The sequence below is a fragment of the Nonomuraea sp. NPDC049758 genome, assembly GCF_040674635.1.
Taxonomy (GTDB): domain Bacteria; phylum Actinomycetota; class Actinomycetes; order Streptosporangiales; family Streptosporangiaceae; genus Nonomuraea.
This window is the reverse complement of record NZ_JBFAMZ010000011.1, coordinates 1-56,208: the sequence shown is the minus strand read 5'-3', so window position 1 is coordinate 56,208 and position 56,208 is coordinate 1. Positions and strand designations below refer to the sequence as shown.

Annotated in this window: 51 protein-coding genes (1 of these 51 only partly in view); 18 read left to right on the top strand and 33 right to left on the bottom strand. The window is 73.3% G+C overall.

All coding sequences use genetic code 11. The features are described 5' to 3' along the window. Positions 1-1,818: the 5' portion of a glycoside hydrolase family 3 N-terminal domain-containing protein gene (locus tag AB0J46_RS27805; protein ID WP_364336866.1), read on the bottom strand. It extends 594 nt beyond the left edge of the window; the window shows 1,818 of its 2,412 coding nt (coding positions 1-1,818); its start codon is at positions 1,816-1,818; the stop codon falls past the left edge of the window. A 353-nt stretch (positions 1,819-2,171) separates the two neighbouring features. Between AB0J46_RS27805 and AB0J46_RS27800 the strand changes: the two genes are divergently transcribed. Genes AB0J46_RS27800 through AB0J46_RS27790 form a run of 3 tightly spaced genes read left to right on the top strand, consistent with a single transcriptional unit; the run spans position 2,172 to position 5,333 of the window. Next, complete coding sequence (locus tag AB0J46_RS27800; protein ID WP_364336864.1) at positions 2,172-3,527, top strand: extracellular solute-binding protein; 1,356 nt, start codon at positions 2,172-2,174, stop codon at positions 3,525-3,527. Then, complete coding sequence (locus tag AB0J46_RS27795) at positions 3,524-4,447, top strand: sugar ABC transporter permease (RefSeq protein ID WP_364336862.1); 924 nt, start codon at positions 3,524-3,526, stop codon at positions 4,445-4,447. Before AB0J46_RS27800 ends, AB0J46_RS27795 begins: the two co-directional genes overlap by 4 nt. Position 4,448: 1 nt before the next feature. Further along, positions 4,449-5,333 (top strand): carbohydrate ABC transporter permease, encoded by an 885-nt coding sequence (locus AB0J46_RS27790; protein WP_364336861.1) that lies wholly within the window; start codon positions 4,449-4,451, stop codon positions 5,331-5,333. Here the strand turns inward: AB0J46_RS27790 and AB0J46_RS27785 are convergent. The 3 genes from AB0J46_RS27785 to AB0J46_RS27775 all read right to left on the bottom strand — a co-directional run bounded on the left by AB0J46_RS27785 (position 5,294) and on the right by AB0J46_RS27775 (position 8,048). After that, positions 5,294-6,229 carry a lysophospholipid acyltransferase family protein gene (locus AB0J46_RS27785; protein ID WP_364336859.1) on the bottom strand — a complete coding sequence of 312 codons (936 nt, stop codon included), beginning with the start codon at positions 6,227-6,229 and terminating at the stop codon, positions 5,294-5,296. The two genes, AB0J46_RS27790 and AB0J46_RS27785, sit on opposite strands and share 40 nt — an antisense overlap. Then, positions 6,226-6,942 carry a GNAT family N-acyltransferase gene (locus AB0J46_RS27780; protein ID WP_364336857.1) on the bottom strand — a complete coding sequence of 239 codons (717 nt, stop codon included), beginning with the start codon at positions 6,940-6,942 and terminating at the stop codon, positions 6,226-6,228. The genes AB0J46_RS27785 and AB0J46_RS27780 overlap by 4 nt, the downstream gene beginning before the upstream one ends. A 101-nt stretch (positions 6,943-7,043) precedes the next feature. Continuing rightward, entirely contained in the window at positions 7,044-8,048 is a 1,005-nt protein-coding gene (locus AB0J46_RS27775; RefSeq protein ID WP_364336855.1) for a TerC/Alx family metal homeostasis membrane protein, read from the bottom strand. 339 nt (positions 8,049-8,387) lie between these two features. On the opposite strand from AB0J46_RS27775, the gene AB0J46_RS27770 reads away from it, so the two are divergent. Both AB0J46_RS27770 and AB0J46_RS27765 read left to right on the top strand, forming a co-directional pair. Beyond that, positions 8,388-9,128 (top strand): lytic polysaccharide monooxygenase, encoded by a 741-nt coding sequence (locus AB0J46_RS27770; protein ID WP_364336853.1) that lies wholly within the window; start codon positions 8,388-8,390, stop codon positions 9,126-9,128. An 81-nt stretch (positions 9,129-9,209) separates the two neighbouring features. After that, on the top strand, positions 9,210-10,568 hold the full coding sequence (locus tag AB0J46_RS27765; RefSeq protein ID WP_364336851.1) for a hypothetical protein: 1,359 nt from the start codon (positions 9,210-9,212) through the stop codon (positions 10,566-10,568). Between the two features lie 4 nt (positions 10,569-10,572). On the opposite strand, the gene AB0J46_RS27760 is transcribed toward AB0J46_RS27765, so the two are convergent. The 11 genes from AB0J46_RS27760 to AB0J46_RS27710 form a co-directional block, all read right to left on the bottom strand. Continuing rightward, the gene (locus AB0J46_RS27760; protein ID WP_364336849.1) at positions 10,573-11,043 is read right to left on the bottom strand and encodes an SRPBCC family protein; all 471 of its coding nucleotides are present in this window, start codon (positions 11,041-11,043) and stop codon (positions 10,573-10,575) included. After that, complete coding sequence (locus AB0J46_RS27755; RefSeq protein WP_364336847.1) at positions 11,036-11,383, bottom strand: metalloregulator ArsR/SmtB family transcription factor; 348 nt, start codon at positions 11,381-11,383, stop codon at positions 11,036-11,038. Before AB0J46_RS27755 ends, AB0J46_RS27760 begins: the two co-directional genes overlap by 8 nt. Before the next feature lie 34 nt (positions 11,384-11,417). Further along, positions 11,418-12,164 (bottom strand): SDR family oxidoreductase, encoded by a 747-nt coding sequence (locus AB0J46_RS27750; protein WP_364336845.1) that lies wholly within the window; start codon positions 12,162-12,164, stop codon positions 11,418-11,420. A gap of 293 nt (positions 12,165-12,457) precedes the next feature. Next, positions 12,458-13,918, bottom strand: coding sequence for an aldehyde dehydrogenase family protein (locus AB0J46_RS27745; protein WP_364336843.1), 1,461 nt, complete (start codon positions 13,916-13,918; stop codon positions 12,458-12,460). Then, a complete protein-coding gene (gene pcaC / locus AB0J46_RS27740; protein WP_364337235.1) occupies positions 13,915-15,012 on the bottom strand; it encodes a 4-carboxymuconolactone decarboxylase in 1,098 nt (365 codons plus the stop codon). The genes AB0J46_RS27745 and pcaC overlap by 4 nt, the downstream gene beginning before the upstream one ends. A gap of 2 nt (positions 15,013-15,014) precedes the next feature. Beyond that, positions 15,015-16,202 (bottom strand): 3-carboxy-cis,cis-muconate cycloisomerase, encoded by a 1,188-nt coding sequence (gene pcaB, locus AB0J46_RS27735; RefSeq protein ID WP_364336842.1) that lies wholly within the window; start codon positions 16,200-16,202, stop codon positions 15,015-15,017. Continuing rightward, entirely contained in the window at positions 16,189-16,713 is a 525-nt protein-coding gene (gene pcaG / locus AB0J46_RS27730; protein WP_364336840.1) for a protocatechuate 3,4-dioxygenase subunit alpha, read from the bottom strand. The genes pcaB and pcaG overlap by 14 nt, the downstream gene beginning before the upstream one ends. Then, positions 16,710-17,462, bottom strand: a complete 753-nt coding sequence (pcaH, locus tag AB0J46_RS27725) for a protocatechuate 3,4-dioxygenase subunit beta (RefSeq protein ID WP_364336838.1) — start codon at positions 17,460-17,462, stop codon at positions 16,710-16,712. Before pcaH ends, pcaG begins: the two co-directional genes overlap by 4 nt. A 5-nt stretch (positions 17,463-17,467) precedes the next feature. Beyond that, positions 17,468-18,616 (bottom strand): thiolase family protein, encoded by a 1,149-nt coding sequence (locus AB0J46_RS27720; RefSeq protein WP_364336836.1) that lies wholly within the window; start codon positions 18,614-18,616, stop codon positions 17,468-17,470. Next, positions 18,613-19,242, bottom strand: a complete 630-nt coding sequence (locus AB0J46_RS27715; RefSeq protein WP_352328076.1) for a CoA transferase subunit B — start codon at positions 19,240-19,242, stop codon at positions 18,613-18,615. The genes AB0J46_RS27720 and AB0J46_RS27715 overlap by 4 nt, the downstream gene beginning before the upstream one ends. After that, positions 19,239-19,994 (bottom strand): CoA transferase subunit A, encoded by a 756-nt coding sequence (locus AB0J46_RS27710; RefSeq protein ID WP_364336834.1) that lies wholly within the window; start codon positions 19,992-19,994, stop codon positions 19,239-19,241. Before AB0J46_RS27710 ends, AB0J46_RS27715 begins: the two co-directional genes overlap by 4 nt. 142 nt (positions 19,995-20,136) lie before the next feature. Between AB0J46_RS27710 and AB0J46_RS27705 the strand changes: the two genes are divergently transcribed. Continuing rightward, a complete protein-coding gene (locus AB0J46_RS27705; RefSeq protein WP_364336832.1) occupies positions 20,137-21,606 on the top strand; it encodes an IclR family transcriptional regulator C-terminal domain-containing protein in 1,470 nt (489 codons plus the stop codon). Positions 21,607-21,649: 43 nt separating this feature from the next. On the opposite strand, the gene AB0J46_RS27700 is transcribed toward AB0J46_RS27705, so the two are convergent. From AB0J46_RS27700 to AB0J46_RS27670, 7 genes are all read right to left on the bottom strand, one after another. Next, entirely contained in the window at positions 21,650-22,615 is a 966-nt protein-coding gene (locus AB0J46_RS27700) for a helix-turn-helix domain-containing protein (RefSeq protein WP_364336830.1), read from the bottom strand. Positions 22,616-22,669: 54 nt separating this feature from the next. Further along, positions 22,670-23,404: an SDR family NAD(P)-dependent oxidoreductase gene (locus tag AB0J46_RS27695; RefSeq protein ID WP_364336828.1), complete on the bottom strand. Its 735-nt coding sequence runs from the start codon at positions 23,402-23,404 to the stop codon at positions 22,670-22,672. Further along, positions 23,401-24,450 carry a 2,3-butanediol dehydrogenase gene (locus AB0J46_RS27690; protein ID WP_364336826.1) on the bottom strand — a complete coding sequence of 350 codons (1,050 nt, stop codon included), beginning with the start codon at positions 24,448-24,450 and terminating at the stop codon, positions 23,401-23,403. Before AB0J46_RS27690 ends, AB0J46_RS27695 begins: the two co-directional genes overlap by 4 nt. After that, positions 24,447-25,688: an MFS transporter gene (locus AB0J46_RS27685; RefSeq protein ID WP_364336824.1), complete on the bottom strand. Its 1,242-nt coding sequence runs from the start codon at positions 25,686-25,688 to the stop codon at positions 24,447-24,449. The genes AB0J46_RS27690 and AB0J46_RS27685 overlap by 4 nt, the downstream gene beginning before the upstream one ends. A 36-nt stretch (positions 25,689-25,724) precedes the next feature. After that, positions 25,725-26,258 carry a 2,4'-dihydroxyacetophenone dioxygenase family protein gene (locus AB0J46_RS27680; RefSeq protein WP_352324601.1) on the bottom strand — a complete coding sequence of 178 codons (534 nt, stop codon included), beginning with the start codon at positions 26,256-26,258 and terminating at the stop codon, positions 25,725-25,727. 115 nt (positions 26,259-26,373) lie between these two features. Next, positions 26,374-26,625 (bottom strand): hypothetical protein, encoded by a 252-nt coding sequence (locus tag AB0J46_RS27675; protein WP_364336822.1) that lies wholly within the window; start codon positions 26,623-26,625, stop codon positions 26,374-26,376. 77 nt (positions 26,626-26,702) lie between these two features. Beyond that, positions 26,703-27,065 (bottom strand): hypothetical protein, encoded by a 363-nt coding sequence (locus tag AB0J46_RS27670; RefSeq protein ID WP_364336820.1) that lies wholly within the window; start codon positions 27,063-27,065, stop codon positions 26,703-26,705. 115 nt (positions 27,066-27,180) lie between these two features. Between AB0J46_RS27670 and AB0J46_RS27665 the strand changes: the two genes are divergently transcribed. Then, entirely contained in the window at positions 27,181-27,660 is a 480-nt protein-coding gene (locus AB0J46_RS27665; protein WP_364336818.1) for a proteasome activator, read from the top strand. A 19-nt stretch (positions 27,661-27,679) separates the two neighbouring features. Here AB0J46_RS27665 and AB0J46_RS27660 read toward each other — a convergent pair whose 3' ends face one another. Further along, entirely contained in the window at positions 27,680-28,723 is a 1,044-nt protein-coding gene (locus AB0J46_RS27660; RefSeq protein ID WP_364336816.1) for a DUF6221 family protein, read from the bottom strand. Between the two features lie 222 nt (positions 28,724-28,945). Between AB0J46_RS27660 and AB0J46_RS27655 the strand changes: the two genes are divergently transcribed. From AB0J46_RS27655 to AB0J46_RS27640, 4 genes are all read left to right on the top strand, one after another. Further along, complete coding sequence (locus tag AB0J46_RS27655; protein ID WP_364336814.1) at positions 28,946-30,109, top strand: SRPBCC family protein; 1,164 nt, start codon at positions 28,946-28,948, stop codon at positions 30,107-30,109. Between the two features lie 185 nt (positions 30,110-30,294). Next, positions 30,295-32,478 carry a transglycosylase domain-containing protein gene (locus AB0J46_RS27650; protein WP_364336812.1) on the top strand — a complete coding sequence of 728 codons (2,184 nt, stop codon included), beginning with the start codon at positions 30,295-30,297 and terminating at the stop codon, positions 32,476-32,478. Positions 32,479-32,576: 98 nt separating this feature from the next. Then, positions 32,577-33,182, top strand: coding sequence for a superoxide dismutase family protein (locus AB0J46_RS27645; protein ID WP_364336810.1), 606 nt, complete (start codon positions 32,577-32,579; stop codon positions 33,180-33,182). Positions 33,183-33,307: 125 nt separating this feature from the next. Then, positions 33,308-33,640 carry a putative quinol monooxygenase gene (locus tag AB0J46_RS27640; RefSeq protein ID WP_358292493.1) on the top strand — a complete coding sequence of 111 codons (333 nt, stop codon included), beginning with the start codon at positions 33,308-33,310 and terminating at the stop codon, positions 33,638-33,640. A gap of 4 nt (positions 33,641-33,644) precedes the next feature. Here AB0J46_RS27640 and AB0J46_RS27635 read toward each other — a convergent pair whose 3' ends face one another. Next, positions 33,645-34,031, bottom strand: a complete 387-nt coding sequence (locus tag AB0J46_RS27635; protein WP_364336808.1) for a DoxX family protein — start codon at positions 34,029-34,031, stop codon at positions 33,645-33,647. Between the two features lie 26 nt (positions 34,032-34,057). Then, on the bottom strand, positions 34,058-34,552 hold the full coding sequence (locus AB0J46_RS27630) for an NAD(P)H-binding protein (protein ID WP_364336806.1): 495 nt from the start codon (positions 34,550-34,552) through the stop codon (positions 34,058-34,060). On the opposite strand from AB0J46_RS27630, the gene AB0J46_RS27625 reads away from it, so the two are divergent. The 3 genes from AB0J46_RS27625 to AB0J46_RS27615 all read left to right on the top strand — a co-directional run bounded on the left by AB0J46_RS27625 (position 34,551) and on the right by AB0J46_RS27615 (position 38,308). Then, positions 34,551-35,330 (top strand): CPBP family intramembrane glutamic endopeptidase, encoded by a 780-nt coding sequence (locus AB0J46_RS27625; RefSeq protein WP_364336804.1) that lies wholly within the window; start codon positions 34,551-34,553, stop codon positions 35,328-35,330. The genes AB0J46_RS27630 and AB0J46_RS27625 overlap by 2 nt on opposite strands. Positions 35,331-35,512: 182 nt before the next feature. Then, on the top strand, positions 35,513-37,471 hold the full coding sequence (locus tag AB0J46_RS27620) for a glycosyl hydrolase family 28-related protein (protein WP_364336803.1): 1,959 nt from the start codon (positions 35,513-35,515) through the stop codon (positions 37,469-37,471). 42 nt (positions 37,472-37,513) lie between these two features. Continuing rightward, the gene (locus AB0J46_RS27615) at positions 37,514-38,308 is read left to right on the top strand and encodes an SDR family oxidoreductase (RefSeq protein WP_364336801.1); all 795 of its coding nucleotides are present in this window, start codon (positions 37,514-37,516) and stop codon (positions 38,306-38,308) included. A 65-nt stretch (positions 38,309-38,373) separates the two neighbouring features. Here AB0J46_RS27615 and AB0J46_RS27610 read toward each other — a convergent pair whose 3' ends face one another. From AB0J46_RS27610 to AB0J46_RS27590, 5 genes are read right to left on the bottom strand one after another with little or no spacing between them, the layout of a single operon-like run. Then, positions 38,374-38,901: an NAD(P)H-dependent oxidoreductase gene (locus AB0J46_RS27610; RefSeq protein WP_364336799.1), complete on the bottom strand. Its 528-nt coding sequence runs from the start codon at positions 38,899-38,901 to the stop codon at positions 38,374-38,376. Next, the gene (locus tag AB0J46_RS27605) at positions 38,898-40,229 is read right to left on the bottom strand and encodes an LLM class flavin-dependent oxidoreductase (protein ID WP_364336797.1); all 1,332 of its coding nucleotides are present in this window, start codon (positions 40,227-40,229) and stop codon (positions 38,898-38,900) included. The genes AB0J46_RS27610 and AB0J46_RS27605 overlap by 4 nt, the downstream gene beginning before the upstream one ends. Then, the gene (locus tag AB0J46_RS27600) at positions 40,226-41,200 is read right to left on the bottom strand and encodes an ABC transporter permease (protein ID WP_364336795.1); all 975 of its coding nucleotides are present in this window, start codon (positions 41,198-41,200) and stop codon (positions 40,226-40,228) included. Before AB0J46_RS27600 ends, AB0J46_RS27605 begins: the two co-directional genes overlap by 4 nt. Further along, positions 41,193-42,029 (bottom strand): ABC transporter ATP-binding protein, encoded by an 837-nt coding sequence (locus tag AB0J46_RS27595; RefSeq protein WP_364336793.1) that lies wholly within the window; start codon positions 42,027-42,029, stop codon positions 41,193-41,195. Before AB0J46_RS27595 ends, AB0J46_RS27600 begins: the two co-directional genes overlap by 8 nt. Then, complete coding sequence (locus AB0J46_RS27590; RefSeq protein WP_364336791.1) at positions 42,026-43,045, bottom strand: ABC transporter substrate-binding protein; 1,020 nt, start codon at positions 43,043-43,045, stop codon at positions 42,026-42,028. The genes AB0J46_RS27595 and AB0J46_RS27590 overlap by 4 nt, the downstream gene beginning before the upstream one ends. Before the next feature lie 365 nt (positions 43,046-43,410). Between AB0J46_RS27590 and AB0J46_RS27585 the strand changes: the two genes are divergently transcribed. Next, positions 43,411-44,610, top strand: coding sequence for an FxsB family cyclophane-forming radical SAM/SPASM peptide maturase (locus tag AB0J46_RS27585; RefSeq protein WP_364336789.1), 1,200 nt, complete (start codon positions 43,411-43,413; stop codon positions 44,608-44,610). A gap of 15 nt (positions 44,611-44,625) precedes the next feature. On the opposite strand, the gene fxsT is transcribed toward AB0J46_RS27585, so the two are convergent. After that, complete coding sequence (gene fxsT / locus AB0J46_RS27580; protein ID WP_364336787.1) at positions 44,626-47,193, bottom strand: FxSxx-COOH system tetratricopeptide repeat protein; 2,568 nt, start codon at positions 47,191-47,193, stop codon at positions 44,626-44,628. Positions 47,194-47,493: 300 nt separating this feature from the next. On the opposite strand from fxsT, the gene AB0J46_RS27575 reads away from it, so the two are divergent. Together AB0J46_RS27575 and AB0J46_RS27570 are read left to right on the top strand one after the other, a co-directional pair. Then, positions 47,494-47,691 carry a hypothetical protein gene (locus AB0J46_RS27575; RefSeq protein ID WP_364336785.1) on the top strand — a complete coding sequence of 66 codons (198 nt, stop codon included), beginning with the start codon at positions 47,494-47,496 and terminating at the stop codon, positions 47,689-47,691. Between the two features lie 277 nt (positions 47,692-47,968). Further along, positions 47,969-49,939, top strand: a complete 1,971-nt coding sequence (locus AB0J46_RS27570; protein ID WP_364336784.1) for a tetratricopeptide repeat protein — start codon at positions 47,969-47,971, stop codon at positions 49,937-49,939. A 399-nt stretch (positions 49,940-50,338) separates the two neighbouring features. Here AB0J46_RS27570 and AB0J46_RS27565 read toward each other — a convergent pair whose 3' ends face one another. Continuing rightward, on the bottom strand, positions 50,339-51,775 hold the full coding sequence (locus tag AB0J46_RS27565) for an MFS transporter (RefSeq protein WP_364336782.1): 1,437 nt from the start codon (positions 51,773-51,775) through the stop codon (positions 50,339-50,341). 248 nt (positions 51,776-52,023) lie between these two features. Between AB0J46_RS27565 and AB0J46_RS27560 the strand changes: the two genes are divergently transcribed. Further along, a complete protein-coding gene (locus tag AB0J46_RS27560; protein WP_364336780.1) occupies positions 52,024-55,293 on the top strand; it encodes a glucodextranase DOMON-like domain-containing protein in 3,270 nt (1,089 codons plus the stop codon). Positions 55,294-55,342: 49 nt separating this feature from the next. Here the strand turns inward: AB0J46_RS27560 and AB0J46_RS27555 are convergent, their stop codons facing one another. Further along, positions 55,343-56,032, bottom strand: coding sequence for a hypothetical protein (locus AB0J46_RS27555; RefSeq protein WP_358292460.1), 690 nt, complete (start codon positions 56,030-56,032; stop codon positions 55,343-55,345). Between the last annotated feature and the right edge of the window lie 176 nt (positions 56,033-56,208).

Sequence of the window (56,208 nt, the reverse complement as noted above, 5' to 3'; positions counted from 1 at the left end):
GCTCAGTATACCGGCGATCGCCCCGCCGCCCTCCTCTCCCGGCATGAACGCCTGGACCAGCCCGGCGGCTCCGGCGTGCGCCTCGCCGAGCGCGTACGGGCGGCCGGAGACGACCACCACGACGACCGGCGTGCCCGTCGCGAACAGCTCGGCCAGCAGGTCGGCCTGGAGGCCGGGCAGCCGCAGGTCCTCGGCGTCGCAGCCCTCGCCCGACGTGCCCTGGCCGAACAGCCCGGCCAGGTCGCCCACGACCGCGACGCACAGGTCGGCCGCGCGGGCGGCGGCGGCGGCCGCGGCGAAGCCGGACCGGTCGCCGCCCTGGACCGCGCACCCCGGCTCGTGCACGACCTCGGCGCCGGGCAGCTCGGCGCGCAGCGCGTCCAGCACGGTCGGGGCCTCGACGCCGAGCCCGAGCCCGGGGTAGCGGGGCAGCACGTGGTTGGGGAAGGCGTAGCAGCCCATGAACGTGCGCGGGTCGTCGGCGCACGGGCCGACGACGGCGATCCGGCCGAGGCCCGCGCGCAGCGGCAGCGCGGTCCCGGGGTCGAGCAGCACGATCGAGCGTTCGGCGAGCTCGCGGGCGAGGGCGCGGTTGGCGGCCGAGTCCAGCTCGACGTCCGGCGCGCCGGCGACCGAGCCCTCCGGCGTCCAGCCGGGGTCGAGCAGGCCGAGCTGCACCTTCTGGGTGAGCAGCCGGCGCGCGGCGCGGTCGATCAGCGACTCGGGCAGCTCGCCGCGGCGCACCCGCTCGACCAGGTGGGCGCCGAAGCCGAGGGTGTCGGGCAGCTCGACGTCCACGCCCGCGGCCAGCGCCTGCGCGCCCGCGTCCGCCGGATCGGCGGCCACCTGGTGCATGGTCGCCAGGAACGGGACCGCCCAGTAGTCGGACACGACGGTGCCGGTGAACCCCCACTCCTCGCGCAGCAGCTCGGTCAGCAGCCAGGAGTCGACGGCGGCGGGCACGCCGTCCACATCGGAGTAGGAGTTCATCACCGAACGGGCGCCGCCCAGGGTGATCGCCGCCTCGAACGGCGGCAGGATCATGTCCGTCAGCTCGCGGCGGCCCATCGGGACCGGGCCGTGGTTGCGGGCGGCCCGCGAGGCCGAGTACCCGGCGAAGTGCTTGAGCGTGGCGATCACGCCGGCGCTCTCCAGGCCGCGCACGTACGCCGCGCCGAGCATCGAGACGAGGTACGGGTCCTCGCCCATCGTCTCCTCGACCCGGCCCCACCGGTAGTCGCGGACCACGTCGAGCACCGGGGACAGGCCCTGGTGGGCGCCCACGGCGCGCATGTCCCGCCCGATGGCCGCGGCCATCCGCTCGACCAGGCCGGGGTCGAAGGTGGCGGCCCAGGCGATGGCCGCCGGGTAGACGGTGGCGCCGTAGGTGGTGAAACCGGTCAGGCATTCCTCGTGCACGAGGGCGGGGATGCCGAGCCTGGACAGCCCGACGACCTCGCGTTGCAGCCGCACCACCTCGGCGGCGCCCTCGGCCACCGTCACCGGGACGCTGCCGAACACGCGGGTCAGGTGGCCGAGCCCGTGCCGGGCGGCCTCGCCCAGGGGCACGGTGCCGGAGGCGGCGAAAACGTCCTGCATGGGGGCCACGTTGTGGGTGCCCGTGCCGTCCGGGTCGGGGGCGGGGGCCGCCTCCTCGTGCGCCATGTCGTTGCCCACCCACCGGCTGCCGAGCTGGGCGACCTTCTCCTCCAGCGTCAACTCCTGCAGGAGGGCCTCGACACGCTCGGCCACGGGAAGCGCCGGGTCCAGCCACGGACCGAGGACCCGATCCGCCGGGGTCCGATCTAGAGCCGTCATGAACTGCACTCCTTCAAGAGTTCTGCCGCAAAGTTTCGAAACATTTCGGAGCTGGGCCTGCCACCTGCACAATGCCGCAACCGGCGCAGAATAGCCAGCTAGATGCCCGCGCGAGATTACTACACAGGCCCGGCCGCCGCCCAGCTCCGTTTCCGCGACAGAGGTCTTGACAGGGTAATGGTCGAAATCTAGATTGACGTGCCGCGCGGTCATGTCGCAAATGTTTCGACTAGTTCACTCAACGGCGAGCGGACGAGCGGCATTGGGGGGTTTGCCGATCCGACCGCCGGCCAACGCGTCCCAAGGACAACCGAGCCGCGGCCAGGCCACGGCATTCGAGTACGGAGATCAGCGTGGAGACCAGGACAACCTCTCGCCGCACCTTCCTCAGCCTCTCGATGGGGCTGCCCCTGGGAGCCGCGCTCGCCGCCTGCGGCACGTCGGGCCCCACCCGCGCGGGTGGCGGCGGACCGACCGGCGGCGGTGGCGGCGGCGGCGCCAAGGCCACCTACTGGTACCTGTCGGTCGAGCCGCAGGAAGGCGTGCGCCGCCGGGCGATCGAGCGCTTCAACAAGGCCAACCCCGACACCCAGATCGAGGGCACGGCGTTCCAGAACGACGCCTACAAGACCAAGATCAAGACGGCCATCGGCGCCGGCCAGGCCCCCACGCTGATCTGGGGCTGGGGCGGCGGCACGCTGCGCAGCTACGTGCAGGCGGGCCAGGTCGAGGACCTCACGTCCTGGTTCTCCGAGAACGCCGCCGTCAAGGACCGGCTGTTCCCCTCCTCCTTCGGCGCGGCCACCGTGGACGGCAAGATCTACGCGATGCCGTGCGAGACCGTGCAGCCGATCGTCCTGTACTACAACAAGGAGGTCCTGGAGAAGGTCGGCGTGCAGCCGCCGACGACCTGGGGCGAGATCATGGACATCGTGCCCAAGATCAACGCCAAGGGCATCGCGCCGTTCGCGCTCGGTGGCCAGTCGCGCTGGACCAACATGATGTGGCTGGAGTTCCTGTTCGACCGGATCGGCGGCCCCGAGGTGTTCCAGGCGGTGTTCGAGGGCCAGAAGGACGCCTGGTCCAACCCCGCCGCCCTCGACGCCCTGACCAAGATGCAGGACCTGATCAAGGCGAACGGCTTCATCAAGGGCTTCTCCTCCATCACCGCCGACTCCAACGCCGACCAGGCGCTGCTCTACACCGGCAAGGCCGCGATGATGCTGCACGGCGGCTGGACGTACGGCGGCATGAAGAACGACGGCGGCGACTTCGTCCCCGGCGGCCACCTCGGCTACATGAACTTCCCGCCCGTGGACGGCGGCAAGGGCGACCCGAGCAACACCGTCGGCAACCCCGGCCAGTACCTGTCGATCTCCGCCAAGGCCACCCCCGAGCAGAAGGAGATCGCCAAGAAGTTCCTCACCAGCGGCGTGCTCGACCAGACCGAGGTCAAGGAGTGGGCGGACACGGGGGCCGTGCCGATCGTCAAGGGCGCCGACGCGGCCTTCGCCTCCTCCCCCGACGCCGAGTTCCTGAAGTTCGTCTACGGCATCGCCAGCAACGCCAAGACCTTCGCCCAGTCGTGGGACCAGGCGCTCAGCCCGACCGCCGCCGAGGTGCTGCTGGACAACATCGCCAAGCTGTTCCAGCTGTCCATCTCGCCGCAGCAGTTCCAGACGAACATGAACGCGGTCATCGGCAAGTGAGCGTGATCCCGATCCCCGCCGGGCGGCGGGCGCCGGCGGCGGCCGGGCGAGGGGGCCGCGGCTCCCTCGCCTGGCTGGCCGTCCCGGCGTTGCTGCTCTTCGTCGCCTTCGGCGTGATCCCGCTGATCGGGGTCCTCGTCCTCAGCTTCACCTCCTGGGACGGGCTCGGCGACATCGGCTTCGCCGGCCTGTCGAGCTGGCAGGCCGTGCTCGCCGATCCCGGGCTGCCGCACGCGCTGTGGGTGACGTTCCTGGTGATGGCCGCGTCCTGGGCGGTGCAGACGCCGGCCAGCATCCTGCTCGGGGTGTTCCTGGCCGGCCGGCAGCGCTACCGGGCCGTGCTGTCGGTGTTCTACTTCATCCCACTGCTGCTCAGCTCGGCCGCCGTCGCCATCACCTACAAGGCGCTGCTCGACCCGAACTTCGGGCTCGGCGCCGGGCTCGGCCTCGACCTGCTGGCCCAGGACTGGCTGGGCGAGCCCGTCCTCGCCTTCAGCGTGGTGATCTTCGTGGTGTCGTGGCAGTTCATCCCGTTCCACTCGCTGATCTACCAGGGCGGCGTGCGGCAGATCCCGCGCTCGATGTACGAGGCCGCCCAGCTCGACGGCGCGGGCCGGGTGCGCACGTTCTTCAGCATCACGCTGCCGCAGCTCAAGTACACGATCATCACGTCCTCGACGCTGATGGTGGTCGGGTCGCTGACGTTCTTCGACCTGATCTTCGTGCTGACCGCGGGCGGACCCGGCGACGCCACCCGGGTGCTCGCCCTGGACATGTACAAGCGGGGGTTCCAGGCCAACCTGATGGGCCCGGCCAGCGCGATCGCGGTCATCCTCGTCCTCGTGGGCCTGGCGCTGGCGCTGCTGCTGCGCCGCCTCGGCGGCCGCGACGCCGCGGCGAGCCAGCTGGAAGGGGCCTGACATGGCGACGACGCTGACGAAGCCGGCGCGGCCGGCCGCCGGGGCGTCCCGGCCGGCGGGCGGCCCGGCCGCCGCCCGCCGCAACTGGGTGGCCGGGGTGGCCGGGTGGATCTGGCTGGCGGTCGTGGTGGTCCCGATCTACTGGATCGTCATCACCAGCTTCAAGGAGCAGAGCTCCTACTACGCCTCCAACCCGCTCGCGCCGCCGGCGGAGCCGACGCTGGGGGCCTACAAGCTGGTGCTGGAGTCGGACTTCGCGCTGTACTTCCTCAACAGCCTCCTCGTCACCCTCGGCGCGGTGATCCCGGCCGTCGGGGTGTCGTTCATGGCGGCGTACGCGATCGTGCGCGGCGGCGGGCGGTTCCTGCGCGGGGTGAACTCGCTGTTCCTGATGGGGCTGGCGATCCCGCTCCAGGCCACGATCATCCCGATCTACCTGATCATCATCCGGCTGCACCTGTACGACTCGCTGCTGGGCATGATCCTGCCCTCCATCGCGTTCGCGATCCCGCTGTCGGTGCTGGTGCTGTCCAACTTCATCAGGGACGTGCCCAAGGAGCTGTTCGAGTCGATGCGGCTGGACGGTGCCACCGACTGGGGCATGCTCTGGCGGCTGACCTTCCCGCTGACCCGTCCGGCCGTGGTGACGGTGACGATCTACAACGCGCTGACGATCTGGAACGGCTTCCTGCTGCCGCTGATCCTGACCCAGAGCCCGGACAAGCGCACGCTCCCGCTGGCGTTGTGGACGTTCCAGGGCCAGTACAGCGTGAACGTGCCCGCCGTGCTGGCCTCGGTCGTCCTGACCACGCTGCCCATCCTGATCCTCTACGTGGTGGGCCGCCGTCAGCTGCTCAGCGGGCTGACCGCGGGCTTCGGCAAGTGAGCGGCGGTCCTCCCCCGCGTGGGAGGGCCGTCCATCGCGGCGCGCACCAGGGCCTCGGCGTCCCCGGCCAGGACGGCCCGCGCCCGCCGGCGGCCGGCCGGCGGCGCGGCGCGCAGGGGGGCCAGCAGGCGCACCTCGACGGCCAGCCGCCGGGTCGCGGTCACCCGGAGCACCGAGGCGAGCAGCGAGTCCTCGCCCACGTAGCAGGCGCGGGTCGAGGGCCGGCCGTCCTCGCGGTAGCGCAGCGTGGCGGGCCGTACGGCGGCGCCCGCGTCGATCGCCGCCTGGAACACCGCCGGCCGGAAGTCGCCCATCCCGAGCCCGCACCACGTGGTGCCCTCGGGGAAGGCCACGACGGTGTCGCCCGCCCGCAGCGCCGCCGCCACGGCGGCGACCGCCGACGGCAGCGCGGACAGGCGTTCCCTGTCGATGAACAGCGCGCCCGAGCCCGCGGCCAGCGTGCGGACGACCGGCCAGGCGGCGATCTCCCGCTTGGCCAGCGGGCGCGCGGGCACCGCGGCCGCGACGACCAGCGGGTCCAGCCACGACACGTGATTCGCCACGACCAGCACCCCGGCCTCCCCACCTCCCTTTGACCCGGCGGCCCCGGCCCCGGCCCCCGTCGGTGGCCGGGGCGCCTCCGCCGGATCCTCGGCGACTAGGTCCAGGTGGATGCCCAGGGCGCGCAGCAGGAGCCGGGCCCACGTTCCGGTGACGCGCGCCCGCAGGTCCGGGCGGGCGTGGCGGAATGCCAGCGCCACCGGCACCCCGGCCAGCACCACCAGGGCCGCCGCGAGCAGCCGCAGCGCCCGGCGGGCCGCCCCCGCGCCCACGACCGCCGCCCCCACGCACATGTCCGGCGTGCACGGGCCCGTACGCAGCCAGGGGCCGGTCACGGCGTCCCGCCCAGGAAGTGACGCAGGTAGCGGGTGTTCACCTGGGCCATCGAGAGCAGCACGAAGAAGTCGGCCGTGCCGAAGTCCCGGTCGTGCGCGGGCGGCCCGCACACCCACGCGCCCAGCCGCAGGTAGCCGCGGAGCAGCGCGGGCGGCACGAACCGGTCGGAGCGCGGCGCGCCGTCGGCCGCCCAGGGCACGTGCGGCGTGACCCGGTGCTCCTCGGGGCCGAGCGGCACCCGTCCGGCCACCCCGGCCGCCAGCGCGCCGCCGTCGTCGAGCGGCACCGAGCAGCAGCCCGCCAGCCACTGGTGGCCGCCGTTCACCATGTACCGGGCGATCCCGGCCCACATCAGCGCGACCACCGCGCCGTCCCGGTGGTCCGGGTGCACGGTGGTACGTCCTGCTTCGACCAGGTTGTTGCGGATGGGGGCGAGGGCGCGCAGGTCGAACTCGCCGTCGGAGTAGAGCCGGTCGGACCGCCCCGGCGGCAGCAGCCGGTACGTCCCCACCACCCGCCGCCCCTCCCGCACCAGGAGGTGGTCGCAGTAGGCGTCGAACCGGTCCACGTCGAGGCCGGAGACCGGGCTGTCGAGCCGCGCCCCCATCTCCTCGGCGAAGACCTCGTACCGCAGCCGCTGGGCCGCCTGGAGGTCGGCGGGGCTCGTGGCCATGCCGACCGTGTACCGGCTCGTGTCAAGAGAGATCGTCATGGGCGCGGGGTCCTTCCCTGAAAGCGTCTCGCGACCATGTCGTCATGCCGACATGACGGCCGGCTCTCGCGTCGGGGGCACCCAGGCGTCGGAGCGGTGAACTAGCTCGCGGCCTCCTTCTCGCGGTCACGGCGGTTGGCGTACAGGCTGGTCAGGGTGACCGTGGTCAGGACGGCGACGATCACGCCGAGCGAGGCGAGCGTCGGGATCTGCGGCATCCAGTCCCAGACGCCGTGCGCCCAGTGCAGCATGAGCTTGACCCCGATGAAGGCCAGGATGACGCTCAGCCCGTGGTTGAGGTGGCGCAGCTTGGCCAGGACGCCCTGCAGCACGAAGTACAGCGCCCGCAGGCCCATCAGCGCGAAGGCGTTGGTGGCGAAGACCAGGAACGGGTCCTCGGTCACGCCGTACACGGCCGGCACGGAGTCCACGGCGAAGACGATGTCCGTGCCCAGGACGGCGACGGCGGCCAGGGCCAGCGGCGTCAGGGCCAGCCGGCCGCCCTCGCGCACGGCCAGCCGGGAGCCGCGGTAGTCGTCGGTGACCGGCACGAACCGGCGCACCAGCCGGACGCTGCGCATGGAGGAGATGTCCACCTGCTGCTCGTGGCCGCCGAGCACGTCCTTGAGGATCTTCCCGGCGGTGACGATGAGGATCGCGCCGAACAGCAGGAACGCCCATGTGCCGCTCTGCAGGGCGGCGGCGCCGAGCCAGATGAAGATGCCGCGCAGGACGAGCGCGCCGACGATCCCGTACAGCAGGACCTGCCGGGCCAGCGCGGGCGGGACGGCGAAGGCGGCCAGCAGCAGCATGAACACGAACAGGTTGTCCACCGACAACGACTTCTCCACCACGAACCCGGTGAAGAACTCCACGGCGACGCCGCCGCCGTGGTCCGCCCACAGGTAGAAGCCGAAGATCACCGGCAGCACCAGGTAGAACACCGACCAGCCGGCCGCCTCGCGCATGCGGACCTCGTGCGGGCGCCTGGTCAGGAGAAGATCCAGCGCCAGCAGCAGCACGAGCCCGGCGATCGCGACCAGCCAGAGGGTGGGCGTGGCGATGGTGGTCAGGGCGGGGGCAGCCTGCAATGTGCCCGGGGGCATGGGTCCTCCTCGAACGCGCGTCATCGTTCGAGGTCTCCTTCGCCCGTGCGCCGATCGCGCGGGCGGCCGCCCGGGGACGTCTGGGACGTCCGTACTGACCGGGCCGGCGCTTGCGAAGTACTCCCCTCGGCACCCTCAGCCTAGGCGAAGTCACGACATGTCACCACCTGTTGGCCCACCCCATCTGTGCGCTGCCCGCCATCAGGCGCAGGGTCATCGCCACCGGCGGTAGGTGACGACTACCTGACTGGCGGACGGAAAAGCGCTGACTGCGCCATTTACCGTTAGGAAACTTTCCTTTATATTTGGGACTATCCCCCAGCATGAAGGAACGGTGACATGCGCAGAGTATGGACCTTCTTAGCCATGGCGGCGGTCTCCGTCGCCACCGTCGTCGCGCTCTCCCCGCCGGCCTCGGCGCACGGTTACATCTCCGACCCGCCCAGCCGCCAGGCCAACTGCGCGGCCGGCAAGGTCAAGAACTGCGGCCAGATCATCTGGGAGCCGCAGAGCGTCGAGGGGCCCAAGGGCCTGCGCAACTGCAGCGGCGGCGACGCCCGGTGGGCCCCGCTGGACGACGACAGCAAGGCCTGGCCCGCCGCGTCCGTCGGCGACACGGTCAACTTCAAGTGGCTCATCGAGGCCCGGCACGCGACCAGCACGTGGGACTACTACGTCGGCAGCACCCGGATCGCCTCGTTCAACGACCACGGCAGGGAACCGGGCGCGACGGTGACGCACACGGTCAGCCTGGGCGGCCGGACCGGGCGCATCAAGCTGCTGGCCATCTGGAACATCGCCGACACGGAGAACGCCTTCTACAACTGCGTCGACCTCCAGGTGGGCCCCGGCGGCCCGACGCCGACCCCCACCGCCACCCCGACGCCGACCCCCACGCCCACCCCGACCCCCACGGTGACCCCCACCCAGGGCCCGACCGGCAACTGGACGGCGGGCACCGCGTACAAGTCGGGTGACCAGGTGGTCTACAACAACGTCACCTACCGCTGCCTCCAGCCGCACACGGCGCTGCCCGGCTGGGAGCCGCCGAACGTGCCCGCCCTGTGGCAACGGGTGTGATCGTCTAGCTCCGGTGCACGGGGGCGGTGCGGTCGGCCATGATGGACGGGCCGGCCGCACCCCCCTTCCGGAAGGACGCCGATGAAGCGACTCCTCCTCGCCCTCGGCGTCGTCGCCGGGGTGGCGGCGGCCGTCTGGGGCGCCGTCCTGGTGCTGTCCGCGACGGCCGATCCGACGCCGGCCAGGCAGCGATTGGCCGTCGCCCCGCTGGTGGTGCGCGACAGCGTGATCACCGACGGCGGCGGCCAGGTCGTCGAGAAGCTCGCCCCCGACTGCGCGGCCAGCCGCCACCCCGCCTTCTGCCGCCGGGTGCACGACGAGCTGACCGCGATCGACCCGCGGCTGCTCACCCGGGGCGGCCTGGTCGTGGCCACCACCCTCGACCCGCGGGCGCAGCAGGCGGCGCAGCGGGCCATCGACGCCCGGGTGCGCCCCGGGGACACACCGGTCGCCGTCGAGGCCATGGTGGCGCCCGGCAGCGGCGAGATCAGGGCGCTGGCGGCCAGCCGCGGCGACGGCGCGCACGCCCTGTCGCAGGGCTCCACGGCGATGGCGTACACGCTGGCGGCGGCGCTGTCCGGCGGCTTCCGCTACGACGACGGCTTCCCCCGCGCCCGCTCCTTCCAGGCCACCGGCTACGACTCCTTCACCAACTGCAAGGGCGAGAACGTCGGCGACCCCGCGCACACGATCGTCGGCCCCGGCGGCGAGGACGGCGGCGCGTTCACCACCCTGCGTTCGGCCGCCCGCGCCGTGCCGAACCCCTTCTTCCTGCGGCTGGAGGAGCGGGTCGGCCTCTGCCAGACCGTGCGCACGGCGCAGCGGCTCGGCCTCGCCCACCGCGACGGGACACCGCTGCGGGAGTACGAGACGTTCACGCTCGGCATCAACGAGGCGGACACCGTCACCGTCGCCGCCACCTACGCCACGCTGGCCGCCCACGGCCTGCGCTGCGTGCCGAGGGCCGTCAAGGAGGTCCGCGACGGCTCCGGCAAGGTGCTGCACGCCCTCGCCCCCCGGTGCGAGCAGGTTCTGGACGCGGCCGTCGCCGACGCGGTGACCGGCCTGCTGCGGACCGGCGGCCTCAGCCGGGACGCGGCGGCCCTGGCGGGCAGGATCCCCGACCTCGGGTCGGCCTGGTACGCCGGTTACACCCCCGACCTGGCCGCCGCCGTCAGCCTCGGATTCCCCGACGAGTCCGAGCCCCGCACGTTCCCCGACGGGTCCCAGCGGCGCCCGCCCACCGCCGGGCGCGATCGGCCCACGCTCACCGGCCTGACCGTCGGCGGACGCCGCTACGACACCGTGGACGGCACCACCATCCCCGGCCCGATCTGGCGGGCCTCGATGGCCGAGGCCCTGCGCGGGATGCCGGCGTCACGCTTCCCCGAGCCGGACGAAGCCCGCTTCGGCGGCTGCCGTCTGGCCTGCCCGCAGTAGGGCGTCAGCGCGCTCCCAGCAGCTCGGCCAGCCGGTCCATGGACCGGGCGCCGCCCTTGGGGCCGTCGGCGCGGACGATGGCGTCGCGCGCCTCGACGGACGGGTGCACCGACCGCGCCACGTACCGGGTACGGCCGCCGGCCTCCTCCAGCCGGACGGTCTCCAGAGCCACCTCGCCCGGCGTGCCCTCGAACTCCCACGTGCGCACGTACCGCTCCGGCGGCACGACCGCGTGGTAGACGCCGCCGAAGGCGTACTCCCGGCCGCCGGTGTCGGTGTTGACGAAGCGCCACCGGCCGCCCGGCGCGACCTCCATGGCGTCCACCCGGGTGTCCAGCCAGTGGGGGCCCCACCAGCGCGGGATCAGCGCCGGGTCGGTCATGACCCGGAACACGACGTCCCTGGGGGCGTCGAAGGTCCGGATCATGATGATGTCCTGGCGGCCGGGTTCGATGACGAATTCGGTCTCAGCCATGGTCACGTCCTTCCTCGCTGTGCCGGAGCCTGCTGATCTCCTGGTCGAGCCGGTCGAAGCTGCCGGTCCAGCGTTCGCGGTAGCGGTCGATCCACGCGGAGGCGCCCTCCAGGGGCTCCGTCTCCAGGCGGCAGGGCCGCCACTGCGCGTCGCGTCCGCGGCTGATCAGCCCGGCCCGCTCCAGCACCTTCAGGTGCTTGGACACGGCCTGCAGGCTCATCTCGAAGGGCTCGGCCAGCTCGTTGACCATCGCCTCGCCGTCGGCCAGCCGGGCGAGGATGGCCCGCCGGGTGGGGTCGGCCAGGGCGGCGAAGGTGAGGCTGAGCTGGTCGTCGGGCATCGGTGCGTACGTTCCTTCCTGGGCGGTCCCGACCCTAATGGTCCACGATCGCGCCGCAGGAGACGTTCACGGTCGCCGACGTCATGGTCCGGGCCCGGTCGGAGGCGACGAACGCCGCCACGTCGCCCACGTCGGCGAGGGTGGCGAGCCGGCCGAGCAGGGTGGGCTCGCGCAGCTCCGCCTCCAGCGCGGCCTTGCCCGGGAACGAGTCGGGGATGCTCTCCGGCACGCCGCCGGTGATCAGGGTGACCACGCGCACGCCCTGTGCCCCGGCCTCGCACGCCCACTGGCGGCGGATGCCCTCCATGGTGTCCAGCGACACCTTGAACCCGCCCAGCCCCGGCTGCGTCTGCGGCCCGCCGCCGCCGAACAGCAGGACGACCCCCGAACCGGCCATGTGCCGCACGGCGGCCCTGATGGTGAGGAACTGGGTGCGCGCGGCGACCTGGATCGGCCGCAGGAAGTCCTCGACGGAGATCTCGGCCAGCGGGCGCTGCACGTCCTGGACGGAGACGGCGTTGAACGAGACGTCGATGCGGCCCTCGCGGGCGGCCACCGAGCCGGTGAACGCGTCGACGGCCTGCTCGTCCAGCGCGTCGACGAGGGCGGTCTCCGCCGTGCCGCCGGCCGCGCGGATGTCGTCGGCGACCTTGTCGAGCGGGGCTTGGGTGCGGCCGGCCAGGAAGACGCGGGCGCCCTCGCGGGCGAAGGCGCGGGCCACCGCGCCGCCGATCGAGCCGCCGCCGCCGTAGACCACCGCGACCTTTTCTCGGAGAAGCATCTCTTCCTCCTTGTTCAACCCGTTGGTTTATCAACCTATAGGTTGAATACGCGGCGGTGTCAAGAACTGGACAGTCCTGGAGGTCTCACCCGATCTTGTCAGGGCCCCGGGGCGGTTTTACCTCTGGCGGGACGGGCGTCAACCGCGCGTCTTCCGTGCCCAGGAGGAACCGCGTCCACCAGACCCTGGTTACGCGGCGCCGTGATCGCCCTCGCGGTCACCGCCTCTGCCCTGCCCCTGACCGGCGGCGGTCCGGCCGGTCGGCCCGCCCCTCCCAGGGACGGGCCGGGTGGTCAGAACGGGTAGTGGGCCTGTTCGGTCGCCAGGGTGATCCAGCGGGTGTTGCTGAACGCCTCCAGCCCCCACCGGCCGCCGAACCGGCCGTAGCCGGAGGAGCCGGCCCCGCCGAACGGCGCCTGCGGCTCGTCGCCCACGGACTGGTCGTTGACGTGCACGATGCCGGTCCGCAGGCGGCGGGCCACGCGCAGGCCGTGGGTGCCGTTCTCGGTGATGATCCCGGCGGTCAGGCCGTGCTCGGTGTCGTTGGCCAGGGCCACGGCCTCGTCGTCGGTGGCGAAGGTGCCGACCACGCACACCGGGCCGAACGCCTCGCCGTAGTACAGACGGGCGTGCTTCGGCACATCGGCCAGCACCGTGGCCGGGTGCACCGCGCCCTCGGGCTCGCCGCCGCCGGCCAGCACCGTCGCGCCCTCGGCGACCGCGTCGGCGACCAGCCCGGCCACCCGGCGGGCGGCGTCCGCGCTGACCAGCGGCCCGATCACGGTCTCCGGCCGGGACGGGTCGCCGGCGGGCAGCGCGCGAACCTTGTCGGCGAACCGGCGGCCGAACTCCTCGGCCAGCGACTCGTGCACCAGCACGCGGTCGCCCGACATGCAGATCTGGCCCGCGTTCATGTAGACGCCGAACGCGGCGGCGTCGACGGCGTGGTCGAGGTCGGCGTCGTCCAGGACGATGATGGCGTTCTTGCCGCCCAGCTCCAGCAGGGCGGGCTTGAGGTGGCGGGCGGCGTGGGTGCCGATGATCCGGCCGACCTCGGTGGAGCCGGTGAAGTTGACCGCGCGCACGCGGGGGTCGGCGATGAGCGCCTCGGCGATCACGGCGGCGTCGGCCGGATCGTTGGTGACCACGTTGAGCACACCCGCGGGCAGCCCGGCCTCGTGCAGCAGGTCGGCGACGAACAGGCCGCACGCGATGGGGGCGTCCTCGCTGGGCTTCATGACGACGGTGTTGCCCGCGGCCAGGGCGGCGGCCACCGAGCGCACGCCGAGGATGATCGGCGCGTTCCACGGCGAGAAGGCGGCCACCACGCCGAGCGGCTCGCGCACGGCCAGGCCGAGCACGCCCTCCTCCTGCGCGGTGAGCACCTCGCCGCGCGGCGCGGTGATCGCGGCGGCGGCCTCGCGCAGCATGTTCGCGGCCAGCCCGACGTTGAACAGCGCCCACGGACGGGTGCCGCCGACCTCGGCGGCCATCAGCGCCACGGCCTGCTCGCCGCGCTCCTGGAGCAGGTCGGCGGCCTTCAGGAAGATCGCCCGGCGGGCGAACGGGCTGGTGGCCGCCCAGCCGTCGAAGGCGGCCTGCGCCGCGTCCACGGCCGAGGTGACGTCCTCGACGCCCGCGGCGGCCACGGTCGCGTACACCTCGCCGGTGTAGGGGGCCAGGTCGGGCGTCGTACGGCCGCTCAGGGCGGGGACGTTCTTGCCGCCGATCAGCAGGTCACGGGTGATGGTCATGCGGACTCCCCTGATATCTCGGTAAGGACGCGCTGGGCGACGGCGAACGCCGCGTTGGCGGCCGGCACCCCGCAGTAGATCGCGCTCTGCAGCAGCACCTCGCCGATCTCGTCGGCCGTCAGCCCGTTGCGCACGGCGGCGCGGACGTGCATGGCCAGCTCGTCGAGGTGCCCGTGCGCGACCAGCGCGGTGAGGGTGACGCAGCTCCTGGTGCGCCGGTCGAGGCCGGGCCTGGTCCAGATCTCCCCCCAGGCGTAGCGCGTGATGAGGTCCTGGAAGTCCCTGGTGAAGGCGGTGGTGCGGGCGACGGCCCGGTCGACGTGGGCGTCCCCGAGCACTTCCCGGCGCACCCGCATGCCGGGGGCGGCGGGCAGGTGGGCGAGCAGCGCGGCGGTGACCCGTTCGGGCTGGTCGACGCCGGCCAGGTGGGCCGCTCCCGGCACCTCCACGAGCGTCGCGCCGGGGATGCCGTCGGCCAGCTCCCTGGCGTGCGCGGGCGGCGTGGCCGGGTCGTCGCGCCCGCCCAGGACCAGCGTCGGGACGGCGAGGCCGGGCAGCTCGGCGCGCAGGTCGTAGCCGGCCAGGGCGTCGCAGCAGGCGGCGTAGCCGGCCGGGTCGGCGGCGGCGAGGTCGTCGAGCAGGGCCGGGTCGCCCGGCCCGGCGAACCAGCGCTTGGCCGTGGGCTCCAGCAGCGGCGCGGTGCCGTGCTCGCGGACCAGCGCGGCGCGCTCGCGCCAGCCGTCCGGCTCGCCGAAGCGGGCCGAGGAGCAGATCATCGCCAGGGACCGCAGGCGTCCGGGGTGGCGCAGGGCCAAGGTGGCGCCGATCGCGCCGCCGATGGAGATGCCGGCGTAGTGGAAGGCGGCCAGGCCCAGGTCGTCGGCCAGGTCCAGGACGAGCCCGGCCAGGCCGTCGATCGTGGACACACCGGACGACGGGGAGCCGCCGTGTCCGGGCAGGTCGAAGCGGACCACGCGGAACCTGCGGGCCAGCGCGGCGACCTGCGGCTCCCACACCCGGGTCGAGGTGCCGACCGACGGGCCGAGGACGATCGGCTCCGCGTGTTCCGGGCCGTCCACCCGGTGCTGCAACAACGTCACTTCTCCTCCAGCGCCCGCTTGACCAGGGCGGCGGCGGCGCCGGGCGGTCCGGCGACGGTCAGGGCGGCGCGCATGCGCCCGGGATCAACCCGCAGGCCGGCGACCAGTTCCGCGGCGTCGCGGGCGGCGCCGGCGACCAGGCGCAGCGCCTCGCGCAGCGGCTGCCATTCGGCGTGCCAGGCGCCGGGCGGGCGCTCGTCCTCGGCGGCGAGCGAGGCGTACAGGACGGCGGCCAGGGCGGGCACCTGGCGGGCCGCCGCGGCGATCATCGTGGCCCGCACGGGGTTGTGCTTGTGCGGCATCGACGACGAGCCGCCGCCGACGCCCTCGGACACCTCGCCGATCTCGGTCCGCGACATCACCAGCACGTCGGCGGCCGGCTTGCCCAGCGCGCCCGCGGTGAACGCCAGCGCCCCGGCCAGGTCGGCGACGGGGGTGCGCAGCACGTGCCAGGGCAGCGTGGGCGCGGCCAGCCCCAGTTCGGCGGCGAACCGGCCGGCCACCTCCAGCGCCCCTGCGTCTTCGTCGTCCAGGTCAGGGGCGGTGAACCGGTCGAGGGTGCCGGCGGGGCCGCCGAGCTGGGCGGGAAGCGCTTCGCGGGCGGCGCTGAGGCGGTCGCGGGCGTCGAGGGCCAGCTTCCGCCAGCCCGCCGCCTTGAGCCCGAACGTGGTGGGCACGGCCTGCTGGGTGAGCGTGCGGGCGGCCATGACGGTGTCGCGATGGTCCCACGCCAGCGTGGCGAGCCCGGCGGCCACCCGGTCGAGGTCGTCCAGGACCGGCCCGAGCGCCCGGTGGGCGACCAGCATGAGCGCGGTGTCGAGGATGTCCTGGCTGGTCGCGCCCGCGTGCACGTGCTCCCCGTACGGCCCGGCGGCCGCGCGCAGGTCGTCCACCAGCGGGATGACCGGATTGCCGCCCGAACGCGCCCGCGCGGCCAGGCCGGCCGGGTCGAACAGCTCGGCGCGGGCCGCGGCGGTGACGGCGTCGGCCGCCTCCCGCGGCGCGCGCCCGAGGGCGGCCAGCACCCGGGTGAGCGCGGCCTCCGCATCGAGCATGGCCTGCAGGACCGCCACGTCGCCGGTCGCCTCGGCCCCGCCGCGCATGGGCGCGAGCAGCCCGAAGTCGCCCAGACCGCCCACGCGGGACGCGCCCGGGTTCTCGCCGCCGGGGTCAGCCGAAGTCAAGGAAGACCGTCTCCTTCTCGCCCTGAAGATGGATGTCGAAGCGGTGGACGCCCTCCCGCTCCTGGACCGCGACCAGCGTGCGCGCCCGGTCGGGCGGCAGCGAGTCGAGAAAGGCGTCGGGCCGCAGGTAGATGCGGGTGAACAGGTGGTGGAGCAGGCCGCGGGCGAACACGCACACGCTGATGTACCCGTTGCCCGGCTCGACCGTGCGCAGGGTCCAGTGGCCGTCGGCGTCGGTGGGGACACGGCCGAACCCGGTGAAGTCGACGCCGTGCCGGCCGATGACCGCGCCGTTGACCGGGTCGCGGCGCAGCGAGCCGGGCGCGCCCGACAGGTCGCCCGTGGGGTCGGCCTGCCAGAACTCCAGCAGCGCGTCGGAGATGGGGTCGCCGGCGCCGTCGTAGACGCGGCCGTGCACGGTGATGCCGCCGGTGGCCAGGTCGCCGCCGCCGGGGAAGGGCAGCGCGTAGCCGTAGAACGGGCCGACCGTCTGCGAGGGGGTGGGGTTCATCGGCCTTCCTCCATCCAGGTCGCGGCGGGCCCGTCGAGCACGACGTCCCACCGGTAGCCGAGCGACCACTCGGGCTTGGACAGGTCGTGCGCGTAGGTGGACACCAGCCGCTGCCGGGCGCCGTCGTCGGTGACCGACTGCAGGATCGGGTCATAGGGGAACAGCGGGTCGCCGGGGAAGTACATCTGGGTCACCAGCCGCTGGGCGAAGGCCGTGCCGAACAGCGAGAAGTGGATGTGCGCGGGCCGCCAGGCGTTGACGTGGTTGCGCCAGGGGTAGGGGCCGGGCTTGATCGTGGTGAAGTGGTAGCGGCCGTCGTCGTCGGTCAGGCAGCGGCCGACGCCGGAGAAGTTGGGGTCGAGCGGCGCGGGGTGGTCGTCGCGCTGGTGCAGGTAGCGGCCGGCGGAGTTGGCCTGCCAGATCTCCACGAGCTGGCCGCGTACGGGCCGGCCCTGGCGGTCGAGCACCCGGCCGGTCACGGTGATCCGCTCGCCCAGCGGCTCGCCGAGGTGCTGCCGGGTCAGGTCGGAGTCGAGGGCGGTCACGTCCGTGACGCCGAACACCGGGCCGGACAGCTCGCTCGCCTCCGGGTCCTTCAGCGCGACCAGCGGCTGCTTGGGGTGGCGCAGCAGGGTGCTGCGGTAGGGGGCGTAGTCGCGCGCGGGGTGGTCGGCGGGCCGCTCGCCGCGGGACTCGCTCAGCGCGGCGATCTCGCGGTCGATGTCGGCCTGCGTGAGGGGTTCGGACATGGACGCTACCTTTCGAGTACGACGGCCAGCCCCTGGCCGACGCCGATGCAGAGGGAGGCGATCCCGACGCCCGAGCCGGCCGCGGCCAGCCGGTGGGCCACGGCGCCGGTGACGCGGGCCCCGGAGGCGCCGAGCGGGTGGCCGATCGCGATCGCGCCGCCGTCGGGGTTGACCAGGGCGGGGTCGAGCTCGGGCAGCTCGGCCAGGCAGCCGAGCACCTGCGCGGCGAACGCCTCGTTCAGCTCGACGGTCGACAGGTCGCCGAAGCCCTTGCCCGCCTTGGCCAGCGCCTTGCGCACCGCCTCGACCGGGCCGAGCCCGAAGTAGCGCGGCTCCAGCGCGCTCGCGGCGCTCGCGGTGAGGCGGGCCAGCGGCTCGCGGCCGCGCAGGCCCTCCTCGTCGGTCAGCAGCAACGCCGCCGCGCCGTCGTTCAGCGGGGAGGAGTTGCCGGCCGTGACCGTGCCGCCGTCCCTTCTGAACACCGGCTTGAGCCGGGCCAGCGCCTCGGCCGAGGTGTCGTCGCGGATGCCCTCGTCCCTGGTCAGGCCGGCGATCGGGACGATCTCGCGGTCGAGGGACGCCTTGGCCGCCTTCCGGTGGCTGCCCAGCGCGTACGCGTCCTGCTCCTCGCGGGTGATGCCGTGCTTGTCGGCGATCAGCTCGGCGCCCTCGCCGAGCGCGACCGTGTGCTCGGCGGGCATCCTGGGGTTGACCAGCCGCCAGCCGAGCGTCGTGGAGACCAGCTCCCCGCCGCCGGCCGGGAAGGCGCGGTCGGGCTTGGGCAGCACCCAGGGCGCGCGGGTCATCGACTCCACGCCGCCCGCGATCACCGCCGAGGCGTCGCCGACCGCGATCGCCCGGTACGCCTGGATGATCGCCTCCATGCCCGAGCCGCACAGCCGGTTGACGGTGGCGCCGGGCGTGGTGACCGGCAGCCCGGCCAGCAGCGCGGCCATGCGGGCGACGTTGCGGTTCTCCTCGCCCGCGCCGTTGGCGTTGCCCAGGAGCACCTCGTCGGCGCTCTCCTGGCCGGTGCGCTCGACCAGCGCCGCGACGACGTGCGCGGCCAGGTCGTCGGGGCGCACCTTGGCCAGCGCGCCGCCGTGGCGGCCGAACGGCGTGCGGACGGCGTCGACGATGTAGACGTCCTTCATGCGGTGACCTCCGCGTCGGTACGGTTGCGCAGCTCGTCCAGGCCCACGCCCGGCGCGCTCTCGACCAGGGCCAGCCCCTGCTCGGTGACGTCGAGGACGCCGAGGTCGGTGATGATCCGGTGCACGCATCGCCGGCCCGTCAGGGGCAGCGAGCACTCCTCGACGATCTTGGGTGAGCCGTCCTTGGCGTTGTGCTCCATGATCACGATGACCTTGCGCGCGCCGTGCACCAGGTCCATGGCCCCGCCCATGCCCTTGACCAGCTTGCCGGGGACCATCCAGTTGGCCAGGTCGCCGCGGGCCGAGACCTGCATCGCGCCGAGCACGGCCACGTCGATGTGACCCCCTCGGATCATGCCGAACGACAGCGAGGAGTCGAAGAACGACGCGCCGGGGAGCACGGTGACCGTCTCCTTGCCCGCGTTGATCAGGTCGGGGTCGACGTCGGCGGGCGCGGGGTAGGGGCCGACGCCGAGGATGCCGTTCTCGGAGTGGAGGACCACGTCGACGCCCGGCGGCAGGAACGACGGGATGCGGGTGGGCAGGCCGATGCCGAGGTTGACGTAGTCGCCGTCGCGCAGCTCGGCCGCCGCCCGCGCGACCATCTGGTCACGGGTCCAGCTCATTCGGTGACCGTCCTCTTCTCTATGCCCTTGTCGGCCGCCTGCTGCGGAGTGAGGGCGAGCACGCGCTGCACGAACACGCCGGGCAGGTGGACCTCGTCGGGGTCGATGTGCTCGGCCAGCTCCTCCACCTCGGCGACGGTGACGCGTCCGGCCATGGCGGCCAGCGGGTTGAAGTTCCTGGCGGCGCGGTGGAAGACCAGGTTGCCGGACCGGTCGCCCCTGGCCGCCCGGACCAGCGCGAAGTCGGTGCGGATGCCGTGCTCCAGGACGTACTCCCGGCCGTCGAACTCGCGCACCTCCTTCGGCGGCGAGGCGACGGCGACGGTGCCGTCGGGGTGGTGGCGCAGCGGCAGGCCGCCGTCGGCGACGGGGGTGCCGACCCCGGCCGGGGTGTAGAAGGCGGGGATGCCGCTGCCGCCGGCCCGCAGCCGCTCGGCCAGGCTGCCCTGCGGGGTCAGCTCGACCTCCAGGTCGCCGCCCAGGTACTGCCGCGCGAACTCCTTGTTGTCGCCGATGTAGGAGGCGGTCACGCGGGCGATGCGCCCGGCGGCCAGCAGGATGCCGAGGCCGCCGCCGTCGACGCCGCAGTTGTTGGACACGACGCCGATGCCGGTCACGCCGGTGTCGTAGAGGGCCTGGATCAGCACGTTGGGGATGCCGCTGAGCCCGAAGCCGCCGACCGCGAACGACGCGCCGTCCCGCACACCGGCCAGCGCCTCCGCGGCCGTCGCGACCACCTTGTCTCTCCGCACGACGCTCCGTTCAGCCGAGGATGTTCGCCCGAGTGCCCGCCCGAGGGTGTTCGCTCTGCGAACTTTAGTTCACTATTATGAGTTCGAGTATCTGTAACCGGGGCGTTCCTGTCAAAGCCCCCACCTGGACGAGGAGTCGCCGATGGAACCGGCCGGGACCCTGGAGCGCGGCCTGGCCGTGCTGCGCGTGCTGGCCGCCGACCCCGGGCGGCCCATGCGCGCGACCGACCTCGTCCGCGCCACCGGGCTGGCCAGGTCCACGGTCGACCGCGTGCTGGCCACGCTCGTGCACCTCGGCCACCTGCGGGCCGAGGGCCGCGACGTGCTGCTCGCGCCGCCGCTGATGGAGCTGGGCGCGGCCTACCTGGCCTGCAGCGGCCTCCAGGAGAGCCTGTCGCCCCTGGCCGAGCGGCTGGCCGCCGAGCTGGAGGAGTCGGTCTCGCTGGCCGTGCCCGACGGCGACGGCGTGCGCTTCGTCGGCCAGTTCACCCGGCGGCGGACGATGTCGGTGGCCTTCCGGGTGGGCGACCTGCTGCCCGCCGGGCGGTGCGCGGCCGGGCTGGCCCTGCTCGACCCCGCCGCGCCGTGGGCCGAGGACGACCAGCTCATCGAGCCGGGGCTGATCGCGGTCGCGCTGCCCGTACGCGACCCCGGCGGCACGGCGGTCTGCGCGGTCAGCGTGGTCAGCCACACCAGCAGGCACACGGTGGCGGGGCTGCGCGAGCACGCCCTGCCCCGCCTGCGCGCGACGGTGGCGGACATGGAGGCCGTGCTGGCCGCCCTGCCCGCCCGCCCCCGGGAGCCGCGCCGCGCGCCCGCCGGGCTGGACGGATCGCGGGCCGTCAAGGAGGAGCTGGGCATGGGCTACCTGCAGTCGCTCGCCCGCGGCCTGGCCGTGCTGGTCTCGCTCGGGTCGGCGCGCGGCGGCTGCACGCTGGCCGAGTCCGCCAGGGTGACCGGCCTGCCCCGGGCCACCGTCCGGCGTGCGGTGCAGAGCCTGCAGGGCCTCGGCTACGCCGCCGCCGTGGGCGACCGCCACGTGCTGCTGCCCAAGGTGCTCGAACTGGGCTACGCCCACCTGTCGGGACGTACGTTCGGCGAGGTGGTCCAGCCGCACCTGGCCGACCTGGTGGCGCGCGTCCGCGAGTCGGCGTCGGTCGCGGTGCTGTCCGGCGACGACGTGCTCTACGTGGCCCGGGTGCCCACGGTCAGCATCATGAGCGTGGACATCACGGTCGGCACCCGCTTCCCGGCGTACGCCACGTCCATGGGCCGGGTGCTGCTGGCCGGGCAGCCCACCGCACGGCTGGCCGCCATCGAGCCGAAGCCGCTGTCCCGGCACACGATCACCTCGCCGGACGGGCTGGCCGCGGCCGTGCGGCAGGCCGCCGCCGACGGCTACGCGCTGGTGGACCAGGAGCTGGAGGAGGGCGTGCGGTCGATCGCCGTCCCCGTGCGCGGGCCGGACGGGCGCGTGGTGGCGGCGGTCAACGTGGCCACGCACGCCGGCCGGGCCAGCCGCGACCACCTGCTGCGCGACGTGCTGCCCGAGCTCCGGCGGACGGCCGCGCGCATGGAGGCCGACCTCGCGCACACCGGCCGGCTCCCCTGACGCGCCTCCCGGCCACCGACCGGCTCCCTGGCTGGCCTGCCGGCTACCGGGTGGCCTCGGCGCGGGCCTCGCTCGGGGTCAGGCCGTACCGGGCGCGGAAGAGGCGGGCGAAGTGGGCCTGGCTGGAGAAGCCCCACCGGTGGGCCACGTCGGCGATCGTGGTCTCCAGCGCGCGCGGCCCGGTCAGCTCGGCGTGCGCCCGGACCAGCCGCCGCTCCACGATGTGCCGGGCGGGCGAGCGGCCGGTGGACTCGAAGATGCGCGCCAGGTGCCGCACGGAGATGCCCATGACCCCGGCCACCTGCGCCGCCCCCAGGCAGGGGTCGTGCAGGTGCCGGTCGATGTAGTCCTCGGCGACGATGAGCTGCGACCGGTAGGCGTCCGGCCCGGGACGCCCGCCCGTACGCTCCTCGGCGAGCTGCCTGAGCAGGTCGAGCACGGCCCGCTCGGCCTCGGCCGGGTCGGGCGCGGAGCGCAGGGCGGCCAGGCCGCCGATCATCGAGCGCAACGCGGCCACGAGCACGCCCTCCCGAGCCGTCGCCCTGCCGAACACCATCGGCCCCGGCAGCCCGCCCGCCACGCACGCCTGCGCGAACAGCTCGCGCGGTACGTCCACCAGGATCTGCCGCATCGAGGAGGAGAACCCGAACAGGTACGGCCGGCGCGTGTCGTAGACGACCAGCTCGCCCGCCGTGGCGGCCAGGCAGCCGTTCTCGTGCAGGAACACCGCCTCGCCCTTGAGCAGCAGGGTCGCGAACACCGAGTCCTTCGGCGTGGACCTGACGGTCTGCGGGCTGCGCTCGATCGCGTGGGCGTTCCCGGCGATCTCGGCCAGCCGCAGCCCGGCCAGCTCGATGTTGGTCTGCCTGGCCAGCAGGCCGTGCTCGGAGTACGACGTGCACGACAGGCCCACCAGCGCCCTGCGGTTGTAGTCCTCCCAGAAGTGGATGCGCTCGGCGGGTTCGACGTGCTCGGTCGTGGCCTGGGAGATCACGGAGACGGCGGACAAGGCGACCCTCCTCGCGTTCGTGCCGGTCAGGGGACACACAGCTTAGGTGAGATGTCACACAGCCAGATAGCCTCCGTCCACGGGGACGACCGCCCCGGTGACGTACGACGCGGCCGGCGAGCACAGGAACGCCACCACCGAGGCGACCTCGCGCGGCCTGCCCAGCCGCCCGCCGGGGATGCGGGCCAGCACCTGGGCCAGGGCCGGCGGGTCGTCGAGCACGCCGCGGGCCAGCGGGGTGACCACGAAGCCGGGGGCGACGGCGTTGACCCTGATGCCGTCGGCGGCGTACTCGGCCGCCAGCGACTTGGTGAGCTGGGAGACGCCGCCCTTGCTGGCGCTGTAGGCGGGCCGGTCCCTGCTGCCGGAGAAGGCGAACATGGAGGAGACGTTCACGATCGCGCCGCCGTGCTCGGCCAGCGCCGGGCGGGCGGCCTGGCAGGCGACCATGGTGGCGGTCAGGTTGACCTCGATGACGCGCTGCCAGCGGGCCAGGTCGTACTCCTCGCGATCGTGGCTGACGCCCGCGCAGTTGACCAGCGCGTCGAGCGGGTCGCCGGCCGACAGCAGGCGGGCCAGGCCGCCCCGGTCGAGCACGTCGTGCTCCACCACCCGGACCAGCGGGTGCGCGGGCAGCTCGGCCGGGTCGGCGGGCGGCAGGCCGAGCGCGGTCACGGCGGCGCCCAGCTCGGCGAGGAGCACGGCGGTCGCCGCGCCGATGCCGGACGTGCCGCCGGTCACGAACGCGTGCCGCCCGGCGAACAGCCCTGGGGCGAGTCCGTCGGTCACCGGAGCCGCCCCTCGTCCTGAGCGGGTCGTACCAGCACCTTGACCTGGTCCTCGCCGCGCAGCAGCGCCTCGAACCCGTCGCGGACCACGTGCTCCAGCGGGATGGTCGCGGTGACGATCGCGGCCAGGTCCACGCCCTCCTCGGCGACCATGCGGATCAGCTCGGGGTAGGCGTCGCGGTAGCCGACGCTGGTCACGATCGTCTGCTCGTTGTTGACCAGGGCGAAGGCGTCGAGGGAGACCGTGCCGGTCAGCCCGAGGAAGACCACCCGGCCGCCGCGTCGGGCGGCGGCCAGGCAGGCGCGCAGGGTGCCTTCCGAGCCGACGGCCTCGAAGACGACGTCCGCGCCCTCCCCGCCGACCGTCTCGGCCAGCCCGTCGCCCGTCGCCGTCTCGACGCCGAGGCGGCGGGCCAGCTCCAGGCGGGCGGGCGAGCGGTCGGCGGCCACCACGCGGCCCGCGCCGGCCCGCGCCGCGAAGCGGGCCACGAGCAGCCCGATCGGGCCGAGCCCGAGGACCGCGACGGTGTCGCCGGCGCGGATCCCGGCCCGCCGCACCGCGTGCAGGGCGACGGCCGCGGGCTCGAACACCGCCGCCTGCTCCAGCGGCACCGACTCGGGCAGCCGGTGCAGCATGTACGCGGGCACCGTCGCCCGTTCGGCGAGCCCGCCGTGCCCCATCAGCCCGGCGAACCCGAAATGGCGGCAGATGTTGTACTCCCCCGCCAGGCAGCGCGGGCAGTTCCCGCACCGGTAGTGCGGCTCCACCGCGACCCGGTCGCCCACGGCCAGGCCGGTCACGCCCGCGCCGAGGCCGGTGACCGTGCCGCAGAACTCGTGGCCGAGGACGAGCGGCGCGCGCACGCCGGACTCCGGATGCGGCTCGCCCACGGGGATCGCGTGCGGGCCGTCGGCGTACTCGTGCAGGTCGCTGCCGCAGATCCCGCAGTACGCCACCGCGATCGCCGCCTCGCCGGGGCCGGGCTCGCGCACGGGGACGTCCTCGACCCGCACGTCCTTGGCCCCGTGCCAGACCGCGGCCTTCACGCGGCCGCCCTGCGCAGCACGGCGGGGGCCGTCTCCTTCAGGGCGAAGGCGAGCCCCACCACGACCAGCGCGCCGCCGGCGGCGATGAACATCGCGGCCTGCAACCCCCACTGGTCGGACGCCCAACCGGCGACCATCGGGCCCAGGAAGCCGCCCGCCAGCTCGCCCACGCCCATGATCACGCCGAGCGCGGTGGCCAGCGCGCCGCGCGGCACGGTCTCGGCCGGGATGGTGGCCATGAACAGCGTGAAGCAGCCGAGCCCGGTGTAGGTGACGATCATGATCGCGCCGAGCAGCACGGGGCTCTCGACGTAGACCACGGCCAGCGGGCAGAACACCGCGAGCGCGGTGAAGCCGATCAGCGCGGGCTTGCGTCCCAGCCGGTCGGAGATGGCCGGGGTGGCGAAGCCCCAGAGCACCCAGGCCACGCCCAGGCACGTCATGACGCCGCTCATCGTGCCCGGCCCGAAGCCCTTCACCTGGGTCAGGTACGTCGGCGTGAAGGTGATGATGGTGACGAACCAGGTCAGGTAGCAGCAGGCGATGAGCATGCAGACGACGATGTTGCGCAGCTTCAGCACCTCGCCCAGCGGCACCCGCGGCTCCTTGGCGGGCGCCTCGGCCGCCGCCCGCGGCGACCGCTCGCGGACGAACTTCGCGATCAGCAGCGCCATCACCAGGCCCGGCACGATCGTGACGTAGAAGGCGATCCGCCAGTCGTAGGTCTCGGCGATCCACACCACGACCAGCGGCGCGAGGATGCCGCCGAGCAGCCCGGCCGACGAGCCCTGCAACAGGCCCATGTTGAAGCCCCTGCGGCGTTCCCGGCTGGCCTCGACCATGAGCGACTGCGCCATCGGCAGCACGGCGCCCTCGGCGGTGCCCATCAGCGCGCGGGCGGCCAGCAGCCCGGCGAACCCGCCCATCAGCCCGGACGAGGCCGAGAACAGCGAGAACAGCACCACGGCCACGACCAGGATGGGCTTGCGCCTGCCGAGCGCGTCGGACAGGCGGCCGGCGAACATCCCGGCCAGCGCCCAGGTGAGCGCGAGCACGCCGGACAGCGTGCCCAGCTCGGCGTTGGACAGGCCGAAGTCCGCGTCCATGTACGGCGCCAGGAACGACAGCGCCTGCCGGTCGAAGAAGACGAAGCCGAAGGACAGGAAGAGGATGACGAGAAGGCGGTTCTCGTACCGGTCGGCGGCCCTGGTGTCCGGCGCGGCCGCGATGTCGGTCATGACGCACTCATTTCGGGGGATGCGGCGGGGCGGCGGTCAGCGGAACAGGGAGTTGACGTAGTCGGCGCCGATGCCGACCTTCTCGTAGTGCTCGCGGCACATCTTGATGTAGTCGTGCACGTCGAAGAAGCCGTCGGGGTCGCCGTTCTCGTCCAGCCAGACCAGCGGGCCCTTGACGATGAAGAACGTCTTCATCGGCTCGCCGCTGTCGTAGGCGACCAGCGTGTGGCCCTCGCCCGGGGCCTCGTAGACGAAGTCACCGGCGGTGGCCGTCCAGGGGCGTTCCAGGTAGCCCCATTTGCCGGAGATCGTGTACGCGAACACCTCGTGCGGGTGGTAGTGCCGGTTGACCAGCCCGGCCTCCTTGGCCCGCAGGATGTCGGCCCAGCTGTTGTCCTTGACGTTGATCCACAGCGGCCGGGAGCCGACGGTCTCGGTGAACGGCACGTAGTACCGGTCGTCGTCGGTGGCCACCTTGGACAGGTACACCTCGGGCAGCGCGTCCGGCCGGAAGGAGTTCTCGATCGGCCGCAGGTCCTTCCAGAACTCGCCGGTGGGGTTGTCGGGCATCTGAACGGCCCCTTTCGTGTCGTGTTCCCGGCAGTGAATCCCGGCCGGACCGACACCGTCTTTCCCCAGGTGGACGTGGCGGCTTGCAGATTCAGGACATGCGGCCGCGCCGCGGTCAGGCGCCGAGGTCGCGCACCACGTTGTCCAGCCGCACGGCGAGGTCGTCGAGGGCCTGCCCGTCCGTCGCGGCGCCGGCGGGGAGCTGGGCCATGACGTCCTCGCGGCTGGCTATCACCAGCCCCCGATGGGCGTCGTCGATCTCCGCGGCCCGCAGCACGACGCAGTCGCCCCGGACGAACACGAGCGTCGCGTCGGCGTGCTCCGACTCCAGCAGCCTGCGGACACAGTCACGGTCGATGAGAGACATCTCGGCTCCTCTTCCCCTCAGCGGGCGTGTACCCCCACAGAAGGGCCGAAACCCCAGGTGGTCGCCCCGGCGTCGCGCTAGCCGAAGGTGGGCGGGCCGCCGTCGTCGCGGGCGCGCCGCCGCGCGAACACCACCAGGTACGCGGCGGCGGCCACCGCCAGGATCGCCGGCGGCAGCGCCAGCGGCAGCCGTCCGGCCAGCACCGCGAGCACCGCCAGCACGACCCCGGCGAGCAGCAGCAGCGCGGCGGCCAGCAGGCGCAGGCCGAGCGCGTTCGACGGCGGCGGCTTGCGCGGCCAGTGCCCCTCGCCGCCGCCGTGCACGCCGGGCACGCCGGTGTCGCTCACCACGCCTGAGCGGCTGATCTCGTCCGGGGGCGGCGGCTCGCGCAGCACCGGAGCGAAGAACTCGTCCTCGGGATCGTCGTCTCGCCGGTTCATGAGGGTGACCCCTACCCAGGATTCCGGCCGCTCCCACGAGTGAACGGCGGGGCACCGGGAAGAGCTGTTGCTGGCGGTAGCGTGCCGCTCACCTGCGTGAACGAGGACTGAGGACATGACGACGACGCCGCATCCAGCATCGGGGGACGAGCAGCGCGAGCACACCCTGCGCGATGCCGTGAGGACGGACATCGAGAGCGTCGAGGAGCCCGCCCGGCTGCTCCGCGTGAGCGCGATGGCCCGCAGCCTGCTGGAGGAGGCCAAGGGGGTGCACCTGGAGGAGCGTGCCAGGGAGCGCATGCACCGGATCTACGAGCAGGCCATCCAGGAGGTCGCCGGGGCGGTCGCGCCCGAGCTGCGCGACGAGCTGGAGCGCCTGCGGCCCACCCCGAACGGCGGGACGCCGACGGAGATGGAGATCCGGGTCATGCAGGGGCAGCTCGTGGGCTGGCTGGAGGGCGTCTTCCAGGGCATCCAGGCCGGGCTCCAGCTCCAGCAGGCCGCCGCCCGCCAGCAGCAGCTCGGCCTGCACGCCGGCCGCGCCCTGCCCCGCCCCGACGGCGTCCGCGCCCAGGGCGAGGGCAACTACCTGTAGACACCGGAGCCGGGTGCGGTCAGCGGGCGGGGCTCCATTCGGGCCGCCAGCCGGGGCGCAGGCGGTAGCCGTAGGCCAGGTGGCGCAGCGTCTGGCAGGGAGAGCCGGCGGCCTCGCCGCACACCGGGCAGAGGGCGTCCCCGGCGTCCCCGGCGTCCCCGGCCGACAGCGGCGGGGTGTGCTCGTTCAGCAACGCCAGTTCGGCGCCGCAGCGGGCGATGGCGTCGGCCGGGTCGTGCAGGGCGATGTGGATCGCCTCGACCGGGTGGAGCAGGTCGTCGTCGTGGAAGCCGACGCGGGTGACCGTCCGTCCGCCGCCGAACTCCAGCCGCCGCGCGCCGCCCGCGCCCTGGCGTACCGGGGCGGCGGCCGAGCCTGTGGCCGTGAGGTAGCGCCAGGGCCCGGCGCCGGCCGCCTCCGCGGTGGCCTTGTCGGCCTCGATCTGCGTGCGCAGCCACTGGACCAGCGTGGCGCCGTCGGTGTCGGGGGCGCCCTCGGCGCCCTCCAGCTCGCGCAGGAACGGCGTCACCGCCGCGTTCAGCTCGGCGACGAACGCCTCCAGCGACGCCTGGGCGTCGTCCAGGTTGGGCAGGCCCTCGGCGCGCGGCCGGGTGGGCGTCGGCAGCCGGTCCCCGGACAGGGGGATGCGCAGCTCCAGCGTGCTCAGGGCGGTCGGCGTGCCCTCCGCGCCGGCCGCGTACGGCTGCTCGCCCTGGTGCCGCCAGCTCGACCAGCCGTCCGGCAGCGGGACGGGCGGCGGCGCGGCGAGCTCGACCACGGCCAGCGGGTCGCGGCCGTCCTCGGCCCGGTGGCAGGCCGCGTCCAGGACCCGGGGGTGGGTGCGCACGTACGGCGAGTCCGCGACCGGCCGGGTGGCGACCTCCCAGGCGGCCAGCGCGAAGTGCAGCGGGTCCAGCGTGACGCCGCTCGCGCCCGGCTCCCCGCCCGTGGCCGCGAACGCGTGCCGCCACCTGCGTAGCTGTTCGCCGTAGTGCTCCTGCGTCCCGCCGTGCCCGGCGTCGATCCAGAACGCCTGCGTCGCGGTGCGAACCGTGCTTTTCATGCCAGAACACCCCTTAAATCCCCTATCGAGCTTTCTGCCCGGTATCGCGGACGACCAACGCCTCCTGACGGCCCTCCCGTTAGCGCTGTGACCTGCGGGGTAGGCCACGGCCAGCGGGAAGTGCGAGCGAGGGGGATTGTGGTCATGCGCACGACTGCTTTTCGGGGTATCAGCTCCTTCAACGGGGAATCTCGGCAACCGGCTCCACGGCGCATCCAGATCGTGCACACGGAGTCGCGAAGACGGTCGCACCCGTTCGTCGCGGCCGTGCTCGGCGCCTGCGCCGGGGCCGCGGTGACGTACCTGCTGGATCCGGACCGGGGCCGCACGCGCCGCGCCCGCGTGCGGGACAAGGGCTCGCACGCCACCCACGAGGTGCGCGACGGCCTGGGCGTGCTCGGCCGCGACCTGTCCAACAGGGGACGCGGGTCGGCCGCGGCGGCCAGGTACCGCCTGACCGGCGGCACCGCCGACGACCGCGTCCTGCACGAACGCGTACGCGCCGAACTGGGCCGCCACATCAGCCACCCGCACGCCGTCGAGGTCGAGGTGCGCGAGCGCGTCGTGACGCTCTCCGGCGACGTGCTCGCGGGCGAGGACGAGCGCGCCCGCCAGAAGGTACGCCGCATCCCGGGCGTCAAGCGGGTGGAGACCAACTGGCACGTGCACAGGGACGGCGCCGACGCGCCCCGGCTGCAGGGCCAGGGCCGCCGCCGCAAGGCGGTGCCGGAGCTGCTGCAGCAGCGCTGGTCGCCCTCGGCCAGGCTGGTCGCGGGCGGGGCGGCGGCCTCGATCTGGGCGGTCACCGGCAAGCTGCCGAGGCCGCTGTCCTGGCTGACCCGCTGCGCCGCGTCCGCGCTGGCCGTGCGGGCGGCGACGAACCTGCCGCTGCGCCGCCTCACCGGCGTCAACGCCGGTCGCGAGGCGATCGACGTCAACGCGGCCGTCTCGATCGCGGCGCCGGTGGCGGCCGTGTGGCCGCTGGTGAGCGACTACTCGCTGTTCCCGCGCTTCATGCCGGACGTCGAGGAGGTCCGGCTGTCGGCCGACGAGCTGCGCTCCCACTGGGTGATCAGGGGCCCGGCCGGGACGCGCATCCGCTTCACGGCCACCGAGACCAAGCGCGAGGAGGGCGCGGAGATCGCCTGGAAGTCCGGCGACGGCGAGCTCATCGCCCACACCGGCGTGCTGCGCGTGGACGCCCAGGCCGACGGCCGGACGCGCGTCCAGGTGCACCTGTGCTACAACCCCATCGCGGGGGCGGCCGGGCACGCCATCGCCGGGCTGCTCGGCGCGCATCCCGCGCGCAAGCTGCGGCAGGATCTGGTGCGGCTGAAGGAGCACGTCGAGAACCAGGTGCAGCCGGTCGCGCCGTCCCTGCTCTGACCGCTCTCCGGCCGCCCTCCGGCCACCGGACGGCCACGCGCGACGGGGGTTCGCGCGTGGCCCGTACGCTGGCGTGATATCGATCCCGATATCACCGGATGGCCGATATCGGTCTTGGACGCCGCCTTTCGTCCTGTGCTGTCATGTCCGGGCTTGCCCCTGTTCCCGCCCGGAGGTGCTCCCGCATGCCCAATCGCCTGTCGAACGTCGGTCGGCTCACGGTCGCGGCGATGTCGGCCGGGTTGCTGACGGCCGCGATCACGCTGCCCGCCGTCGGCGGCACCGGCACGCTGGTCGTCTCCGCCACCGAGCAGCTGAACCTCAAGCCGGTGGCGCTGGCCGAGCCGCCCCTCGCGCAGACCTCCACCGTGTACGACGCCCGCGGCAACGTGATCGCCCGCTTCTACGACCAGAACCGCGAGATCGTCCGCCTGGACCAGATCTCCGAGGTGATGCGGACGGCGGTCGTCGCCATCGAGGACGACCGGTTCTACCAGCACGGCGCGATCGACGTGGAGGGCACGCTGCGCGCCCTGGTCAAGAACCTCAGCTCCGACCGGCTCAGCCAGGGCGGTTCCAGCATCACCCAGCAGTACGTCAAGCAGGTGCTGCTCAACGCGGCCGACACCGAGCAGGACAAGAACAAGGCCCTGGAGGCCAGCTACGCCCGCAAGCTCAAGGAGCTGCGCTACGCGATGGGCGTCGAGCAGAAGTACGGCAAGGACGAGATCCTGCGCCGCTACCTCAACATCGCCTACTTCGGCGCGGGGGCCAACGGCGTGCAGGCCGCGGCCAGGCGCTTCTTCGGCGTCCCGGCGTCCCGGCTGGACCTGGCCCAGGCCGCCACGCTGGCGGGCGCCGTGCAGGACCCGAACACGACCGACCCGAGCCGCGGCAGGAAGGCCCGCGCGCTGCTGCTGGCCCGGCGGAACGTGGTGCTCGACCGGATGGCCGAGCTGGGCAGGATCACGCCGGAGCAGGCGGCCGCGGCCAAGGCGAGAAAGCTGGGGTTCAAGGACGTCCGGCTGCCCAACGGCTGCGGCGACAGCGACTATCCGTACTTCTGCGAGTACGTCCGGCACGAGCTGCTGGCCAACCCGGCCTTCGGCGGCACGCGGCGGGCCAGGGAACGCGCCTTCGCGCAGGGCGGCCTGAAGATCTACACCACGCTCGACCCGAAGGCCCAGGCCGCCGCCGACCGGGCGATCAGGAGGCACGTCGACGCCACCGACGACGCCCTGGCCGCCGAGGCGCTGGTCGAGCCCGGCACCGGCGCGATCAGGGCCATGGCCGCCAGCCGCGGCTACGGCTCCTCGGCCAGGAAGAAGCAGATCTCCTTCAACGCGGTGGCCGACGCGCGGCACGGCGGGCTGATCGGCTTCCAGGCTGGCTCGACGTTCAAGACGTTCACCCTGGTCGAGGCGCTCAGGCAGGGCATGAAGGTGGACGACGGCATCACCGTGGGCAACGGCTACAACGCCCCCTCCACCGCCGCCTTCAAGAACTGCGCCGGCGCCGGCGTCGGCGACCCGTCCTGGACGGTCACCAACGACGAGGGCTCCCCCGGCTTCAAGACGCTGCGGACCGGCACGTGGGGCTCGGTGAACACGTTCTTCATGGCGCTGGAGCAGCGGGTGGGGTTGTGCCGGACGGTCGAGACGGCCAAGTCGCTCGGCATCGCCCGCGCCGACGGCCGCAAGCTCCAGGAGTACGAGACGTTCACGCTCGGCATCAACGAGACCGACCCGGTGACGGTGGCCACCGCGTACGCCGCCATCGCCGCCCGGGGCAAATACTGCGCGCCGATGGCCATCACCAGGATCACCGATGCCGCCACCGGCCGGCCGACCTCGTACCGGCCGTCGTGCCGGCAGGCGCTCGATCCGGGCGTCGCCGACGCGACCGCGCACATCCTGTCGGGCGTGTTCACCAAGGGCACGATGAGCCGCGTCGGCGGCATCGGCCGCCCGGCGGCCGGCAAGACCGGCACCACCGACGGGTACGCCACGGCGTGGTTCGCCGGGTTCACCCCGGACCTGGCGGGCGCGGTCAGCATCGGCGACCCGCGCGGCTCGCAGCGGTACAAGCTGGTGAACACCACGATCGGCGGCCGGTACTTCGCCATCGTGGCCGGGGCCTCGCTGCCGGGGCCGATCTGGAACGACACGATGAGGGCGGCGCTGAAGGGCGTGCCCGCCACGCGGTTCACGCCGATCGACACCGGGCGCTTCGGCGGCTGCGGCGACGCCTGCGCGCCCGCGCGTCCCGACCGGGACGCCGACCGTCCCGACGCGGGCGAGCCCGGCCTCGGGGAGCCGGCCTTCGACGACCAGGGCGCGGGCAGAACGCCCGTGGCGCCCGGTCCATAACCCCGACGGGTGACTCAAGAGCTATACGACAGGCGGCGCGGCGCGACCGTACCCTCGATGAGTCCGCACATCTCCGCCTCACGAGGGACGGTTCCGCCATGCCCAAGGCACGGACGTTCGGCCGGACACATCTGGCGCTCTGCCTCGCGCTCGCCGCCGGTGTCGCCGCCATCGGCGTGAGCGCGGTGGCCGACGCCACCGCCTCACGCCCGGGCGACCCGCGGCCCGTGGTCATCCGCGACACCAGCGGCGGCGCGGTCGGGCGGCTCAGCATCCTGCGCGAGGGGTTCGGGACGGCGCGCGTCTCGGTCTCGGTCAAGGGCCTGACGCCCGGCTTCCACGGCTTCCACATCCACACGACGGGCCTGTGCGACCCGAAGGCCGTCGATCCCGCGACCGGCCAGGTCTCCCCCTTCTTCACCGCCGGCGGCCATCTCGACCTGGCCGGCGCCGTCCACGCCGGGCACTCGGGCGACCTGCCGCCGCTGCTGGTCGGCAAGGACGGGTCGGGCTCCGCGTCAGTCGTCACCGACCGGTTCGGCCTGCGCGAGCTGACCGACGCCGACGGCAGCGCGGTCATCGTGCACGCGCTCCCCGACAACCTGGCCAACATCCCCGCCCGCTACGCCCCCGACGGCCCCGACGAGGCCACTCACCGGACGGGCGACGCGGGCGGACGCACCGCCTGCGGCGTGATCCGGTGACGCGACGCGCGTGAGGCCCGCCGTGGCCGGGCAGTGACGCGACGCGCGTGAGGCCCGCCGTGGCCGGGCGGCGGTGTGCGGCTAGTCTCGTGCCGTAACGCCGCCGACCTCGGGGAGTTCCCGTCATGATCTTCATCACCGCGAAGTTCCGCGTCCTGCCGGAGCACGCCGGCCGCTGGCCGGAGATCTCGGCCGAGTTCACCGAGGCCACCCGCGCCGAGCCGGGCTGCCTGTGGTTCGACTGGTCGCGCAGCCTCGACGACCCGGCCGAGTACGTCCTCGTCGAGGCCTTCCGCGACGACGCGGCCGGGGCGGCGCACGTGGGGTCGGCGCACTTCAAGCAGGCCCAGCAGGTGCTGCCCGGCTACCTGGCCGAGACGCCGCGCATCGTCAACGCGAACGTCCCGCAGGACGACTGGTCGCTGCTCGGCGAGATGGCCGTCCCCGAGCGCGGCTGACCGCTCAGGGCCGCAGCACCAGCGCCGGATCCAGCGCCAGGGTGGCGACCGCCGGCGCGAGGAACACGATCGCCAGGTAGAACTGCGGCGAGCGGTCGGCCCCGCGCAGGTGGGCGTAGAGGGCGCAGACGAAGTAGAGGACGAGCCCGGCCGCGGCCGCCGTCCCGGCCAGGGGCACGCCCAGCAGGCCGAGCGTCAGGCCCGCCGCGCCGGCCGCCTTCAGCGTGCCGGTCGGCCAGACCAGCCACGACCGCGGCACCCCGGTCCGGTCGAGCGCGGGGCCGAGCGACCGCATGACCGGGGCGAGCCGGGTCATGGCGGCGACCCCGGAGAAGGCGTTGCAGGCGATCGTCACCAGCGCGGTGACGACGTAGGCGGTGGAGTGCGGCACGGGATCCTCCGGACGGTGTCGGCTCGTCAGCCCTGCGGGCCGAGCCCGGACGCGTGGCCCGCGGCCGAGTGGTCCTGGGGCTGATACGCGGGCGAGCGGTCGTCGGCCGGGTCGTCCTGGGGCTGCTGGGCGGGCGAGCGGTCGTCGGCCGGGTGGTTCTGGCGGGCGAAGGCCGGGGCGTGGGCGGCGGCCTCGGCCTCCTTGTTCCGGTCGCCGCGGAAGCGGGAGGGCTGCTCGTCGAGGGGCTCGTCGACGTTCATCGCCGACAGGGCCACCACCCGCCGCGCCCCGCGCTCGGCGGCACGGGCGAGCAGGCCGGGCGCCCCGTCGCCGATGGCGCGCGGGTGCAGGAAGACGGCGGTGACGCCGTCCAGGTGGCCGGCGAAGGTCTCGGGGCGGGCCGGGTCGCCCTCGACGGCCTCGGCCCCGGCGGGCAGGCGCACCCCGGCCGCCGAGCTAGACCCGCCGACAAGGGGTGCTTTATCCGGATCGGAGCGCTGGGCGGCTACTCTGCGGCCCATGCACACCCAGTCACTCGCACCCGGTCCGGCCCTCGGCCCCAGGCTCATCAGAGCCGAGATCCTCGTCGTGCTGTCGGTCTCGCTCGGCGCCAGCGCGGTGTTGTCGCTGGTCCGGCTGATCGGCTCGCTGACCGCGCCCAAGGAGCTGAAGGGGCAGCATGCCGTGCTGGTCGGCTCGCTGGCCCCCGGGCGGCCGTGGCTGGACCTGACCTTGCAGCTCGTGGACATCGCGATCTCGGTGGCGCCGGTCGCGCTGGTGGCGTACCTGCTGGTGCGGTCGGGCGAGTCGTTGCGGACGATCGGGGTGGACCTGCGCGAGCCCGGTCGCGACACGTTGCGCGGCGCGCTGCTCGCCGCCGCGATCGGCGGCACGGGGCTGGCCTTCTACCTGGTGGTCTACGCGCTGGGCGTCAACCTGACGGTGGTGCCGGGGCAGTTGCCCGAGGTGTGGTGGCGGGTGCCGGTGCTGCTGCTGGCCGCCGCGCAGAACGGCGTGCTGGAGGAGGTGCTGGTCAGCGGCTACCTGCTGCACCGGCTGGACCAGGCGGGCTGGGGTCCGTGGCGGGCGGTGGCCGTGTCGTCGGTGTTGCGGGGGTCGTACCACCTGTATCAGGGGTTCGGGGGGTTCGTCGGGAACGTGGTTATGGGGCTGGTGTTCGGACGGTTGTACCAGCGGTGGGGGCGCGCGATGCCGCTGGTGATCGCGCACACGCTGATCGACGTGGTGGCCTTCGTCGGGTACGCCGCTCTGCACGGCCGGGTGAGCTGGCTCCCCTGACGCAAGCAGCTTGCACGCCTGTCGCAAGAAATCGATGAACACTTGCAGCTCGCCAACAAAGCTCCGAAACTCCTTCGCAGGAGCCTTGTGTCGCGGGGTCGTGGGGTCCTACTGTCACCTCACCCCCCGAGAGAATCGAGCTTCGGATGTCAGGCACGAGCACATCCCGGAGAGTCGTGGCGGTGCTCGCCGCGGCTCTCGGCCTCCCCCTCGCCTCGCTCGCCGTCCCCGCGCCGGCCGTAGCGGCACATGGGCCCGTGGTCACCAGGGCCGCCCTCGACCCGGCCCTGGTCGCCGGCCGGGGCGCGCGCGTCGGCTTCGCCGAGCAGGAGGCCGAGAACGCCTCGACGGACGGCACGGTCATCGGCCCCGACCGCACCGCCTACACGTTGCCCGCCGAGGCGTCCGGACGGCGGGCGGTCCGGCTGACGCCCGGCCGGCACGTCGAGTTCACCCTGCCGGCCGCGGCCAACGCCGTCACGGTCCGCTACAGCATCCCCGACGCGCCCACGGGCGGCGGCATCACCGCGCCGCTCGACGTCGCGGTCAACGGCCGCCACCGGGCCACCATGACGCTGACCTCGCAGTACTCCTGGCTGTACAACCAGTACCCCTTCACCAACGACCCCGGCGCCGACCTGCTGCACCCGGACTGGTGGATCACCGAGTGCTCCTGCGTGCCCAGCGCCACCACCCCGGCCCCGGCGATCGCCAAGCCGTTCCGGCCCAGCCACTTCTACGACGAGCAGCGCCTGCTGCTCGGGCGGACGTACCGGGCGGGCGACCGGATCCGGCTGACGGCGAGCGCCGGAGCCGCCTGGACGGTCATCGACCTGCTCGACTCCGAGCTCGTCGCCCCGCCGCGGATCGAGCCGGTCGCGGCCAACGTGCTGGCCTTCGGCGCGGACCCGTCCGGGCGCCGCGAGTCGTCGGCCGCCTTCGACCGGGCCGTCGCCTTCGCCAGGCGCGCCCACCTGAAGGTGTACGTCCCGCCCGGCACGTACCAGGTCAACCGGCACATCCTCGTGGACGACGTGACGATCACCGGCGCCGGAAGCTGGTACACGATCATCAAGGGCCGCGAGGTCACCCTGGACGCCCCGGCGCCCGACGGGTCCGTCCACACCGGCGTCGGCTTCTACGGCAGGGACGCCGCGGACGGCGGCAGCCGCAACGTGCACCTGTCCGGGTTCGCCATCGAGGGCGACGTCCGCGAGCGCGTCGACACCGACCAGGTCAACGGCGTCGGCGGCGCGATGAGCGACTCCACGATCGAGGGCCTCCACATCCACCACACCAAGGTCGGCCTCTGGTTCGACGGCCCGATGAGCGGCACCCGCGTCACCGGCAACGTGATCGCCGACCAGATCGCCGACGGGCTCAACCTGCACACCGGCGTCACCGGCACGGTCGTGTCGGACAACTTCGTCCGCAACTCCGGCGACGACGGCCTGGCGATGTGGTCGGAGCGCACGGCGGACGCGCGCAACACCTTCGACCACAACACGGTCCAGACGCCGGTGCTGGCCAACGGCATCGCGATCTACGGCGGCACCGACAACACGGTCTCGGCCAACCTGCTCGCCGACCCCGTCCGCGAGGGCAGCGCCCTGCAGGTCGGCTCCCGCTTCGGCGCCGAGCCGTTCGCCGGCCGCCTGGACATCACCGGCAACACCACCGTGCGGGCCGGCACGTACGAGCTGAACTGGAAGATCGGCCTCGGCGCCATCTGGTTCTACGCCCTGGAGCGGAACATCGACGCCGACATCCGGGTGACCGGTGACCACTACCTGGACAACACCTACAACGCCGTCATGCTGGTCGCCGACTGGCCCGTCAAGGACCTCTACGCCATCACGAACCTGCGCTTCAAGGACGTCCGGGTGGACGGCACGGGCACCTCGGTGCTCAGCGCCCGCGCCGCCGGCTCGGCCGCCTTCGAGAACGTGGACGCCCGCAACGTGGGCGCGGTCCCCGTGAACAACTGCGGCAGCTTCCACTTCACCCCGTCCGGCTCGGAGTTCACGCTGACGGACGGCGGCGGCAACGACGGCTGGCTCGCCCCCTGGCTCCTGCCCAACACCCTCACCTGCGACGACCGCCCTCCACTGATCCCCCCACCGGCCCCCGCCCCCTGGTGAGACGGCCGCGTTAGGCTCCGGGGTGCGGGGCAGGGGGACGGCATGACCGACACCTACGACCGGGTCGCCGTTGTCACGGGCGCCGACTCCGGCATCGGCAGGGCCACCGCCGTGCTGCTGGCCGAGCACGGGTTCGACGTGGGGATCACCTACCACGAGGACGAGGACGGCGCGCGGGAGACCGCCGCGCTGGTACGGGAGGCGGGCAAGGCGGCGGCCGTGCGCCGTCACGACCTGACCGACCCGGTCCGCGCCGCGCACGTCGTCGACGAGCTGGCCGGGGATCTGGGCGGGCTCGGCGTGCTGGTCAACAACGCCGGCACCGGGTCGTCGGAGCCGCTGCTCGACATGGACTACGAGCGCTGGCGTTCGGTGTTGTCGGTGGACCTGGACGGGCCGTTCCTGTGCGCGCAGCGGGCGGCCCGGCGGATGGTCGCCGAGGGGCGCGGCGGCCGGATCGTGAACGTCACCAGCGTGCACGAGGAGTACCCGAGGGTGGGGGCGGGGCCGTACTGCGCGGCCAAGGGCGGGTTGAAGCTGCTCAGCCGGGTGCTGGCGCTGGAGCTGGCCGCGCACGGCATCACGGTCAACACGGTCGCGCCCGGCGAGATCGCCACCCCGATGACCGGGCAGGAGGACCGGCCGCCGCGGGTGGGGAGCCGGCCGGGGTACCCGATCCCGCGGCCGGGCGACGCCCGGGAGGTCGCCGCGGTCATCGCCTTCCTGGCCTCGCCGGCCGCCTCGTACATGACCGGGTCGTCGGTGTTCGTGGACGGCGGCCTGGTGACGATGGGACCGCAGGCGGCGGGGGCGCTCCAGTCCGGCGACTGGCGTTGACCCCGCACCCCCGTCCGCCCGCTCCCACACGGCACCCCCGCCCTCAGGCGGTGGCCCGCCGTCCTTCAGGCGGTGGCCGGGTGGCCGACGGCGAGGGCCGCGGCCACCTGCGGCGCGACCCGCTCCGCCCAGTGGCCCAGCAGCTCCTCCAGCTCGGGCAGCCGCGACTCCAGCACCGCGAGCCCCGGCGTCGGCACGGTCGCGCCCAGTTCCACCAGCAGCGGACGCAGGTGCACCTCGACCGCCAGCGCGTGCTTCGGATCGCCCATGACCAGCAGCGGCAACGCCACCACCCCGGCCAGCGCCTCCGGCCGCAACCGGTCGAGGAACGCCTTCAGCAGCCCGGTGTACGTGCCCTTGTAGGTGGGGCTGGCCACCACCAGCACCCGCGCCTCGGCGACCAGCTCCAGCGCCACCTCGACGCCGGGCGCGGGCCCGGGGGCGAGCAGGTGCGGCCCGAGCGCCGACAGGTCGATCACGTCGTGCGCGCCCGGGAGGCCGAGCCGCCGCGCGACGGCCTCGGCGGCCTCCACGGCCACGGTCCGCGTCCTGGAGCCCTCGCGGGGGTTGCCGACCAGCGCGACGACGCTCATCCGGCCACCGCCGCCGCCAGCCCGGCGGCGTACCGGGAGACGGGCCGGGTCAGGCCGTAGTTGTCGCGGAGGGTACGGCCCTCGTACTCGTACCGGAACAGGCCCCTGACCTGCAACTCCGGCACGACGTGGTCCACGAAGTCGGACAGTCCCGACGGGAGCAGCGGCGGCATGATGTTGAAGCCGTCGGCGGCCCCGGTGAAGAACCACTCCTGGAGCTGGTCGGCGATCTGCTCGGGCGTCCCGGCGACCACGCGGTGGCCGCGGCCGCCGGCCAGCCGGTTGAGCAGCTGCCTGACCGTCAGGCGTTCCCGCCTGGCCAGGTCGATGACGAGCTTGCGCCGGCTCTGCGCGCCCTCGGTCTCGACGGCCACGTCCGGCAGCGGCCGGTCGAGGTCGTCCTCGGACAGCTCGATGCCGGTCAGGTGGGAGAGCTGGGCCAGGCCGTAGGCGGGGATGATCAGATCTTCGAGCTCCTTCTCCAGGTGCAGCGCCTCCCGTTCGGTCGAGCCGATGATCGGCGAGATGCCGGGCAGGACGAGCACGTCGCCGGGCTGCCTGCCGTGGGCGGCCACCCGTCGTTTGAGGTCGCTGTAGAACTCCTGGCCCTCCTCCAGGGTCTGCTGGGCGGTGAAGACGGCCTCGGCGTGCCGGGCGGCGAACTCCTTGCCGTCCTCCGACGACCCGGCCTGCACCAGCAGCGGACGGCCCTGCGGAGAACGGGAGGTGTTCAACGGCCCCCGGACGGCGAAGTGGCGGCCGATGTGCTCGACGGGATGGATCTTGCCGGTGTCGGCGTAGCGGCCGCCGGTGCGGTCGCCCAGGATGGCGTCGTCCTCCCAGCTGTCCCAGAGCTTGCCGGCGACCTCCAGGAACTCGTCCGCCCTGGCGTAGCGGGCGGCGTGCGTGGGGCGTTCGACGCCGAAGTTGAGCGCCTCGGCCTCGCTGGCGGAGGTGACGATGTTCCAGCCGGCCCGGCCGCCGCTGATGTGGTCGAGGGAGGCGAACTTGCGCGCCACGTGGAAGGGCTCGTTGTACGTGGTGGAGACGGTCGCGATCAGGCCGATGTGGTCGGTCACCGAGGCCAGCGCGGCCAGCAGCGTGAGCGGCTCCAGCCCGCCGAGCGCGTTGTGCCGGACGTCGCCCTGCAGCGCCACGCCGTCGGCGAGGAAGAGCGAGTCGAGCTTGCCGCGCTCGGCGATCCTGGCCAGCTCCTGGTAGTGGCGGACGTCGGTCAGGCGGCTCGGCTCGGTGCGGGGGTGCCGCCAGGCGGCCTCGTGATGGCCGACGCCCATGAGGAAGGCGTTCAGGTGGAGCTTTCTCGTCACGTGGTCCTCCAGGTGGAGAAGCGGCGCTCGACGCCGATCAGGAGCAGGTTGAACAGCAGGCCGACCACGGAGATCGTGATGATGCCGGCGTACATGTCGGGGATGCGGAAGCTGGACTGGGCGTCGAGGATGAGGTAGCCGAGCCCGGCCTTGGCGCCGACCATCTCGGCGAACAGCAGCACGAGGATCGAGTACGCGCCCGCCAGGCGCACCCCCGTGAAGATCGTGGGCACGGCGGCCGGCAGGATCACCTTCTGGAACAGCCGCACCGGACCGAGGCCCATCGACCGGGCCGACTTGATCAGCAGGGGTTCGACGGTCTTCACGCCGCTGACGGTGTTGAGCAGGATGGGCCAGGAGCAGGCGTACAGGACGAACGCCACCTTCGTCGTCTCGCCGATGCCGAGGATGAGCGTGAAGACCGGCAGCAGCGCGACCGCCGAGGTGTTGCGGAACACCTCCAGCAGCGGGGTGAGGAAGTCGGCGACGGGCTTGTACCAGCCGATCAGCAGCCCGAGCGGGATGGCCAGCACGATCGCCAGCCCGAAACCGGACAGCGAGCGCGCCAGCGACGCCCCCAGGTGCTCCGGGAGCCGGCCCGTGAGCAGCAGGTCCGCGCCGGCGGCCAGGCTCTCCGACAGCGGGGGCACGAACACGGGGTCCACCACGCCGAGGCGGGGCAGCACCTCCCAGGCGGCCAGGAGCAGCAGGATCGCGGCCGAGTTCCGCACCGCCCGCCGCGCGGGCCCGCCCGCCCGCCGCCACGTCGCCGCCTTCCGGCTCGTTCTGGTTGGGGCCGTCTTCCGGTCCTCCCCCTCGGTGGGCCGGACAGCGGTGGGCCGGACAGCGGTGGGCTCGTCCCGGGTGGCGGGGTCGTCCCGGGTGGCGGGGGCGGGGTCGTCGTCGGGGAGGTCGTACCAGTGGGCGTCGCCCTCGGGACGCGTCCGTTCGTCGGCGCGGGCGTCAGTCATGCCGGATCGCCGCCTTCCGCTCCTGCACCTGCGCCGCGGCGACCTCGTCGCGCAGCAGCCCCCACACGTGGTGCCGGTACTCGCCGAAGCGCGGGTCGGCCCGCAGGTCGCCCTCGCGCGAGTCGAAGTCCACCTCGATGATCTCCTTGATCCGGCCCGGTCTGGAGGTCATCACGGCGACGCGTTGCCCCAGGTAGACGGCCTCGTCGATGCCGTGCGTGATGAACACGACGGTCTTGCGGGTGTGCTGCCAGATGCGCAGCAGCTCCTCCTGGAGCGACTCGCGGGTCTGCGCGTCGAGCGCGGCGAACGGCTCGTCCATCAGCAGGACGTCGGGGTCGAAGGCCAGGCTGCGGGCGATGGCGACGCGCTGGCGCATGCCGCCCGACAGTTCGTGCGGGTAGCGGTCCTCGAAGCCGGACAGCCCGACCAGTTCCAGGTGCCGCCGCGCCCGTTCCGTACGCTCGGCCCTGGGCACGCCCTTGGCCTCCAGCCCGAAGGCCACGTTGGCCAGCGCGGTCCGCCAGGGGAACAGCGCGTACTGCTGGAAGACGATCCCCCGGTCGAGGCCGGGCCCGGTGACGGGCGCGCCGTTGACCACGATCCGGCCCGACGTCGGCTCGGTGAGGCCCGCGACCAGGTCGAGGAGGGTGGACTTGCCGCAGCCGCTCGGCCCGACGAGCGTGAGGAACTCCCCTTCGCGGACGTCCAGCTCGATCCCGGACAGGGCGGTGAACGGCTCGCCCGCGTCCCTGACCGTGAACTCCTTGGAGACGTTCCGGATGCCGATCTTCGTCTGGACGCCGGTCTCGCTGATCGTGGCGGTCATGAGCCGCTCCCGTTCGCGTAGGGGTTGAACTCGTTGGTGTAGAGGTCGGTGGCCTTGACCTGGCCAGGACGGATCTCGCCCTCGCGCTGGAGCCAGTCGATCCACCGCTGGAACTCGCGGCTGTCGATGACGCCGCCCCTGCCCGCGATGCCGGTGCTCTTCCAGAGCTTCACGACGTCGGCGGTCTCGTTGCGCCCACGCCTGGCGATGATCTGCTCGAACTTGGCGACGACCTCCTCGCGCGGGCGGGTCTGCGCCCAGGCGATGGCCTTGGCGAAGCCGGTGACGAAGGTCCTGACGGTGCCGGGGTTCCTGGCGATGAAGTCCTCGCGCAGCACGACGGCCCCGGCCGTGAACGGTCCGAACAGCTCGACATCGGTGAACAGCGGACGCAGCCCGCCGCGTTCGAGCGCCTTGTCCTTGAGCACGCCGCCGAGCGTGCCGACGTCGAGCTGCCCCTGCCGCAGCGCCTGCTCGGTGTTGACCGGCGGGATGACCACGAGCTGGACCTGCTCGATCTCGGCCGCGGTCAGCCCCTGACGCTTGAGGTACTCCTTGATGACGGCCTCGTGGTGGGCGCCGAGGGTGTTGACGCCGATCTTCTTGCCGATGAGGTCGCGAGCGGTCCTGATGGGGCTGTCGTCCTTGACGTAGTAGCCGTTGAACGACTTCTCGTCCGAGCCGTAGTAGCCGATCACCGCCTTGATCGGGGCCTTGGCCGCCTTGAGCTTGATGACGGCGCCGTCGAAGGCGCCGCCGAAGTCGGTCTGGCCGGTGGCCGCCGACTGGATGTCCTGCGGCCCCGAGGTGGTGTTGCCCACCCACTTGAGCTTGACGTCGCCGAGGTAGCCGAGCTCGGCGGCCAGTTCGGGGAAGGTGACGTTGCCCGCGCTGCCCTGGTAGCGAAGCTCCTTCACCTCCGGTTCGCCGGGTTTCGCCGAGCCCTCGGCCGCGCCGCAGCCGACGGTCACGGTGGCGAGCAGCACGGCGAGGAGTGCACGTCTGATGTTGATCACGATGAGTTCCTCTGGGGAGAACTGCGCAGGGGGTAGGGAGGTCTGCCGGAGGTGCGTGATCAGCGACACTGCGCGCTGGCGACGTGGCCGTGGTCCACGTGCGGGCGCCGGGTCAGGTAGAGGCCCTGGCTCATGCGTACGAAGCTACGGAACCCCGGACGTGAAGTCAACATTTCCTACTGGCTTTACATGAAACACTGTCAGGAACGGCCCGCTTCCGGAAACGACGGTCCCCACTTGCCCGGTTTGATGATCTACTCTGGCGGGAATCCGGTCCGGGGATGAACGAGCTCGGACACCGAGCTTCGTCGCAGCCCCGGGAGCTGATCAGCGTGGGCGAAGCCGAATGGCCCGCAGATCTCGATGTGGGAAGACTGCTGGAGTCGGGGTGGCGGCCTACCCCGTTCCGGCAGTTCATACTCAAGCTCCACAGCCGCTGCAACCTGGCGTGCGACTACTGCTACATGTACGAGATGGCCGACCAGAGCTGGCGCCGCCAGCCGCGCCGCATGTCCGGGCCGACCATCGACCGCGTGGCCGCCCGCATCGCCGAGCACGCCGAGGCCAACGGCCTGGACGGCGTCGAGGTGATCCTGCACGGCGGCGAGCCCCTGCTGGTCGGCGTCGACCACATGCGCTATGCGCTGACCGCCCTGCGCTCGGCGCTGCCGTCCGGCGTCGAGCTGGTGGCCCGCGTGCAGACCAACGGCGTCCAGCTCAACGAGGGCTTCCTGAGCCTGTTCGCCGACCTGGACGTCTACGTGGGCGTCAGCCTCGACGGCGACAAGGAGGGGCACGACCGCCATCGCCGCAATGCCTCCGGCCGAGGCAGCTACGAGCAGGTGCGGGCCGGCATCGAACGCCTGACGGCGCCCGCCTACCGCCACCTGTTCGGCGGCCTGCTGTGCACCCTCGACCTGGCCAACGACCCGGTCACGACCTACGAGGCGCTGCTCCGGTTCCGCCCCCCGGTGCTGGACTTCCTGCTGCCGCACGGCAACTGGACGACTCCCCCGCCCGGCTGGTCGGATACCGGCTCGCCGTACGGCGACTGGCTGGTGGCCGTCTTCGACCGCTGGTACCGCGCGCCCGAGCGGGAGACCCAGATCCGCATGTTCAGCCAGATCATCCGGCTGGTGTGCGGTCGGCCGTCCAGGAGCGAGGGGATCGGCCTGTCGCCGGTGGCGGTCGTGGTCATCGAGACCGACGGCAGCATCGAACAGGTCGACACGCTCAAGTCCGCCTACGACGGCGCGGCCGGCACGCTGCTGCACACCTTCCGCGACTCCTTCGACGCGGCGCTGCTCCTGCCCTCCATCGCAGCCCGGCAGATCGGCGCGCGGGCGCTGTCGGACGAGTGCGCCGCCTGTGAGCTGGCCAGGATCTGCGGCGGCGGCCTGTACCCACACCGGTACCGTCCGGGCAGCGGGTTCCGCAACCCGTCGGTCTACTGCCGCGACCTGTACCGGTTGATCAGCCACATCCGGCGGACCGTGACCGACGACGTGGCCGACCTGACCAGAGCCGACCCGCGCACCCCCGAGCTCCTCGCGCCCGGGGGGTGAGCGGGCCCGACCCGGTCAGACCGGCGGCGGGTCGAAGTCGCAGTCGAGGTGGCGCCGCTCGCCGGCCACCCGGGTGTCGGGGTGTTCGGGGCCCAGCGTCTCCAGGTAGGACCGCATGGTCTCGTCGAAGAGCGCCCTGCCCGCCTCCGACTGCCCGGCGGCCTCCAGGTCGGCCGACAGGTTGGCCGCCGCCGCCAGGGCCGTGGGGTGGCGCGGGCCCAGCAGGGCGCTGAGGCGCTGGTGGGCCTCCACACCGATCTCGCAGGCGTTCTTGAGGTCGCCCAGTACGGCCAGGTCGCTGGCGTAGTTGACGGCGATGAGCAGGTAGTAGTGGTGGTCGCGGCCCAGCCTGCGCTCGATGCCGTCGAGCGCCTTCTTGTTCAGCTCGCGCGCCGCCTGCGGGTCGCCGAGCACGCGGTGCAGCAGGGCCACGTTGCTGGCGCAGCCGTGGTTGTACGGATGGTCAGTGCCGTAGATCCGCGGGTAGCGGTTCATGGTGTCGAAGGCCAGCTCGTAGGCCTGCTCCACGTTGCCGTTGGCGCGGTTGCAGTTGGACAGGCAGGTGGCGGCGGCGAGCGTGCTGGGGTGGTCGACCCCGTACAGCCGCACGTAGCGCTCGTGCACGTCGATGGCCTGCAGGAGGGCGTCCTCGGTCTCGCCGGACCGCAGCAGGGCGATGGCCAGGTCTTTCTGGGCCAGCAGGATGCGCGGGTGGTTGGCGTCGAAGAACTCGCGGCCGAAGATCAGCGCGTCGTCGCAGACATCGACCGCCTGGCGGTAGTCGCCGCACAGCCGCACCACGCGGCCGAGGCCGGTGCGCAGGTTGAGCTCGGTGCCGCGGGTGACCGCGGTCTCCCCTCCCTGGGCCGTGCGCAGCGCCTCCAGGAGCAGTTCCTTGGCACGGACGTAGTCGGAGGTGAGGCCGTAGTCGAGGGCCAGGCTGTTGATCGCCCTGACCGTGCTGACGTCGTCGGGCCCCAGCACCTTCCTGTGCAGGCGCAGCGACTCCTCGTCGTGCTCCCTGGCGTCGATGAAGCGGCCCTGCGCGCGCAGGTCGGAGCCGATGCCGTTGAGCAGGATCAGGGTGTCGCGCTCCTCCTCGCCGAGCGCCGCGCGCGTGGAGACCAGGGTGGCCTGGTTGAGCTTGTACGCCTCGGCGTAGCGGCCCTGCTCGCGGTAGAGGTCTCCCTGCAGGCGCTTGGCCTGGAGCACGTGCCGGTTGTCGGCACCGGAGTCTTGCGTCCAGCTCTTCAGGAACGTCTCCACGTGGCTGCCGGTCGCGGCGAAGTTGCCGGAGGAGCTGAGGTAGGTCAGCATCTTGATCGCGAAGTCGCGGACCTCGTCCCGGCGGCTCTCGGCCACCCTCGCCGGCCGGACATGGGCCAGCAGCGCGTCGTAACGCGGCCAGTTGGCCGGGTCGTCGGGGGCCGTCGGCACAGCGCCGACGAGCAGCGAGTGGACCTCCGCCCGGATCTCCTCCTGGACCTCCGGTTCGAGCTCCTCCCGCAGCAGGGCCTGGATCAGGCGGTGGACCTGGAGGGTGGCCGGTCGCCCTGGGCCGCGCTGGCCACCGGCCTGACCGCTCGCCTCGGCCTCGACCCGCACCAGGGCGTATTTGGCCAGCGTGCCGATGGCACCGCTCAGCTTGATGGGGTCGGCGAGCAGCTCGGCGATCACCGGGCGCACCGCCCCCCTGACCGGGACGAGCACCGAGCGCGGGATGGGCTCCGGCCCGAAGAAGGCACAGCAGCGCAGCAGCTCCATGGCCTCGGGCAGGTTCTCCTTGAGCTTGTTGACCGACAGCCCCCACGCGGCCGTCATGGAGACCGGATACTCCGAGGGCTTGCCCCTGCTCAGCAGCTGGCTGGTGTGCTCCTGGAGCAGCTTGAGGTACTCCTCCGGCGCCATGCCGGTCTCGCTCTGCAGCGCGGCCGCCTGCTCCAGCGCCAGTGGCAGGTCGCCGAGCGCCTCGGCCAGCTCGACGGCGACGGACTCGCTGATCGCCCTGCGCAGGCGCTTCTGGAAGAACTCGACGCTCTCCCGCCGCGGGAAGACGTCGACCGGGACGGTGTCGACGACGCTCTCCCAGCGGTGGTTGCGCGAGGTGATCAGGACGTGCCCCGGCCCGGGACGCACGATCTCCCTGATGTCGTCCGGCTCGTCGGCGTTGTCGAAGATCAGCAGCCACCGGCGGGTCGGATCGCCGCGGCGCAACGCCTGCAGGACGGCGTTGGCCGCCTCGTCGATGCCGGTCGCGGTCGGGCCCGGCAGGCCGAGCTGGGGCGCGAGCTGGGCCAGCGTCGAGCGCACCAGGCCGGGCTGGTCGGAGGGGATCCACCAGACGAGGTCGTACTCCTCGCGGAAACGATAGGCGTATTCGATCGCGGCCTGCGTCTTGCCGACGCCGCCGTAGCCCTGCAGGGCGTTCGGCACGACCGCGGTGGGCTGCTGGAGAATGCTGTCGCGCAGCCTGGACAGCAGCTCCTCCCGGCCGGTGAAGTTCTTGTTCCGGGGTGGAACCTTCCAGACATTGGGAAAGTCGCTCACTGCGCGCAGTGCGGCGGACGGCTCTGGAATCGTCACGTGCCCGCCCTTCTGTCCGTGCCTTCACGGGTGCTGGTGCAGGAATGGAAAGTCGTTTTCGAGAATGAGGCAAGATAAAACGACAGACTGTCATGGTAGCGGCCCGGCGGGTTCCGTACTACCCGGGCGATAACGGCGTCCGCCAATGACCTGTTCAGGACGGCACTAATTCACCGCCTATTGGCTGGCACGCCGAATTCGGCCACCCTGGGATCAGCCTGTTGAGCACTTCGCTCCGTACGGGCCGGTCATCCGGACGGGGAACGCTGCGGGCAGGCCAGAGCCGACGAGGGAGCGCCCATGGCACCGCAGGTCGTCACGCACCACAAGGATCTTCTTGATTTGTCCGCACTCTCATCCGCCCGTCTCGAAGGGCTGGGGAACTCCGTGATCGCACTGGAGTTACTCGACCTGCTCGAGTCGGGCCCGGGGGAAGACGAGGTGTTCGCCGCGTTCGACAACAGCACCCCGATGCCGTACCGACCGGGCAATCCGTAATCACGAACCGATTCGCCGGGACCCGGCGGGAGATCTTTCCCCGGGTTTCGGCGAACCCGAAAACCGGGCGCCGGCCACGGCGATGCCATACCATGGGGAGCCATCGAGAATCGTGCAGCGGTGACAGCCGGACGTTGAGCTCGAAACCGGACGGAATTATTCAGCAGTCTCGCCGCCACACGCGTCTTGCGGCATTGACCGGGGCGGGCGCCTCCGCAGTCCGGTCCCGGGCCACAAAGGAATACGACGTCGTCCTCGGTGAGTGAGGTCTGGTCCCATGACTGCTTCCGGCCCCCGACGCGGTCCCTTCGTCGGAGCTCGTCCTTTCGACGAAGGCGACGGGGCCCTGTTCTTCGGACGGTCCGCGGAGACCGCGGAGCTGGCCGGCATGTGGCGGCGCAACCGGCTGACGATCCTGCACGGCGCGGCCGGCGCCGGCAAGACCTCACTGCTGCGGGCCGCCGTGATCCCCCTGCTGAGGGACGAGCGGGCGCACGTGCTGCCGGTGGGCCTGGCCCGCTCCACCCGCGTCTGGCCCGCCGCCGCGCTGCCCGAGCACAACCCGTACGTGATCGCGCTGCTGTCGTCGTGGTCGGGCGGCGGCTCGCTGGCCAGTTTCGCGGGCCTGTCGGTGAGCGACTTCCTGCGCAGGCTCCAGCGCAACGACGGCGTCGCCGGGCCGACGCTGGCCGCCGTCGACCAGGTGGAGACGTTCCTGCGGCTGCCCGACCCGTACGAGCACCTCAGGGAGAGCTTCTTCGACGAGCTGCTGGGCTCGTTGTCCCAGCGGCCCGACCTGCGCCTGCTGCTGTCGGTCCGCACCGATCACCTCGACGAGCTGCGGCACGTGCTCAGGCGCTACGCGGTCCGGGAGCCGCAGGAGCTGGCGCTGCCGCCGTTCACCCGGGCGCACGCCGTCCAGGCGATGCGGCTGTCGGCCGAGTCCACCGGCGACGGCGCCGCCGCGGACAAGGTCGAGGAGCTGGTCGACGAGATCCGCACGGTCCGCGACGACACCGGCCGGCCCTTGCCCGCCGCCGACGAGGTCGACCCGCTGCTCCTGCAGGCCGCCGGCGCCCGGCTGTGGGGTGATCCGCCGGACCCCGAGCGGTTCCTGCTGACGGAGCTGGACACCGCCGCCGACCGGGCGGTGCGCGAGTTCTGCGCCGAGACGCTGGCCGGGGTCGCCGCCGACTACCTGTTACCCGCCGGCCGCCTCATGGCCTGGTTCCGCCGGGACATCCTGCACGAGTACGGCAGGCTGTCCGACCCGGTCGCGGACGTGGGCGCGGTCGTGCTCAACGCCCTGGAGGACCGCTACCTGGTCAGCTCGCCCAAGTGCAACGGCCTGCCCATGCACGGCCCCCGCCACCCCCGGATGCTGGCCCCGCTCAGGCAGCTCGACGCCGCCATGTGGCCGCAGTCCCCGCCCGACCCCGCGGCCCGGCTGCGCGCCGCCAAACGCGCCGGCGACGAAGGTGAGCCCGAACGCGCCCGCCGGCTCGTCCACGAGGCCGCCCAGACCTGCCCGCCTCAGGCGTTGCGGCTGCGGGCCGAGATCGACACGCTCTCCGGCAACATCGACTACGACCAGGGGCTGCTGGCGGAGAGCATCGAACACTACCGCGCCGCGGCCCGGCTCTTCGAGGCCGTCGGGGACAACGCGGCCGTCGGGTGGCTGATGACGGCGGTCGGGCGCGTCGTCCTGGCTCAGGGCAGGCCGGGCCTGGCCGTCGAGCAGCTGCGCGCCGCCGTCGGCCGGGTGCCGGACGACCTCATCGTACAGACCGCGCTCGGCCAGGCCCTGTGGGAGGCCGGGCAGCCGGACGCCGCCCTGGCGGTGCTGAGCGACGTGCTGAACCGCGAGGCGGACACGCCCGAGGCCCGGCGCTCGCGTGGGGAGTTCCTGGCCGATCTCGGCGACGCGGAGTCCGCCCTGCGGGACATGCGGCAACTGCGCGGCGGCCGGCCCGCGCCCTCCACCAAGGCGGCCCGCGCGCTGGCGATGGCCAGCCTGACCCGTCCCGAGGTGGCCCACGACCTCGGCGACGCCCTCGACGAGGCCGAGGAGGCGCTGAAGGAGGCCGAGGAGAGCGGGCCCGTGCTGCTGCGCGCCGCCCGCGTCCACAAGCTGACCGGCGACGTCACCAGGGCGACGGAGCTGGCCGACCGCGCCATGACGGCCCGGCGCCCGCCGCTGCCCGAGCACCAGCGGCGGACGGCCAGGAAGCTGCTCGCGGGTTCGTGATGCCGGACACCGCCCTGGTGGCCCTCATCACCGGCGCATCGGCCGTGCTGGCCGCGCTGTCGGGCGCCGGATGGGCGATGGTGACCGAGCGGCTGAAGGCCAACCAGGCCACCAAGGCCGCCGCCGAGCAGCGCCGGGCCGACCGGGAGGAGGCGCGGGCCGAGACCCTGCGCACCGCGTTCGCCGACGCGCAGTCTGCGGTGCTGCGCTTCGGGCTGACCGTGAGCATCTCGCTCGACATGCGCACCGACCGGGACGCCCGCCTCGACGGCGAGGACCTGCCCGGCCAGTTCCGGCAGGCGCGGGTGGAGTACCTGGCGGCGGCGGTGGCGGTCGAGCGGTTGTGGCCGCTGTGCCCGGAGGGCGCCCGCGAGCGCATCGAGCAGCTCAGCACAGCCGTCACCAGGGCGTTCGGGCACGCCCGTTCGGTATCAAGTCCTGTTGTGGCCGGGGAGGAGGTTGAGGTGGCCCTCCAGCGGGCGCTGCGCGCCCTGAGCGCAGAGGTTTTCCCGCCCGCGCCGCCCCCTTCCGAGCTCGCCGTCCCGGCCGGCTGACGACCGCGCGCCACCGGCGGCCCAGGTCGTGCCCGAGCGGGGTCACCATGAGCGTCAGGACGACGGCCAGCAGGCCGATGGCCAGCGCCACCAGGACGAGTGCGCCCCTGGTGCCCCACACGGCGATCAGGTAGCCGGCCGACAGCGCCCCCAGCGGGACGGCGCCGCCGGAGAGGAACCGCCCGGCGCCCGTGACCCTGCCCAGCAGCTCCTTCGGCACCTCGTCGGCCTGGTAGACCGCGAGCGCGACGTTGATGTGCGCGCCGGTGAACCCGATACCGCCCCAGGCCAGCGGCAGCACGACGGCGACGAACACGACGCTGTCGTGGTCGACCAGCGCCACGAACCCGGTCAGCATCAGCCAGGACCACACGCACGTCACGATCACGCCCCGGGTGCGCCCCTTGCTCTGCAGCCGCGACGCGGTGAACGAGCCCAGGACGCCGCCGAACCCGGTGGCCGCGATCAGGCAGCCGATGAGCAGGCTCGGCAGCCGCTGCTGATGGGCCAGCAGGATGAGGACGAGGGCGAGCGTCTGGAAGAAGAAGTTGGCCAGCGCGCAGACGATCAGCACCGGCACCAGGAACCGTTCCCTGCGCAGGTAGGCGAAGCCGTCGCCCAGGTCGGCCACCAGCGCTCTCACCCGCGGTCGCGGCGGGACGCCGTGCGGGGTGAGCCGATCCTTGGCCATGCGCAGCAGCGCGAACACCGACAGGAACGAGGTCAGCGCGTCGACGGCGAAGGCCAGCGCCCGGTGCAGGTCGAACAGCAGGCCGCCGAGCGGGCGGCCGAGCAGCGCCGCCGCGTGCACGCGCGCCTCGTTCTTCGCCATCGCGCCCGGCAGGTGCTCGCGCGGGACGAGCCGCGGCACCACCGTCGCCTCCGCGGTGCTGAAGAACACCAGGCAGACGCCCTGCGCCGCGGCGACCAGCGGCAGCACGACGTGCTCCGGCATGCTCGCGAACGCACCGGCCGTCAGCAGCACGGCGAGCACGCCGCGGGCCAGCAGGCTGACGATCATGACCCGCCGCCGGTCCATGTAGTCGACCAGCGCGCCCACCGGCAGGGCCAGGAGGATCCGGGGCAGCGTGCCGGCCGCCGTCACCCAGCCGGCGAACACCGGCGAGCCGGTCAGCGACAGGGCGAGCAGGGGGACGGCGAGCATGGCGTTCGTCGAACCGAGCTGGTTGGCCGCCGAGGCACTCCACAGGAGGTTGAAGTCGCGCCGCCACGGGGCGCGTCTCCCGTCGGCCGGGCCCTCGCCCGCGGTGCTGTCGGTCACCTCTGTCGCTCCCAAGGCGCCCGGACACTGGGCAAGCCAGGTGCGGTGTCGTCCACAGCCGGCCTTAGTGTCACAAGGTTGAAGACCGGCCTTCGGACGGTGATCGTACCCGTAACGGGGGCCTGTTACAGGCAAACGGCCGCCTCGACGTGCCAAAGGTCCCTTGACCTCGGCGGGCGGTGGGCCGGGTTGACAGGGGGGTCGGGGTGGTTTTCTCTGCAACCAGGCGGGGGCGGAGGGGAGCGTTCATGCGTGGTCTTCGGCGATTCTTGCTCAGCCTGGTCCTGTGCGTGCCGCCGGTCGTCCTGCCGGTCGCGCCCGCCGTCGCCGCCGGGCCCGCGCCCGCCGGGCCCGGGGCCGCCGCGCACTTCGGGCAGGCACGCAAGGACTGCGTGGGGACGGCGGCGGGCCGGGCGTCCAAGATCTGGTACACAGTGGCGGGCGGCATGTTGTCCGACGTCTACGAGCCCACGATCGACAACACGAACGTCGAGACGATGCAGTTCGTGGTCACCGACGGCCGCACGTTCACCGAGTCGCAGGCCCGCGACACCACCTACCGGGTGGAGACCGGGCGTTCGGGACTGAGCTGCACCGTCACCTCCACCAGCAGAACCGGCCGCTACCGGCTGACCACCACCTACGTCACCGACCCGGGCAGCGACGCGGTCGTCGTCCGGACCCGGTTGCAGCCGCCCGGCCTGCGGCTCTACGTCCGGCTGGACGCAAGCGTGAACGGAAACGGCGGCGGCGGCCCGGCCGACGGCGGAGCCGACACCGGCACGGTGGACGCCGCCACCGGCGCGCCCCTGATCTCCGACACCGGCACCGTGACCTCGGCCCCCGAGCGCGACTACGCGGTGCCCACCCACCTGGCGCTGCGGGCCGAACGGCGCCTGCCGCTGGCGAGCGTCGGCTACGCGGGCACGTCCGGCGACGGGCTGGCGCAGCTCGACGCCGACCACGAGCTGACCCCCTACGACAGCGCGCCCCGCGGCAACGTCGTGGCCACCGCCCGGCTGCCGATCGACGCCTCGGGCGCGGTGACGTTCGCGCTGGGCTTCGGGCGCACCGCCGAGGCCGCACTGCGGACGGCGGGCGCGGCGGCGGCGCGGCCGTTCGAGTCCACCCGCGCCGCGTTCGAGGCGGGCTGGGCGGCCTATGACGAGGGTCTGCGCCGGCCGCCCGCCGCCCTCGCCGACGCCTACCGGCTGTCGGCCAACGTGCTGAAGGCGAGCGAGGACAAGACCTTCCCCGGCGCGGTCGTCGCCTCGCCGGCGAGCCCGTGGGGCCAGGCGGTCGACGCGGGCGCGCTGCCCGGCGGCAAGCCGGTCTACTTCGGCTCCTATCGCGAGGTGTTCGCCCGCGACCTGTACGAGGCGTTCACCGGCTTCCTCACCGCCGGCGACCTGGCAACGGCCCGCGCCACCACCCGCTTCCTGCTGGAACGCCAGCAGCTCCCCGACGGCAGGCTGCCGCGCAACTCGCTGCTCAACGGCCGCCTCGCGCCCGACTCCGGCGGCGACCAACTGGACGAGACGGCCTACCCGATCCTCATGGCCCACCAGTCCGGGCTGGGCGGCGAGGCGGAGCTGTGGCCGCGTGTACGGGCGGCGGCCGACTTCCTGCTGGCGCACGGGCCCGCGTACGGCGTGGAGCGGTGGGAGGAGCAGGCGGGCCACTCGCCGTCCACGATCGCGGCCGAGATCGCCGGGCTGGTCGCGGGAGGCGAGATCGCCGACCGGCAGGGCGACCGGGCCCGCGCCCGGCTCTACCGCTCCGCCGCCGACCACTTCGCACGCTCGGTCAAGGGCTGGACGGTGACCACCACCGGCCCGTACGCCCCCCGCTACTTCCTGCGCCTGTCGCGCGGCGGCGACCCCGACGCGGCCGTCTCCTACGACCTGGGCAACGGCGGCCCCAACGAGGACCAGCGCCGGGTGGTGGACGCCGGTTTCCTGGAGTTGACCAGGCTCGGCGTCCTGCCCGCGGACGACCCTGACGTGCTGGCCTCGCTACTGGTCGTGGACCGGGTGCTGCGGCGCACGACCGCTAGCGGCCCCGGCTGGTACCGGTACGGCTCGGACACGCCGGGCACCGAGGACGGCTACGGCGACTGTCACGAGCCGGACCCCACCTCGTGCGCACCGTCCGGCAGGCCGTGGCCGACCGGGAACACCGGCTCGGGCCACCTGTGGCCGGTGCTGGCCGGGGAGCGGGCCGAGCAGGCGCTCCAGACCGGCGATCAGGCCACGGCGGCGGCGCTGCTGGCGGCCATGCGGGCGATGTCGTCGGGCACGGGGCTGGTGCCCGAGCAGGCGTGGGAGAACCCCGGCCTGGCCGCAGCGCCGTACGGGAGCGACCCCGCGACCGCCTCGATCGGTTTCCGCGACGGCGGTCCGGCGGGCTCGGCGTCCCCGCTGACCTGGGCGCAGGCGCAGCTGGTACGGCTCGTCCTGTCGCTGGGCGCCCGCCGCCCGGCCGAGCAGCCGGAGGCGGTCCGCGAGCGGTACGCCGCGCACGGCATGCCGGGCACCACCCCGCTCACCGTCACCGCACCCTCCGACGGCGCGGCCCCCGACGGCAGCTCGGTCGCCGTCGAGGGGACGGCCGCGCCGGGCGCGCTCGTGGACGTCGAGGCCGCGCCCGTCGACCTCGGGACGCCCGCGCGGGTCGTCTCGGTGCGCGCCGGGCCCGACGGGGCGTTCACCGCGCGGGCGCCGATCGCGTTCGGCGAGGTCGTGCTCACCGTCGCCGCGACCGCGGGCGGCCGCACCGCCTACGCCCGGCGCTCGGTCGTCGGCGACGTCGTCGGGGGCACCACCGTGCTCGACGTGGCCGATCCCGAGGGCGACGACGACGGCCCGGGAACGTACGCCTACCCGACGGCGGCCGACTTCCGTCCCGGCGCGTTCGATCTGCGGCGGTTCCAGGTGATCACCGACGCGACCACCGTCTACCTGCGGGCCGAGCTGCGCGACCTGACTCCCACGTTCGGCAGTCCGATGGGCGCGCAGCTGCTCGACGTCTACGTCCGTGACCCGGCCGCCGCCGGGTGGTCGGCGCAGGCCGCGTTCCCGCAGCGCAACTACCGCATCGCCGAGGAGGACGCCTGGTCGCAGCGCGCCGAGGCCCAAGGTTTCGCCGCGCCGGTGCTGGTCGGCGCGGACGGGCGCGGGCGCGGCGGCGCTGCGGTGCGCGTGTCCGGCGCCACCAGGACGATCACCGTCGCGCTGCCCAGGGCGTCCTTCGGCACGCCGGGGCCCGGGTGGCGGTTCGCGGTCGTCCTGACCGGCCAGGACGGCTACGCCGCCGACCAGGCCAGGGGGTTCGCTGCGACGCCGGAGCCGTACCGGTTCGGAGTGTGTCCGGAGGGCGGCGGCGCGCCCCTGTGCGCGGCCGACCCCGGCACGGTGCCCAAGGCCCTGGACGTGCTCACCCCCGCCGGGGTGTCCCAGGCCGACGAGCTGAACCCGCTGCTCGGCCCGGTCACGCTCCGCGCGGTCACCGTGCCCTGATCGGCCGCGCGCGGGACGGTCCGGTGGCCGGGCCGGACCGCCCGGTAGTTCAGGCGAAGCGTTCGATCGTGACCGGGATCAGGCCCTGGCCGCGGATCGCCTGCCGGTGGTGGTGGAGCAGGGCGCCGATGGCGGCCAGCGGGCCGGCGCTCAGGCGTACGGTGACGTCCAGGCACCAGGCGATGCCGGGGCCGATGCGCCGCAGCTCCCAGGTGAAGGTGTGTCCGGCGGCGGTCGCCGTGGCGGTGCCGGCGATCCTGGCCCGCGGGTTCTCCCGCGGCGGCTCCAGGCGCAGGACGGTGCTCACGTTCGCCAGGCCGCGCTCGCCGAGCTCCCCCGCGAACAGGATGCGGTAGCGCCGGGTCTGCGCCGAAGGGGAGCCGCCCAGGTCGAGCGGGGCCGCGGCGGGGAGCGCCTGGCGGTACTGGAAGAAGGCCCGCAGCTCGGCCTCCTCCGGCAGCGCGCCGCCGCCGAGCATCGAGTAGGTCTCGCGGGCGTCGCGCCGGGTCACGGGCAGCACCCGGTCGCGCAGCGCGGGGTCGGCGCGGATGGCCCGGCTGGATCCGGGCGACTCGCGCCACTCGCCGCACTCGGCGGTCCATTCCGCGCAGTCGATGCCCGCGGCGGTGTAGTCGTCGCAGAGCACGAACTCCTCGACCAGGATGCCCAGGGGAAGTGTTCCGCGGCCACGGTCGGCGGCGTAGATCAGGTAGTAGTCCAGGGGTACGTCGGCGTCCATTGGCGACATGATCGTGGTGCGGGCCCTCGCGGGCAAGGCGACATTCTGATGTTCGCGCAGGTCCTGCCGTCAGATGACGGTCTAGTGGCCCGTCACCGAATCTTGGACGGGTAATTGATCTCCAGCGGTGAACCCGCCAGGCTTGCTGCCTCTTCGATATTGGGAGGTGGTCGTGG

Excerpts from the sequence above, each read along its gene's own strand:
- AB0J46_RS27670 (WP_364336820.1), bottom strand. The coding sequence starts at position 27,065 with ATGAACCGGCGAGACGACGATCCCGAGGACGAGTTCTTCGCTCCGGTG.
- AB0J46_RS27645 (WP_364336810.1), top strand. The coding sequence starts at position 32,577 with ATGCCCAAGGCACGGACGTTCGGCCGGACACATCTGGCGCTCTGCCTC.
- AB0J46_RS27615 (WP_364336801.1), top strand. The coding sequence starts at position 37,514 with ATGACCGACACCTACGACCGGGTCGCCGTTGTCACGGGCGCCGACTCC.
- AB0J46_RS27625 (WP_364336804.1), top strand. The coding sequence starts at position 34,551 with ATGCACACCCAGTCACTCGCACCCGGTCCGGCCCTCGGCCCCAGGCTC.
- AB0J46_RS27640 (WP_358292493.1), top strand. The coding sequence starts at position 33,308 with ATGATCTTCATCACCGCGAAGTTCCGCGTCCTGCCGGAGCACGCCGGC.
- AB0J46_RS27790 (WP_364336861.1), top strand. The coding sequence starts at position 4,449 with ATGGCGACGACGCTGACGAAGCCGGCGCGGCCGGCCGCCGGGGCGTCC.
- AB0J46_RS27750 (WP_364336845.1), bottom strand. The coding sequence starts at position 12,164 with ATGCTTCTCCGAGAAAAGGTCGCGGTGGTCTACGGCGGCGGCGGCTCG.
- AB0J46_RS27770 (WP_364336853.1), top strand. The coding sequence starts at position 8,388 with ATGCGCAGAGTATGGACCTTCTTAGCCATGGCGGCGGTCTCCGTCGCC.
- AB0J46_RS27560 (WP_364336780.1), top strand. The coding sequence starts at position 52,024 with ATGCGTGGTCTTCGGCGATTCTTGCTCAGCCTGGTCCTGTGCGTGCCG.
- AB0J46_RS27630 (WP_364336806.1), bottom strand. The coding sequence starts at position 34,552 with ATGGGCCGCAGAGTAGCCGCCCAGCGCTCCGATCCGGATAAAGCACCC.
- AB0J46_RS27760 (WP_364336849.1), bottom strand. The coding sequence starts at position 11,043 with ATGGCTGAGACCGAATTCGTCATCGAACCCGGCCGCCAGGACATCATC.
- AB0J46_RS27595 (WP_364336793.1), bottom strand. The coding sequence starts at position 42,029 with ATGACCGCCACGATCAGCGAGACCGGCGTCCAGACGAAGATCGGCATC.
- AB0J46_RS27745 (WP_364336843.1), bottom strand. The coding sequence starts at position 13,918 with ATGACCATCACCCGTGACCTGCTGATCGGCGGCAAGAACGTCCCCGCC.
- AB0J46_RS27775 (WP_364336855.1), bottom strand. The coding sequence starts at position 8,048 with ATGCCCCCGGGCACATTGCAGGCTGCCCCCGCCCTGACCACCATCGCC.
- AB0J46_RS27765 (WP_364336851.1), top strand. The coding sequence starts at position 9,210 with ATGAAGCGACTCCTCCTCGCCCTCGGCGTCGTCGCCGGGGTGGCGGCG.
- AB0J46_RS27680 (WP_352324601.1), bottom strand. The coding sequence starts at position 26,258 with ATGCCCGACAACCCCACCGGCGAGTTCTGGAAGGACCTGCGGCCGATC.
- AB0J46_RS27650 (WP_364336812.1), top strand. The coding sequence starts at position 30,295 with ATGCCCAATCGCCTGTCGAACGTCGGTCGGCTCACGGTCGCGGCGATG.
- AB0J46_RS27600 (WP_364336795.1), bottom strand. The coding sequence starts at position 41,200 with ATGACTGACGCCCGCGCCGACGAACGGACGCGTCCCGAGGGCGACGCC.
- AB0J46_RS27665 (WP_364336818.1), top strand. The coding sequence starts at position 27,181 with ATGACGACGACGCCGCATCCAGCATCGGGGGACGAGCAGCGCGAGCAC.
- AB0J46_RS27555 (WP_358292460.1), bottom strand. The coding sequence starts at position 56,032 with ATGGACGCCGACGTACCCCTGGACTACTACCTGATCTACGCCGCCGAC.
- AB0J46_RS27685 (WP_364336824.1), bottom strand. The coding sequence starts at position 25,688 with ATGACCGACATCGCGGCCGCGCCGGACACCAGGGCCGCCGACCGGTAC.
- pcaG (WP_364336840.1), bottom strand. The coding sequence starts at position 16,713 with ATGAACCCCACCCCCTCGCAGACGGTCGGCCCGTTCTACGGCTACGCG.
- pcaH (WP_364336838.1), bottom strand. The coding sequence starts at position 17,462 with ATGTCCGAACCCCTCACGCAGGCCGACATCGACCGCGAGATCGCCGCG.
- AB0J46_RS27570 (WP_364336784.1), top strand. The coding sequence starts at position 47,969 with ATGACTGCTTCCGGCCCCCGACGCGGTCCCTTCGTCGGAGCTCGTCCT.
- AB0J46_RS27755 (WP_364336847.1), bottom strand. The coding sequence starts at position 11,383 with ATGCCCGACGACCAGCTCAGCCTCACCTTCGCCGCCCTGGCCGACCCC.
- AB0J46_RS27610 (WP_364336799.1), bottom strand. The coding sequence starts at position 38,901 with ATGAGCGTCGTCGCGCTGGTCGGCAACCCCCGCGAGGGCTCCAGGACG.
- AB0J46_RS27720 (WP_364336836.1), bottom strand. The coding sequence starts at position 18,616 with ATGAAGGACGTCTACATCGTCGACGCCGTCCGCACGCCGTTCGGCCGC.
- AB0J46_RS27705 (WP_364336832.1), top strand. The coding sequence starts at position 20,137 with ATGGAACCGGCCGGGACCCTGGAGCGCGGCCTGGCCGTGCTGCGCGTG.
- AB0J46_RS27575 (WP_364336785.1), top strand. The coding sequence starts at position 47,494 with ATGGCACCGCAGGTCGTCACGCACCACAAGGATCTTCTTGATTTGTCC.
- AB0J46_RS27780 (WP_364336857.1), bottom strand. The coding sequence starts at position 6,942 with ATGACGATCTCTCTTGACACGAGCCGGTACACGGTCGGCATGGCCACG.
- AB0J46_RS27675 (WP_364336822.1), bottom strand. The coding sequence starts at position 26,625 with ATGTCTCTCATCGACCGTGACTGTGTCCGCAGGCTGCTGGAGTCGGAG.
- AB0J46_RS27660 (WP_364336816.1), bottom strand. The coding sequence starts at position 28,723 with ATGAAAAGCACGGTTCGCACCGCGACGCAGGCGTTCTGGATCGACGCC.
- AB0J46_RS27715 (WP_352328076.1), bottom strand. The coding sequence starts at position 19,242 with ATGAGCTGGACCCGTGACCAGATGGTCGCGCGGGCGGCGGCCGAGCTG.